At 41.9% G+C, this 57,671-nt stretch carries 47 protein-coding genes (1 of these 47 running past the window's edge); 20 read left to right on the top strand and 27 right to left on the bottom strand.

From position 1 onward, the window contains the following. The 3 genes from CLV57_RS11860 to CLV57_RS11850 form a co-directional block, all read right to left on the bottom strand. Positions 1-90: the beginning of a nuclear transport factor 2 family protein gene (locus CLV57_RS11860; protein WP_100341627.1), read on the bottom strand. The gene continues 315 nt to the left of window position 1, outside the view; 90 of the gene's 405 nt are visible here — the first part of the coding sequence; it begins with the start codon at positions 88-90; its stop codon lies beyond the left edge, outside the window. Between the two features lie 12 nt (positions 91-102). Further along, positions 103-960 (bottom strand): SDR family oxidoreductase, encoded by an 858-nt coding sequence (locus tag CLV57_RS11855; RefSeq protein ID WP_100341626.1) that lies wholly within the window; start codon positions 958-960, stop codon positions 103-105. Positions 961-1,068: 108 nt separating this feature from the next. Then, a complete protein-coding gene (locus tag CLV57_RS11850; protein ID WP_100341625.1) occupies positions 1,069-1,650 on the bottom strand; it encodes a Crp/Fnr family transcriptional regulator in 582 nt (193 codons plus the stop codon). A gap of 114 nt (positions 1,651-1,764) precedes the next feature. Here CLV57_RS11850 and CLV57_RS11845 point away from each other — a divergent pair, with 114 nt between their 5' ends. The 4 genes from CLV57_RS11845 to CLV57_RS11830 all read left to right on the top strand — a co-directional run bounded on the left by CLV57_RS11845 (position 1,765) and on the right by CLV57_RS11830 (position 7,799). After that, positions 1,765-2,946 (top strand): GAF domain-containing sensor histidine kinase, encoded by a 1,182-nt coding sequence (locus tag CLV57_RS11845; protein ID WP_100341624.1) that lies wholly within the window; start codon positions 1,765-1,767, stop codon positions 2,944-2,946. Between the two features lie 22 nt (positions 2,947-2,968). Then, on the top strand, positions 2,969-6,676 hold the full coding sequence (locus CLV57_RS11840; protein WP_100341623.1) for an ATP-binding protein: 3,708 nt from the start codon (positions 2,969-2,971) through the stop codon (positions 6,674-6,676). 199 nt (positions 6,677-6,875) lie between these two features. After that, positions 6,876-7,367, top strand: coding sequence for a peptide-methionine (S)-S-oxide reductase MsrA (msrA, locus tag CLV57_RS11835; protein WP_100341622.1), 492 nt, complete (start codon positions 6,876-6,878; stop codon positions 7,365-7,367). Positions 7,368-7,373: 6 nt separating this feature from the next. Next, positions 7,374-7,799 (top strand): DUF5655 domain-containing protein, encoded by a 426-nt coding sequence (locus CLV57_RS11830; RefSeq protein WP_100341621.1) that lies wholly within the window; start codon positions 7,374-7,376, stop codon positions 7,797-7,799. A gap of 272 nt (positions 7,800-8,071) precedes the next feature. Here the strand turns inward: CLV57_RS11830 and CLV57_RS11825 are convergent, their stop codons facing one another. Then, a complete protein-coding gene (locus CLV57_RS11825) occupies positions 8,072-8,359 on the bottom strand; it encodes a hypothetical protein (protein ID WP_157799147.1) in 288 nt (95 codons plus the stop codon). After that, positions 8,314-8,817 (bottom strand): hypothetical protein, encoded by a 504-nt coding sequence (locus CLV57_RS11820; protein WP_100341619.1) that lies wholly within the window; start codon positions 8,815-8,817, stop codon positions 8,314-8,316. The genes CLV57_RS11825 and CLV57_RS11820 overlap by 46 nt, the downstream gene beginning before the upstream one ends. A 236-nt stretch (positions 8,818-9,053) precedes the next feature. Between CLV57_RS11820 and CLV57_RS11815 the strand changes: the two genes are divergently transcribed. The 3 genes from CLV57_RS11815 to CLV57_RS11805 are packed head-to-tail and all read left to right on the top strand — an operon-like array spanning position 9,054 to position 10,355. After that, on the top strand, positions 9,054-9,458 hold the full coding sequence (locus tag CLV57_RS11815; protein ID WP_157799146.1) for a hypothetical protein: 405 nt from the start codon (positions 9,054-9,056) through the stop codon (positions 9,456-9,458). Continuing rightward, positions 9,442-9,978, top strand: a complete 537-nt coding sequence (locus CLV57_RS11810) for a hypothetical protein (protein WP_157799145.1) — start codon at positions 9,442-9,444, stop codon at positions 9,976-9,978. The genes CLV57_RS11815 and CLV57_RS11810 overlap by 17 nt, the downstream gene beginning before the upstream one ends. Before the next feature lie 8 nt (positions 9,979-9,986). Beyond that, entirely contained in the window at positions 9,987-10,355 is a 369-nt protein-coding gene (locus tag CLV57_RS11805) for a hypothetical protein (protein ID WP_157799144.1), read from the top strand. A gap of 35 nt (positions 10,356-10,390) precedes the next feature. Here the strand turns inward: CLV57_RS11805 and CLV57_RS11800 are convergent, their stop codons facing one another. The 3 genes from CLV57_RS11800 to CLV57_RS11790 are packed head-to-tail and all read right to left on the bottom strand — an operon-like array spanning position 10,391 to position 12,621. Further along, positions 10,391-11,287, bottom strand: coding sequence for a hypothetical protein (locus tag CLV57_RS11800; protein ID WP_157799143.1), 897 nt, complete (start codon positions 11,285-11,287; stop codon positions 10,391-10,393). 42 nt (positions 11,288-11,329) lie between these two features. Continuing rightward, positions 11,330-11,998 carry a hypothetical protein gene (locus tag CLV57_RS11795; RefSeq protein WP_100341614.1) on the bottom strand — a complete coding sequence of 223 codons (669 nt, stop codon included), beginning with the start codon at positions 11,996-11,998 and terminating at the stop codon, positions 11,330-11,332. Beyond that, entirely contained in the window at positions 11,995-12,621 is a 627-nt protein-coding gene (locus tag CLV57_RS11790) for a hypothetical protein (RefSeq protein ID WP_157799142.1), read from the bottom strand. The genes CLV57_RS11795 and CLV57_RS11790 overlap by 4 nt, the downstream gene beginning before the upstream one ends. Before the next feature lie 692 nt (positions 12,622-13,313). Here CLV57_RS11790 and CLV57_RS11780 point away from each other — a divergent pair. Next, positions 13,314-14,036, top strand: coding sequence for a DUF2931 family protein (locus tag CLV57_RS11780; protein WP_100341611.1), 723 nt, complete (start codon positions 13,314-13,316; stop codon positions 14,034-14,036). A gap of 46 nt (positions 14,037-14,082) precedes the next feature. Further along, complete coding sequence (locus CLV57_RS11775; protein ID WP_100341610.1) at positions 14,083-14,985, top strand: BatD family protein; 903 nt, start codon at positions 14,083-14,085, stop codon at positions 14,983-14,985. A gap of 8 nt (positions 14,986-14,993) precedes the next feature. Here CLV57_RS11775 and CLV57_RS11770 read toward each other — a convergent pair whose 3' ends face one another. Both CLV57_RS11770 and CLV57_RS11765 read right to left on the bottom strand, forming a co-directional pair. Continuing rightward, the gene (locus CLV57_RS11770; RefSeq protein ID WP_169927082.1) at positions 14,994-15,527 is read right to left on the bottom strand and encodes a hypothetical protein; all 534 of its coding nucleotides are present in this window, start codon (positions 15,525-15,527) and stop codon (positions 14,994-14,996) included. 53 nt (positions 15,528-15,580) lie between these two features. Beyond that, positions 15,581-17,038 (bottom strand): rhomboid family intramembrane serine protease, encoded by a 1,458-nt coding sequence (locus CLV57_RS11765; protein WP_100341608.1) that lies wholly within the window; start codon positions 17,036-17,038, stop codon positions 15,581-15,583. A 104-nt stretch (positions 17,039-17,142) separates the two neighbouring features. Here CLV57_RS11765 and CLV57_RS11760 point away from each other — a divergent pair, with 104 nt between their 5' ends. Beyond that, positions 17,143-18,051 (top strand): hypothetical protein, encoded by a 909-nt coding sequence (locus CLV57_RS11760; protein WP_100341607.1) that lies wholly within the window; start codon positions 17,143-17,145, stop codon positions 18,049-18,051. On the opposite strand, the gene CLV57_RS18700 is transcribed toward CLV57_RS11760, so the two are convergent. Together CLV57_RS18700 and CLV57_RS11755 are read right to left on the bottom strand one after the other, a co-directional pair. Further along, the gene (locus tag CLV57_RS18700; protein WP_262497428.1) at positions 18,052-18,180 is read right to left on the bottom strand and encodes a hypothetical protein; all 129 of its coding nucleotides are present in this window, start codon (positions 18,178-18,180) and stop codon (positions 18,052-18,054) included. A gap of 99 nt (positions 18,181-18,279) precedes the next feature. After that, positions 18,280-18,780, bottom strand: coding sequence for a hypothetical protein (locus CLV57_RS11755; RefSeq protein WP_157799141.1), 501 nt, complete (start codon positions 18,778-18,780; stop codon positions 18,280-18,282). A 675-nt stretch (positions 18,781-19,455) separates the two neighbouring features. On the opposite strand from CLV57_RS11755, the gene CLV57_RS11750 reads away from it, so the two are divergent. Further along, positions 19,456-19,677 carry a hypothetical protein gene (locus tag CLV57_RS11750; protein WP_100341605.1) on the top strand — a complete coding sequence of 74 codons (222 nt, stop codon included), beginning with the start codon at positions 19,456-19,458 and terminating at the stop codon, positions 19,675-19,677. Positions 19,678-19,922: 245 nt separating this feature from the next. Here the strand turns inward: CLV57_RS11750 and CLV57_RS11740 are convergent, their stop codons facing one another. Next, positions 19,923-20,561 carry a TetR/AcrR family transcriptional regulator gene (locus tag CLV57_RS11740; protein ID WP_100341604.1) on the bottom strand — a complete coding sequence of 213 codons (639 nt, stop codon included), beginning with the start codon at positions 20,559-20,561 and terminating at the stop codon, positions 19,923-19,925. 607 nt (positions 20,562-21,168) lie between these two features. On the opposite strand from CLV57_RS11740, the gene CLV57_RS11735 reads away from it, so the two are divergent. The 7 genes from CLV57_RS11735 to CLV57_RS11705 all read left to right on the top strand — a co-directional run bounded on the left by CLV57_RS11735 (position 21,169) and on the right by CLV57_RS11705 (position 34,402). Continuing rightward, positions 21,169-21,738: an RNA polymerase sigma factor gene (locus CLV57_RS11735; RefSeq protein ID WP_157799140.1), complete on the top strand. Its 570-nt coding sequence runs from the start codon at positions 21,169-21,171 to the stop codon at positions 21,736-21,738. A gap of 100 nt (positions 21,739-21,838) precedes the next feature. Continuing rightward, positions 21,839-22,906: a FecR family protein gene (locus tag CLV57_RS11730; protein WP_100341602.1), complete on the top strand. Its 1,068-nt coding sequence runs from the start codon at positions 21,839-21,841 to the stop codon at positions 22,904-22,906. A 290-nt stretch (positions 22,907-23,196) separates the two neighbouring features. Then, positions 23,197-26,538 (top strand): TonB-dependent receptor, encoded by a 3,342-nt coding sequence (locus CLV57_RS11725; protein WP_157799139.1) that lies wholly within the window; start codon positions 23,197-23,199, stop codon positions 26,536-26,538. A gap of 21 nt (positions 26,539-26,559) precedes the next feature. After that, entirely contained in the window at positions 26,560-28,458 is a 1,899-nt protein-coding gene (locus tag CLV57_RS11720; protein WP_100341600.1) for a RagB/SusD family nutrient uptake outer membrane protein, read from the top strand. A 39-nt stretch (positions 28,459-28,497) separates the two neighbouring features. After that, a complete protein-coding gene (locus tag CLV57_RS11715; protein ID WP_100341599.1) occupies positions 28,498-31,533 on the top strand; it encodes a SusC/RagA family TonB-linked outer membrane protein in 3,036 nt (1,011 codons plus the stop codon). A gap of 21 nt (positions 31,534-31,554) precedes the next feature. Next, positions 31,555-33,366, top strand: a complete 1,812-nt coding sequence (locus CLV57_RS11710; protein ID WP_100341598.1) for a RagB/SusD family nutrient uptake outer membrane protein — start codon at positions 31,555-31,557, stop codon at positions 33,364-33,366. A gap of 25 nt (positions 33,367-33,391) precedes the next feature. Beyond that, positions 33,392-34,402, top strand: a complete 1,011-nt coding sequence (locus CLV57_RS11705) for a DUF5627 domain-containing protein (RefSeq protein ID WP_100342817.1) — start codon at positions 33,392-33,394, stop codon at positions 34,400-34,402. Between the two features lie 179 nt (positions 34,403-34,581). Here the strand turns inward: CLV57_RS11705 and CLV57_RS11700 are convergent, their stop codons facing one another. The 12 genes from CLV57_RS11700 to CLV57_RS11645 form a co-directional block, all read right to left on the bottom strand. Further along, positions 34,582-35,556, bottom strand: a complete 975-nt coding sequence (locus CLV57_RS11700; protein ID WP_100341597.1) for a polysaccharide deacetylase family protein — start codon at positions 35,554-35,556, stop codon at positions 34,582-34,584. A gap of 57 nt (positions 35,557-35,613) precedes the next feature. Further along, the gene (locus tag CLV57_RS11695; RefSeq protein WP_100341596.1) at positions 35,614-36,039 is read right to left on the bottom strand and encodes a DUF1810 domain-containing protein; all 426 of its coding nucleotides are present in this window, start codon (positions 36,037-36,039) and stop codon (positions 35,614-35,616) included. Between the two features lie 88 nt (positions 36,040-36,127). After that, complete coding sequence (locus CLV57_RS11690; protein WP_100341595.1) at positions 36,128-37,072, bottom strand: Smr/MutS family protein; 945 nt, start codon at positions 37,070-37,072, stop codon at positions 36,128-36,130. Between the two features lie 72 nt (positions 37,073-37,144). Then, on the bottom strand, positions 37,145-38,587 hold the full coding sequence (locus tag CLV57_RS11685) for a TolC family protein (protein ID WP_100341594.1): 1,443 nt from the start codon (positions 38,585-38,587) through the stop codon (positions 37,145-37,147). Between the two features lies 1 nt (position 38,588). Continuing rightward, positions 38,589-39,266 carry an ABC transporter ATP-binding protein gene (locus tag CLV57_RS11680; protein ID WP_100341593.1) on the bottom strand — a complete coding sequence of 226 codons (678 nt, stop codon included), beginning with the start codon at positions 39,264-39,266 and terminating at the stop codon, positions 38,589-38,591. Between the two features lie 39 nt (positions 39,267-39,305). Further along, on the bottom strand, positions 39,306-41,675 hold the full coding sequence (locus CLV57_RS11675; RefSeq protein ID WP_100341592.1) for an ABC transporter permease: 2,370 nt from the start codon (positions 41,673-41,675) through the stop codon (positions 39,306-39,308). Positions 41,676-41,809: 134 nt separating this feature from the next. Next, on the bottom strand, positions 41,810-44,185 hold the full coding sequence (locus CLV57_RS11670) for an ABC transporter permease (protein ID WP_100341591.1): 2,376 nt from the start codon (positions 44,183-44,185) through the stop codon (positions 41,810-41,812). 40 nt (positions 44,186-44,225) lie between these two features. Then, positions 44,226-46,643, bottom strand: a complete 2,418-nt coding sequence (locus tag CLV57_RS11665) for an ABC transporter permease (RefSeq protein ID WP_100341590.1) — start codon at positions 46,641-46,643, stop codon at positions 44,226-44,228. Positions 46,644-46,655: 12 nt separating this feature from the next. Beyond that, positions 46,656-49,031 (bottom strand): ABC transporter permease, encoded by a 2,376-nt coding sequence (locus CLV57_RS11660; RefSeq protein ID WP_100341589.1) that lies wholly within the window; start codon positions 49,029-49,031, stop codon positions 46,656-46,658. Between the two features lie 11 nt (positions 49,032-49,042). Next, entirely contained in the window at positions 49,043-51,415 is a 2,373-nt protein-coding gene (locus tag CLV57_RS11655; protein ID WP_100341588.1) for an ABC transporter permease, read from the bottom strand. Positions 51,416-51,440: 25 nt separating this feature from the next. Further along, complete coding sequence (locus CLV57_RS11650) at positions 51,441-52,118, bottom strand: ABC transporter ATP-binding protein (RefSeq protein ID WP_100341587.1); 678 nt, start codon at positions 52,116-52,118, stop codon at positions 51,441-51,443. Positions 52,119-52,200: 82 nt separating this feature from the next. After that, entirely contained in the window at positions 52,201-53,454 is a 1,254-nt protein-coding gene (locus CLV57_RS11645) for an efflux RND transporter periplasmic adaptor subunit (protein WP_100341586.1), read from the bottom strand. A gap of 257 nt (positions 53,455-53,711) precedes the next feature. Here CLV57_RS11645 and CLV57_RS11640 point away from each other — a divergent pair, with 257 nt between their 5' ends. Together CLV57_RS11640 and CLV57_RS11635 are read left to right on the top strand one after the other, a co-directional pair. Continuing rightward, a complete protein-coding gene (locus CLV57_RS11640; RefSeq protein WP_100341585.1) occupies positions 53,712-55,067 on the top strand; it encodes a sigma-54-dependent transcriptional regulator in 1,356 nt (451 codons plus the stop codon). Continuing rightward, positions 55,057-56,403: a sensor histidine kinase gene (locus CLV57_RS11635; protein ID WP_100341584.1), complete on the top strand. Its 1,347-nt coding sequence runs from the start codon at positions 55,057-55,059 to the stop codon at positions 56,401-56,403. The genes CLV57_RS11640 and CLV57_RS11635 overlap by 11 nt, the downstream gene beginning before the upstream one ends. Before the next feature lie 62 nt (positions 56,404-56,465). Here CLV57_RS11635 and CLV57_RS11630 read toward each other — a convergent pair whose 3' ends face one another. Together CLV57_RS11630 and CLV57_RS11625 are read right to left on the bottom strand one after the other, a co-directional pair. Continuing rightward, positions 56,466-56,993, bottom strand: coding sequence for a DUF4199 domain-containing protein (locus CLV57_RS11630; RefSeq protein ID WP_100341583.1), 528 nt, complete (start codon positions 56,991-56,993; stop codon positions 56,466-56,468). A gap of 115 nt (positions 56,994-57,108) precedes the next feature. Beyond that, positions 57,109-57,582 (bottom strand): response regulator transcription factor, encoded by a 474-nt coding sequence (locus CLV57_RS11625; protein ID WP_100341582.1) that lies wholly within the window; start codon positions 57,580-57,582, stop codon positions 57,109-57,111. Positions 57,583-57,671: the final 89 nt, after the last annotated feature.

Here is a 57,671-nt window from a genome sequence, read left to right as displayed (position 1 = left end):
TACCGCATCGTCAGCGAACAGTTCGATCTGGAAATCAGGATTACCGATATTTTCAAGGTAAGCCAGTAATAATTCTTTTGCTGTTTTCATGGTTATGGATAATTAAGCGGTGTAAGCGGCCAGCCATTTTTCTTTGATAGCGGCGCGGGCATCAATGAATTCTTTGTCAGTGCCCAGGGCAATGGCATCGAGCGGCATGCGTAAAGGGCGGGTGCCTTTGGGCATATTCACCAGTTCCAGGATGCCATCGGCGATGGTTTGCGGGTCCATTTGGAATTGTTCCATTTTACCGAACAATGCGGCTCCCAGGGCATTAAACCGTTCAGTGGCGGCATTTCCATATTCGGCAACGATCTCCGGTTTGTCGGCATGGACGCCGGCTTTCGACCCGTTATTCATTTCGGTCGGGTAAACGCCGGGCTGGATGCTGACGTTTTCAATGCCGAAGTCCATCAGTTCGCCCTGCGCGCCTTCGGTGATGCTTTCCACTACGAATTTGGAGGCAAAGTAAGGAATCATAAATGGCAGGGTATGGCCGCTGGCGCCCGATGTGATATTGATGATGAGGCCGTTCTTTTCTTTACGCATAGCCGGTAGAACGGCCATATACGTACGCAAAACGCCATATACATTCACCTCGAACATATTTCGGATCTGGTTGAGCGAATAGCCTTCCATCAAACCGAATCCGCTAACTGCGGCATTGTTCACCAGCACGTCGATCTTGCCGTACTTGTGCAATACTTGCTGAATAGCTTTGTTAACAGAATCATCGCTGGTGATATCGATCTCCGCGACTTCGATGTTAGGTATGGCTTCCAGTTCCTGCGCAACGGCGGCATTTTTAGTAGTTGTATTGCGCATCCCCGCAATGACCGAGTGGCCAGCCTTAGCTAAAGTGATGGCGTTTAGTTTGCCGAAACCGGTGCTGGTGCCGGTGATAAAAATTGTTTTTGACATGGTTTCTTATTTTAATGTATTGTTATTGTTGTTTGAACAATACAAAGTTTCGGCAAAGGCGCAACCTGCACATTGATATAAAATAAGAAAGCAATTGATATAGATCAATCAGGATTTACGGGCGGTCTGGGTACGGATACGGCTGAGGGTCTCCGGGGTCATGCCCAAATAGGAAGCGATCATGTTTTGGGGAATAAGAAGGGCGAAGTCGGGGTATTTTTTAACGAAGCGGAGGTGTTTTTCTTCAGCGGTCTGGCTTAGTGAGGCATTAATACGGCTTTGCTGGCTGACGAAGCTTTTGTTCAAAATATCCTCGATCATCTGTTTAAAAGCAGGAATGGTCCGGCAAAGCACTTCGAAGTTGCTATTGGTGAATAGTACCAGTTCACTATCCTCGATGGCATCGATATTAAAACGGCTGGGTTCGCCCGATAGCAGACTTTCCCGGTCACCGCTCCACCAGTTCTCGATACTGAAGCCGATGATGTGTTCATTTCCTTTTTCATCGATGGAGTAAGTACGCAGACAACCAGAGGTCACGAAAGCGTGGTATTTCCAGACATCGCCTTCCTGCAGCAGGTACTGCCGTTTACGGAGTTTTTTGATCACCGCGACGGAACGCACCTGTTCCATTTCGGCACCGGTAAGTGTCGCCCTGCTTTTAATGTAGCGCTGGAAGGTCTCGTACATGCCGCCAAGATAGACAAACCGGATGATTTATAAGGCCAAAACTTTATACCGGTTAAGGTAAGCAGGAATGGGTCGTTATTCTTTTAGTTAAATTTACTACCTTTAGCGTAAACTATGGAAAACGTCTACGGCATAAACCTGATCCCGCCTAATGATGCCGAGCGCGTAGCCGCCCTGCAACATTACCGGATACTGAATTCCCACCGGGAACGGGCTTTCGACAGTATTTGTGACCTGGCCTGCGAATTGTTTTCCTGTCCGATCAGCCATATTTCGTTTCTGAGCGCCGATAAGGAGTTTGTCAAAGCGGGTATTGGCATCGGCGACATTACCGAAGTGAGCCGCGGACTCGGTTTTTGCGCTTTGTCCATACTGGAAGAGAAGCTGCTGATCGTTGAAGATACCCATCAGCACCCGCTGTTTGCCCGGCACCCCTTTGTGACCGGTGAACTCTTTATCCGTTTTTATGCCGGCGCGCCGGTCATCACACCTGACGGTTATGTCATTGGAACCCTTTGCCTGATTGATACGCAACCCCGGACGCTGAGTGAAAAGGAACAACAGGTCCTGCAGAAAATGGCGCAGCTGGTCATGGAGCAGACCGAACTGCGTTACCATAATTTGCAATTGCTGCAGCAAAAAGACGAATTCATTCCCATTGCCAGTCACGAAATGCGCACACCTTTAACGGCGCTCAAGACGGCGGTTGACATCCTTGAAAAACAGCAAAAGGCCGGCAAAACGGATAGCAGCGGACGCATGACCGCCCAGGCCTATCGCAGTACCCAGAAACTGGCTCATTTGGTCAACGACCTCTTTGATGCCAGCCGTCTGTCGGAACGAAAGTTCACGCTTCGAAAAGGGCTGTTCGATCTGAACCGCCTGGTGCAGAACTGTTGCGGATTTGCGGAGTCAGCAGGTAAGCATAAATTAGTCGTAGAAGGGGAAACCAATTTGGAGCTGACCGGTGACGAAGAGAAGATCGAACAGGTTTTGACCAATCTGGTGGAAAATGCGATGAAATATTCACCGGGTACCCCGACGATCACGCTGCGCATTGAAAAGCTGCCGGCATTTGTCAAAGTGAGCGTGGCGGACGAGGGGCCGGGTATCCCGACGGAACTGTTATCCCACATCTTTCGCAAATTCTTCCGCCCGGAAAGCAGCCACAGCCAAACCGGGCTGGGGCTTGGCTTGTATATCTGCGCGGAGATCGTCAAGGCGCATGGCGGGGAGATCGGCGTCGAGAGTGAACCCGGCAAGGGCGCGACGTTTTGGTTCACCTTGCCGCTATAAAAACTGAAACATTATTAAATAAATGAACTTAAGAAAAGAGGAAAGCACCGAAGCATTTCTTTCGGGTGGCGGCGAAATGGGTAAACTGATCCGTTCACTGGACTGGTCACAAACGGCATTGGGCCCAATTGCAGAATGGCCGCAAAGTCTTCGTACCTCGATCAGCCTTTGTTTGTCCTCTACTTTTCCCATCCTGATCGCCTGGGGGCCGGAAACCATACAGATCTACAATGACAGTTACCGGCCGATCTGCGGGGCCAAACACCCCGAATCCATGGGCATGAACTTTCGCATTTGCTGGGAAACGGCGCTCTCCGTCGTAGGCGATGCATTCACCCGCGGCCAGCATGGCGAGGGTACGTATATCAATGACCAGCGGATGTTCCTGGACCGTTACGGCTACCTGGAAGAATCCTGGATGACCTTTTCCTTTGCACCCATCCGCGATGAAACCGGCAATGTGGGTGGCATTTTTCACCCGATTACAGAAACAACGGTTAAAATGCTGAGCGGCCGCCGTACACAAACCTTACGTGACCTGGGCGCAGCGATCAACAAAGCCAAAACGGTGGAAGACATCGGCCGTTTGACCGAAGGCCGTTATGCCGACTTTAACCTTGACCTGCCATTCCTGCTTTTTTACCAGTATAACGAGGGTAAGGCTTCCCTCATCAGCGCCTCCGGATTGACTCCCGGAATACCGATAGTGCCCACAGAGATCATAATTATAGCTGACGAAAGCTGGCCGCTGGCGGGTAGCCTGGCATCTGGCGAGATGGAAGTGATCACCGGCCTGGCCGAACGCTTTGGCGACTTTAGTTGTGCACCTTACGATATAGCACCGCATACAGCTGTCATCCTGCCACTCAAGTTATCCGGGCAGGAAGAACCTTACGGCTTTATGATCGCCGGGGTCAGCGCCTGCCGTGCGCTGGATCAGGATTACCTGAACTTTTATGACCAACTTGCCAATACCTATAATACGGCGATTTCTAATGTCTATGCCTATGAACAAGAACAAAAGCGTGCTGAAGCCTTAGCCGCCATAGACCGCTCAAAAACCGCGTTCTTCAGCAATGTCAGTCATGAGTTCCGGACGCCGCTGACCTTGATGCTGGGCCCGCTGGAGGATATGCTCGGCCGGGACAAGCTGCCCGCCGATCTGAAAGCGCCACTGGACGCTACGCATCGTAACGCGCTGCGCCTGCTGAAGCTGGTTAACAACCTACTCGATTACAGCCGGGTGGAGGCCGGACGCGCACAGGCCGCCTATCAGCCGGTCGATCTGGCGGAACTAACGGCCGACCTGGCCAGCAGCTTCCGTTCGATCATTGAAAAAGCCGGCATGGAACTGATCGTACACACCCAACCCCTGATCCAGACCGCTTATGTCGACAAACAGATGTGGGAAAAGATCGTGCTCAATCTATTATCCAATGCTTTTAAATATACGCTGAAAGGCACCATCGGTGTTCGCCTGAAACAGCAGGGTAACGCCGCAGTACTGGAAGTTCAGGACACCGGCGTGGGCATTCCCGAAAAGGAACTGCCGTATATGTTCGAGCGTTTTCACCGGGTGGAAAATACCGCCGGTCGCACGCATGAGGGCACGGGTATCGGTTTGTCGCTGGTGCATGAACTGGTGCATTTACATGGCGGCGAAATCTCCGTAGCCAGTATGGAGGGTGGAGGTAGCACCTTTACGATAAAGATCCCCGTCGGCAAAGCGCATTTGCCGCAGGAGCATGTGCTGGATAGCGCTAAAGAGACCGATTCGACCGCGTTGAAGGGCGCGTTTATCCAGGAGGCCTTCAGTTTGTTACAGGAAGAAACACAGGCGACCCACTCGGAAAGCGCGCAGGCGACCGGCGACATCAGCACGCATCAGGATTTTTCGGTGACGAAGGACACCCGATTGCTGGTCGTAGATGACAATACAGATATGCGGGCTTACCTGAACCGCTTACTGGAACCTTATTTTACGGTGATCACAGCAAACAACGGCGCGGATGCCCTGCAAAAGATCCATGAGCTTAAGCCGGACCTGGTGCTGAGCGACATCATGATGCCGGTCATGGACGGCAAGGCCATGCTGGAGATCCTGCGTAAAGCGCCGGAAACCATGCGCTTGCCGGTGATCTTTTTATCTGCACGTGCCGGTGAGGAAGCGCGCATAGATGGCCTGGAAGCGGGAGCGGATGATTACCTGGTCAAACCGTTCTCAGCGGCTGAATTATTGACCAAGGTCAGGGCACAGATTAAGATCAGTAAGACCCGTTCACATGCCGAACAGCAGTTACGGGATCTGTTAACTGAAGCGCCGGTGGCGATAGCGATCTACCGAACCCCATGGCACCTGATCGAATTCGCCAACAAGCGGATGCTGGAATATTGGGGCATTGACAGTAGCGCTTCATTTAACCGTCCGCTTTTAGAAGTGGTACCAGAATTAAAAGCGCAGGGATTTGGCGATATAATGGATCACATTTACCGGACCGGTGAGCGATTTGTAACCAGTGAGATACCCGTTGTCCTGACCAAAGGTGGCAAGACAGCGACCACCTATATTCACTTAACCGTTGAAGCATTAAGGAATGAAGACGGGCAGATCACGGGCATGATGGCCGTGGCCGCGGACGTCACTGACCAGGTCGCTGCGCGACATGAGCTGGAGAAAGTGACGGACACGCTTAAACTCTCGCTGGAAGCCGCCAATCTGGGTACCTGGCGAAGCGACTGGGGGACAGACAATCTCATCGTTTCGGACATTACGCGCAAAATTCATGGCCTTCCTTTAGCAACGGAACTTTCTTTCAGGGAAACGTTGAACGTTATCATACCAGAGCACCGCGACCGCTTCGTGCAAGCCGTCGAACAGGCGGTATTCACCAAAGGCCGCTTTAGTGAAAATTACCAGATACAACCTTACAACGGAAGTAAACGGAAATGGCTGAATTCCACCGGTAAGGTCGAGTTGGATGCCAACGGAGAGGTAACCGGAGTGATCGGTACCATTCTGGATATAACGGAATCGAAAGAGGACGAACTGCGAAAAAATGATTTCATAGGAATGGTGAGCCATGAGATGAAAACTCCCTTAACCTCGCTGAGTGGTTACGCACAGATGCTGGCCCGGCACGCCGGAAAAAGGTCGGACGATTTTGTGCGGGATAAATCGGAAAAGATCAGTAACCAGATAAAAAAAATGACAACGATGATCAACGGCTTCCTGAATGTGTCCAGACTGGAATCAGGCAAGATCGCGTTACAGAAAAGTCACTTTGAGCTGAATGAATTGATCTGCGAGATCATCGAAGAAACGGAAATGACCAGCAGTACTCATCAAATGCTGTTTACACCGGCTGATCCGGTAGCGCTTAATGCCGACCGTGAGAAAATTGGTACCGTGCTATCCAACTTATTAAGTAATGCGGTAAAATACTCACCCAAGGGTAAAGAGATCAATGTGAGGACAACGGCATTTAAAGGCCACCTTGCGGTGAGTATTAAAGACGAAGGAATGGGTATTAACACGGATGACCTGGAGAAATTATTCGATCGTTATTATCGCGTCGAAAACCAGGATACACAGCATATAGCGGGTTTCGGCATCGGGTTATACCTGTGTGCTGAGATTATTGAACGTCATGGTGGTCGCCTTTGGGCAGAAAGCGAAATTGGCACGGGTTCTATCTTTCATTTTTCACTTCCGCTCGACCTTGGAAATTAAGGTGCCGACAGGCCTTGCATTGAGTTCGATTCAGGCCGACGCATGATGGTTGCTGCCGTAGCCAGGTCGAGTACCGAGTATTTGATAGTTGCCATTGTTCAAAGGTAAAGCCCCCGCGTGTTGTACAACTGTAAGGGCAGTTTCCTTATTAAAACATATTCTGAAAGTATGCATATATTTACGTATAAAATATAAACTGATGCAAACAGAGAAAGCGATATTGGCCGGCGGTTGTTTTTGGGGCGTGGAAGAACTGATCCGCCAGGTACCGGGCGTAACCTCAACTATAGTCGGTTATACAGGCGGCGACGTTCCGAATGCGACTTACCGCAACCATGGTACACATGCCGAAGGCATAGCCATTACTTTTGATCCTGAAAAAATTACTTACCGGCATTTACTTGAGTATTTTTTTAAGATCCATGACCCTACGACAAGGAACCGGCAGGGCAACGATATCGGGACTTCTTATCGTTCCGCTATTTTCTACCTGGACGAAAATCAGCATCAAACAGCTTTGCAACTGATTGAGGAGATGGACGCCTCAGGTATTTGGCCCGGTAAGATCGTCACAGAAGTAAGTCCGGCAGGAGATTTTTGGGATGCTGAGGAAGATCATCAGGATTATTTGCAGAAGAACCCATATGGTTATACCTGCCATTTTGAAAGGCCAAACTGGAAGCTGGTTTAGCGAAAAATGAGCTGGACCTGCCCAAAATGTGACCGTGAATTGCCCTGGAAAGATTACCGGCATTATTGCGCACGTATAGAACTGGATACTTTGTTTACGGGGCGGTCGCCGGAACTGGTGCTCGTCTTTGATAAGATCCTGGCAGAAGTAGCGGATTGGGAGGGTGTGCTGATCGGGGTGACACCCAACTGCATCGTTTTCACAAGGCGCCGTGCTTTTCTGATCATCCGGCCGATGAAAAAGGAGCTGGACATCAAATTCTATTCGGCGGTGGAGCACCGGGACAAGCCGTTCACCAAGAGCTTGGCTGTTGGGAACAAATTTGAAAACCATATCCGCATCAATACCCTGGATCAGCTAAAACCGGGCATATTTCAATATTTTCGGGAATCATTTTATCTTAGAAGCGACGCTGACATTGTACGATTTTAACAGTTTGGACGATAACGGAAAAGCCGAGGCGGTTTGGTCGGGGATTTTTCTGGCGGACCGATTTGACGAGGCGCATACCATTCAGCTCTACGCGGTCAGTAATTTTTATGTGGAGGTCTTTTACGATTAGATGGAAAACCGCATTGTAGCTTTTCGATCTTTCAACACTAAGAACGCGTTGGCGCCGTACCTGGCACAGATCAAATTCAAGCTGACTAAAGCTGCTTTTGTATCTCAAATAAGCCCTCCATGTGAAGGAAGGGCTTATTCAATCAGACGCTCATTTTCTTACCCCTGGACTTTTTTTTTGACTCCTCCTGGGTTTGTGTTTCCGCCTTCTTTTGCTCCTGTTTCGCTTCCGGCTTTTTGTAGTGCTTCAGTTGCTGCGGCTCGCCCTTGTAGTTCGTGATGTTCACCCGGTGCTCGGCCGGGTTGGCCTCTAAGAAGAGCTTAACCGTCTTACTGTCGCGTATCGCTTCGACCTGGTGGCGGTTACCTTTTTCAAGCGACTTCATCAGCTTGTCGCGGGCGCCTTCTTCGCCGATACCAACAATATCCATTTTGTCAATGGCGCGCTCGGGCTTGTAATTCCAGCCCTCGGAAAATGTATTGAGCTTGTGATTGCCGTTCTCGGTTTTGTTGTCCTTATCAAGCGTAATCCAGGCTTTGTATTTTCACCATCCTTGTTTTCCAGCTCTTTGTGCACGGCGCGACCGTCCATCAGGTTATAGGCTTCTTTGGCGGTGATGCCGCTGCCCTTATTGATATAAAAGGTCTGCTGCATGTCTTTTTCCCGCAGGGAGGCATCGTACTTGTTAAAGAAGTACATCTCGTTCTGGTCGCCCATCTTGAAATGCAGCGTGTAATCGACGCTTTGTTTGGAGTACTCGTTGGTGGCGGCGAGTGTAAACTCGGGCGTTTTGGCCTTGATCTGTTTTTCCAGAGCTTCGTTCATTTGCTCGCCGAAGCCTAAGTTCAGCAGCTGTTTTTGCAGGTAACCTAAATTTTCTGTGTTCATGATTTTGTATTTAAATAGTTAATTGTTTGTTAGCGGGTCAGGGGGCGCTGAGTCTGCCAGGGATCGATCGCGGAACAAAATCTTAAAACCAATTTCGTATTGAAAACAGAAGAAGCCATCCGGAAACGGAATACCGAAGCGAAGTTATTTTAAGGTATAAGTACGCCGCAATAGCTGTGGACTTCAGACCTAAACAATTGCATCCAGGTAATTGTTACCAATGGGATGAATGCGCAATGAAGCAACTTTTTAGCCCGTTTTTCCTGTTCGCCGCGATCCTAATGATCCCATTGCTGATATTGGGCATGGGCAATGGCAGCAAACTATTGCGTATCTATGTTACGCACCCTGAAAAATACGAGATCACCAAAGGCATACTGTTGAGCAACGATCATCGCAAGTATCACAACAATGCGACCTATCAATTCAGCTACCAAGGCAACACCTTGGAAGGAAGTGACGGCAGCATCCTCTGGGAATCGGTGGGCAAAGCGGTCACTATTTATGTGGAGAAAAACAACACCGGAAACAACGGAATAGTTGGTGAGTTGATCTTTTTAACCCTTGGCCAATGGCTGCTGTTTATTGGGTTGGGCACTTATGTACGCTTAAAAATTATCAGAAATGCCCGGACACCGTAAATACTGTACCGAAGATTTTGTGCTGACAAAAGTCATGACGCGGCCACCGGCATTTATTTATCTAGCCGCGCTTGCCGCCTTTATGGTGGCCGGTTGTTTTTATGTGTTTGTTATCCGGGCGCTCTTTTTCAGAGGCGGCCTGGGGCTTGCAGTCGGTATTATGATCCTGGTCATGATGCTGATCCTCAAAACGCAGGAAAGGGCAGTGACGATTTACCTGGATGAAAAGTCCCTGTTCCTGAACGGTACGCGCTACCTCCAGCAGCAGATCGAAAGTTTGGTGACTTATGATCCGGAGCGCCGGGGCCCTGTTCGAACGGATCTGCGTATCCGGTTAAAGAACGGAACCAACATTTATATAACGGATACCCGCCTCTTTGGCAGCACTGACCAGGAACAAAGACTGTTGCTGCAAAAGCTGGTCAAAGCTATGATAAAGCGACTTGATCTGGAGCTCCTTGCAACCAGCCACGGGAGCACGCGTATGATCTATATCCCTAAATCTCCGACTATCCTATGAAATATTGTATGCTACTCGTTTGCCTCATCTTTTCAGGCAGTCGGTACGCTCAACAAGCCAAGGCTTATGAATTGCTGCATTACGTTTCTGAAAGCGACGGGCAAACATTTTTGTTGGCTTATGCCGATGGTTACCCTGCAGCCAGCAGTATTAAAATAAAACGGTCGTTTCGGATCACAGCTATCTTTCAACCGGTCAATGGCACAGCAGATGACGATGGCGACCTGATCTTCACCGCTTCAAAAAACAAGCAGGGCGGGCAGATTATATTGCATGGCGTGGACCAAAACTACACGGCGCCTGCAGTTTTAAAGGCTACTTATGCGCTAAAGGGATGGAGGTTACGATTGATATTTAAAAAGAGTAAAGTGCAATAATAAGTTGAACAAAAACTGATTTGAACGGTGTAAAATCAGATGATTTCCAGTTCTGTTTTTCCCTTTGGTAGGTAAAAGGAAAACTCCAGACTCATTTCTTCTTGGGTTTGGGTGTTGACCAATTTTATGGCAGCTTCACCGTTGGGTTTGACCAGCGATGCTAACTTGCCGTTACCGGATATTTTAATAACAGCGTCTGATGGCATAGGTAACAATTTAAAGCCAGCCCCCAAGTCCCGGGTTAAGCTATTAATTCTAGCTTCTGTTTCCTCCTTGTTTAAATACATCGTTACCCCAACAACGCGCTCACGGTTAGCAATTAGCTTTTGCAATTTTTCCATCTCTTTATTAGCAATAATCCTGGCTAATTGTTGGTAAGCTCCCTGCAATTTGTCTTTTAAGTTAGTCATACTTTTTAGGTCAGCGCCGTCCTGGTAGCTTTTAATGGTATAGGGTACATCAGCTACAAAAAAAGCACTTTGGGTAAGCAAGGGTGTCTTTTTTGAGGGGTCAACTTTAGCAATGGCATATTCTCCCGGAAGTTGCTCTTTAAACTCCAGTTGGTTTAAGGCATCAAAAACCTTGATGTTGTAGCTGAATTCGGCGCTTGGATGTAGCGCCTTTTCACCATCAAGCGGATACACTTTTACAACGATTGCTTGTTTGCCACTTTTTGAAATTGCAGCGTTGATGGGAATGAATGATGAAGTTTGCCCGGCAACGCTCATGTTGAACACTATGATATCATTAACCGAAACTTCAAACCTGCAAAATGCCGCTTTAAAATCTAATTGGTAATAGGGTTGGTTTGTGTTGTAGTCTGCCTTTTTTTGAATGGCAATGGGAGTAGGATCTGAGGCCATGTTGTTTTTCGAGTTACATCCGCTGTAAATAAACAGGACCGTAAGTAACAGCAATAGGTTTTTTTTCATTTGTTATTAATTGAGCGTTTCGCCATGCAAGTACTGATCGGCTTATTTTAAAATATTTGCTTTATACTGTTCTATATCACAGCCTCCCATATCTATATTTCCCGTAGTGGGATCCCAATAGCATGTTTTAGAAAGACGCGTGTTGTCAACCACAATCAGCGATCTGTAATCAGGGTTGAAAAAAATAAAACGGTGCTGATTTTTCAGGTTCCAGTACAGGCCATTGTCTGTATTTGGGTTCTTTGTACCAGGGCCGTATAATTTTACCAATTGCGTTAAGATTGCTGATTGTAGCTCAGGTTTTTTTAACCTGATACGGTAGGCGTATATCACACTATCTGCCTGGTATTTATTTAGCAATTTTTTCAGATCGGCTGAATTTTTTATATGCTCCTGATTTATCGTTGCACCTCCCTGGTAAAGCAGGGTATCCTTTCTGATCTTGTCTGACCGTAACTGAAAGGTAATATTAGCGCTATCGATTTTAACGCCGTTAAAAGCAAAAGAATTTGACTCCGTAGCCTGCAAGGCAAATGACATGGGCGCATCAAAATTGTCAATACCTCCTACATATACATCATCATAGCTAATCAAATTTGCTGCTTGCTCTTTAAAAGTTATTTTAGCCAGATCAGTTCTCGGTTTCTCTTTGCAGGAGAATAGCAAAAAGATCAGGGCTAAAACAGCGGATATGTTTACTTTTATATTCATCGGTTATGTTTTTTAATGATTTTCAAAACTTCAGCAGTTGAGGGGTTAAGGTTATCAATTACACCAAGGTCTTTTAATCTTAGGTTTACAGATAAATGCGTTTCAAGATCCTTGCCGGTCTCGTATATGTCTTCTTCCCATTTCAGCACTGAACGGTTAGGTATATCATAGGTAATATAGCGGTTGGTTATTTGCCGGCTTTCTATATTATAATATCCATGGCTTCGCGCAGTTTTATTGCCATTATATTTTACCTTTTTTCCAAAGCGCACCTCCTTGGCGCTATAGGCATTTACTGAATCCAGCAGACCACGGTTATTATAGTAGTATTTCGCGGTCCACGTGTCTGTTATATCTGCCTGGCTGCGTTGGGTAGCTATGCTTGCACCACTAATCCGCTTATCAAAATGCGGGGTGTAATTGACTAAATACAGGAGGTCCGAAATAGGGTAATCGCCAATGGCATCAGCAAGCAGTTCAACAAGGGTCCTGATGGAATGTCCGCTGTAAACTTCCTTTTTAAAGCGAGAATAATATGCCGGAAAAAGCACGTAACGATCAGTACTGTTAATCACTACGGTATGTGAGTTATCGTTAAATGCTACCTCTAAGCTATCTTTCATTTGTTGGTTAGGCAATAGAGGCTGGCGGTAAAGAAACAAACCCTTCGAGCCTTCACTAATCCGGTAAGCATTTGCCTCTGATATTACACCTTCTTCGATAGTGTATACAGCAATTTGATCGCCGACAGTGTTTTTGCAATACAAAACTTGGCTGGTGTCAGAACTTTTATCTTGATGTGTAATTTTAGTGAACAAGGTGCCGTGAACAGCATTTGTGTTTTGAGCCCAACATAAAGCTGAATATAAAACGAAAATAAATGACAAGTAAAATCCGGCCATAGCTTAGTCAATAACTAAATATTTAACTGATAGTTTTATGTTTTTGCCCCGGGCTTCCTGATATTGCTATTAAACGGCGATTGAAAATATGCGTCACCACCAAAACCCAGCGTAAGAAAAATTTGTTACCTAAGTGATATGAATAACAAAGCGGTATCAGCATTACTGATCGGGCTCAATTTTTTGTTATTGATCGCCTATCTTGATCAGGGTTTCGTAACCGAAGATGAGGGGATCCGTAATATTTATCTGGTAATAGTTTATCTGTTTGTCACTTGCCTAGTAACATGTATTTTTTATAGGCAGACACGCAGAACGGCTTTTTTTTGGGTTACGGTGGTCGTTTCTATTGCCTTTGTTTTAGCGACCGTGTTTTACTTGTATTTTTTGGCCTTAGGGCATGCCAGTTGGAGATGAAGCGATTAAATTTACTGAATAAAGGATTGATGATGCTTGCCGTGGTCATGGCCATCCTTCTCCTTTTTAAAATATTTTCTTACAAATCGTGGGAGCGATACTACTATACCTCGTCCGTCTCCAATCCGGAAGCATTCCCAATTCATCTATTTGGCATCGCGTTCATCATGGAGAACGGAGAGTATAGTGGAGACTTCTACAATGACCTGGACATCATCAATTCGTTTAATTCTGATTGGGGACGCGGAACAAGTTATGAGGCTTATAATCCGCAATTTCTGCCGAAGAGCCTGTTCGTAGAATATATGGATTTTCGTACCCAAAAATACTACATAGATACCATCATTCTTCCTAAAGAAAAGATGTATCAGTCATTTGAAATCGCTAAAAAGCAAAACAAGCTCAGCGATCTTGCATACGGGCGCCGGAAAATGGGGCTTTCCTTTCATGTAGGTATCGCTAATGATGGTAATATTCTCATCTGGCTGCTTGGAGATGATTACCAGCTTGAGCTTTATCGGAAAAAGATACATCCCAAACCATTCACGGGCAATGTCGTTTCAAAGAAAGAGCCGGAACCTGTGGGAGCTAATAAAAGTCAGATCAATTATTTTGCGGATGTGCCAGATAGTCTAAAACGGAAAATAATGGAATTAAAAGTGGATAACGTAGAATATAAAGATAGTGTTCCTGTATATTTCGATCAGCTCCGGCCATGATACCGACCCAATCAAATTAAATTAACCATTATTTTAGAACGTAGAAATGTGCAAAATAAAAAAGATCAATTATTTACTAATGGTTGTAAGTGTATTACTATCATGTACGCCTTCCAGCAAACCCGGGGATGATGAAATGATATGGTTGGTAACCCAACCTCAGGTGGAGCTGCACAAAACCGCAATCACAACAATTTTTTTCAGGCATAAACCCGATAAAGGAAGTATTAAAGTTATATCGGGTAATGAGCTGGATATTGATTTTAATGGTTCGGAAATAGAGAGAGGGATCAAATATGATAAAGCCAATTATTATTACGAATATGAATTCACAGCAGGAAAATTGGGTAAGTCTGCAACTCCGGTAATTGAAATAAAAGTAAACGGAAACACTTATAAAAGTACGCCCGGTTTGATTGAAGTGGTAGAAAAACTTAAGGTGGATAGCAACGCTATAAGAATGGTGTTGTCATCCGATAAAAACCAGTATAAACTCGGTGATACCGTATTGCTTTCTTTGGATACGTATGCCAAATTTGTTAATTACAGCAGGTTCACTCCAGATGATCTGGTCAAAAAGGGCGCACGGGATGCACTGTTCGCAATCATAGCGGAGGGAAATGTAGATTATGAGGTTGGCATTCAGGGATTCAAAGCGTATATCGATGCTAATTTTAACGTGGTCAATTTTGACTGGAATGTTAATGACGTAAACAAAAGAATGTCCACCCTTGAAAATAGCGTTTATATAAAGAACCCTATTTTTACCATGAAGTTGATACCCAAACGTAAAGGTCAATATACCATCAACAGCAGCCGCTTTGATTACAAGATATATCCTTATACGGATGCTTTTAAGGAAGAGCTTTTAGAATCAGATAAAGCGCTAAGAACTAAAAACAAAATAGAAGTCACTTCAAATCAACTGAATATAACCGTTTCACTGTAAATTTGCATTTACATGATCAAAATTTCATAGATCTCCGGATGAACCGCGTTAGGCGGTCGATGACTGTTCACAGCAACGCGAATGTCGCCGACTTTAGCGGCACGAAACATAACACTAAAGCTGATTGGTTCCTTGGGTCGGGGCGATTCTATACCTGCTCCAAAAACATGGTCAAAATCTGCGAAAGTCAGCTGTCTTTGTAGATGTACTGGTAGCTGGATGATAATATGAGGGAAATCTTTGTTGCGCACCACACACACTTTCACCATGTTCGAGTCAGCATGTATAGACAAGGTGTCAACTTCAACAAGGCTGTATTTTTCAGCCCAATCGCGCAGTAAGTTGCTGCTGGTATCCTGCGCGTGTTTGCCTTCCACCTCAGCCAGTTGCTTAATGATATTCATTAAAGCATTTTTATCAACCGGCTGCCGGGATATTTTGTCGCCGTTACAGCTTAAACCAGCCATGGCAGTTACCATGAGCAGCGAAACGAAATTGCGATAAACAAATCTGTACATGAATATAATACAACGGTAGATCATCAGCAATGTTTGGATGTCAAAATAGAGAAGTCCGTACCGGTCACTGATCTGTGCTACCTTGATGATAACTCATCCATAACTGTTTTGATCTCCTGGTTGATCTCAAAGACTTGCTTCTGATCAGGATAAGTTCCATTTTGATAGGCATAGTAGTTTATTTGATAGCTTTTAATTCTGAGCTGGCAGTATTTGATTAACTGACGGTTCTTGCTATGAATACCGGATGATACATTGAGCTTATCCAACTCATTTATCAGGATGATGCCTTCCTGCCAATACCTGATACCTTGTTGCAGAGCAGGAAGCTGTTCTGCAGTAGGTCTATTGTCTTCTTCGCCCATCACCTCAATTGCTTTTGCTTCCAGTTGATAGAAGCTTTCCATTCGCTTAAAGTAGATAACGCGATCACTGCTTGCGAGGAAAATATAGGTACATGCTGACCCTGCAAGGACCAGTATTATTGCGCCTGCTATGACCAGCCGGTTGATTCTGGCATTATTTGGCTTCCTTAAAGCCGGCAAATAGAGGAAACCGATCAGCAACCCGCTTATCAGACCGCCTAAATGCGCTGCATTGTCGATGCCGCTCTTAAGGCTGCCATAAACCAGATTGTAAATCACAAACATGCCAATGCTGCTCAATAAGCCATTGCGCATACCGCGTTCGATGTGATTGGTACTCAACATCGCTAAAAAAACGCCATATAACCCGAATATGGCCCCGGAGGCGCCAGCGCTGATGGTGTAATCATGCCACCATAAACTAACCACGCTGGCAGCTATACCCGTTAACAAATAGGAACTCAAAAACTTTGCTTTGCCTAAAAAAGGCTCCAGCAGCATGCCTGCGAAAATGAGCGCATACATATTCAGCGCCAGGTGTATAATGCCGAAGTGAAGGAAACAACTGGTCAGCAAACGCCACCATTGTCCGTCAAGTGTGGCGACTGTTGCGTTGGCTCCCCAGGCCAGTAAGCTTTGTCCATCCGGATCTATAATAGAAATGCCGCTTTCAACCATGACCAGGAAGATCAGGATGTTCAGAATCACAAGTACAGGTGTAACGAAATAATTTTTAGCCGGCCGAAAGAAAACCCAGAAGCCGGTGATCAGGTTAAACTTCGGCCGGATGTCGGGCTTCAGCGTATCCTCATAAGGCGGTACAAAGTCTTTTTCGTATAGTGGATATTTCAGCCGGACTTCCTCTTCTGTAATTGCTGTTTTTAGCTTTTCGAAAGTTGCTACAAATTGCCTGACTGCGTTTTCATGCTGTCCGTATTCATTGGGCATGGCTGAAGCTGAATTACATTCGACCTTCAACTGATCGTCACCAAATTTGACTGTGATTTCCCCGTTCCAGGAAAAGCCATTGTTATTCGTGTAAGCGATCACACCTGCGTCAGAAACAAAACGAATGCGCCAGCCTAAAGACTTGACCGACTCAAATGCTGTGACCAGGCCATGTTTTTGGCTAAGCCCCGTAGTAGAAATGGTTTGCGTTGCTTTACCCATTAACTGAAGTATAATATCATGAGTGTATCGACCTTATTCATTTGCTTTTATAAACAATTCAAAACTGTTTTGTTCCGATATCGGTTATCAGAACAATTAAACGCATGAGTTCGTACCAGAAAGCCAGCTTGATCTCCGTTGATCAAGCGATCACCAAAGGCCGTAAAATGTTGCTATTGCCACGCATCCTGATGATTATCGGGTTATTCTTCTTCCTGTTTCCTATCGCGATGTTATTTATCGCTATTAAAGATGGTCCAAGTTTTTCAACAAATGCTTGGCTGATCGCAGCAAGTATCGTGATAGTATGCTTTTTCGTATGTTTTTACCTGCCGTTTCGGTTCTGGAGCAAGCGCACCACGCGCTGGAAGTTATGGGCATTTAACAATGTAGATAATGTGCATGAATTAAAGATAGCAGCCGTACAAGCAAACCTATGCCCGGCCTATGGCACGTTCATGGACAAAATACAGATTCAGTCTGCCAAAGAAAGAGAACAATGGCGTAAGCTACAGGACCGCTTCGACTTTCCTGATATTTTCAAAGACGACTCGACTATACCCTCCGTGACCGAGGTTTTTTATAGTAAAATGAATAGTGCCGTATATATTCTGTTTGGTCTACTTTTTTTAGGTATAGGTGGCGGAATAGAATATCTGGTGATAAAAAACAATGGCGATTTCACCTCGCAACTGATTCCCTTTGTTATCGTGATCGCGGCCATATGCTACATCGTGATCAATATCAAACGGATGCTGAAAAAGCAGCCGGAAATGGTTTTGGACAATCAGGGACTTACAACCCCCGGGACCGGCTTCCTCAACTGGGACCTGATCTTTAATGAAAAGGTGACCAGGACAGACCGCGGAAAAAGAGGCATCCTGTATACCTTCAGCTTCCAATATCCCGGCGGCTTAGTCAATATCGATGTCAGCGATTTCAACGTCAATAAAGCCAGGCTTGAAAGGCTGATACGTGTTTATAAAGGTCGTTTTGCGGCGGGACTAAGCTAATTATTTAAATACCTGGTCGGCCAGCAGGCCCAATACAAACCCACCAATAATATCGCCTCCTCCCAGTATAATGATCGGAATGGCCAGGAAGGTAAGGAAAAACAGGTTGTGTCTTTCGAATCTGTACAAAGTGCTTAGAACAGTGGCCCACCTCGCAATTGGTCAGTGATATGTTTAGTCTCGTCTTTAAACAGCACTAAGAAGAATAGGTCAACATGGGACAAGCATTTAATTGTCACTAATTGTCCGGGTTTTGAGATAAATCTTCCATTCGGTCAAGATCATGGCCACGTTGAAGGTCAGGCAAAAAATCACGACAAAATCGTAATGAAATCGGCAAAAAAACAACAGTAAGCACAATGCGGAACCTAGGGCAACTGTGATTATGAGGACGTACAACGTTCTGCCAACTAAAAACCTGGCTTGATCAAGTGAACGGCTGGGGTCTGTCCACAACATTAAACAACCAAGCGTTAATAATAAGCCAGCCGGTATCCAGGCGCCGGCATGCTCGACAATATGTTCATTTGATATCATCACTTCTTCCAAAATCCATCGTATATAGCTGAAGCAAACCAACAGGGGTACCCCGAATATAATGACCAGCGTAAGCAGATACACCGTCCAGAAAAAGCGATTTTTATTGTACGGTGGTTGTGATTTTTCTTCATAGGCTTTTAGGATAACCGGTTTGAAACGAGATGGTCGAAGGTTGTAAAGAACCAACATAATAATGTAAAACTGCAGTTCGAAAATGGCCAGGTGATACCCATTTATTGTATAATTAATGCTATCATATGATGGGTTCACCAAAAACAGTGATAGAACCAATAGCGCGATAATGTATAAACGAAATACGTGTACATACCAGCCATATAATTTCCATATCAAATGGGGGTTGCTCATCTATTAAATTTTCAACAGCAGAATTTGCTTGCGTCACCACTAATTAAAATTAACCAGAGTTCCGATGTTATTACTAACGTTCGTATTAATCAAATGTTCAATTCAAAGACGTTATGATTAACGATAATCCCATCGATCTCATACATTCTCTTTCCCTATAACTGTTTCATTCCTTTGTTAGGGTTTTTGCAATTAATTGATAAACTAATCTATTCAAGATTGTACCGGCAGGTTAATTTGATGTCCAGCCATTTTTTCATCGGACATAGGATGAAGACGCTCACTCGTTTTGTAAAAACAATGCAATTCGGCGTTACGCCCACCAGCACTTTTTCCCGGTGAGCCACCTCCGTCAGTACTTTAGAGGCTGATCCGCTGGCAATAATGCCGGTATCGAAACGCTGCACCAAAACCTCTTGGAATACATTTTGTTAATTATAGGAAATTAAATCATTTACCTATGAGCACAAGAGGAAGTAAGGTGGAAAGGAATTCGGTATGAGCAGCGCCTTTGTTAAAGAAAGCGAAAATGAGCAGCTAAAAGACATCGCTCCTAATATGGCCTCCCTGCTGATCTTTCTGAAAAGGGAGAACGGCGGTGCTGTGCGTGAACTCCATACCCGCTTCAGTGATAAACATCAGAAAGAAGTGCACGAGATGAGCGATGGCCTCGGCTATATGCTCAACGACCGGAATCAATGGCAGGTGATCTTGGATTAGATGATGAAGATCGCCACTTACAATATTAACGGGATCAACGGCAGGCTTGACAGTCTGCTAAGCTGGCTTGAAGAAGCCGGTTCGATATGATTTGTTTACAGGCACTTAAAACGGAGGTCATCAATTTCCGAAGCCAATTTTAAGCAGCAGGTTGGGAACTGCAAACTACGCTGGTTTAAACGACTTGGTGAACATGTTAAGTATCTGCGGAACCGGGACTTACCTGTGATCCTTATTTGCGGTTATTAGGTAATGCCTACCAATCTGGTCACCTGCTCATATATGATTAAAAGCCCATTCGATGATTTGAGTGATAGCGTTAAGTATGGCTTGCTGGTCTGAGGCTTCGTTAAGCTGGAGGTCGCAGAATTTGTGTTCGTTGTGGCGGGTGTGGAGGATGCTGTAGTAGATGCCGCCGACGAGGAGGGCGCTGATGGCGCGGAGGTTGTTTTGGGGGATGTGGTTGTCAATTTTTCAAAGAGGGCTTGTCCGACGTGTTCTCTTGCTATGTGGATGCTTTTCATGAGGCTTTTGGTGTTGAGTTCCCATAGGATGAGGTCTTGCATGTTGGGATGGCTGAGGAAGTAGCGGAACTGGTTTTGGAGCAGTTCGGTCAGTTGTTGCTGGAGTTCGGTTTGGCTGGGCTGTTGCAGATCGGTGATTGCTTGTGCCTGGATGAGCCAGTAATCGTTTTCGGTAATGTAGCTTTCGATGAGCCGGTCTTTGCCGCCGAAATAGCGGTAGATGAGTTTTTTATTTACGCCCGCTTGTCTGGCGATGCGGTTGATGCCAAGTGCTGCAGGTCCTTCCGTGGCTAAAAGCTGTCCTACGGCGGCGATTAATTTTCCTTTGGTTTGGGCTTTGTCCTTGCTTGCTTGATCCATTTGTCAAATTCTCCTGGAAATATGTTTATTCTTCCATCCTGATAGGCAAGGTGGGTGATTTTGCTTATTAGGCAATCATATGGCTTACTTATTCGTTATATTTTTATGGTCAGCGGCCCGTTTTACTAACTTTTACAGCAGAAATTAGAAATTTTGCTTGTATGTGACCACTACGGAGTATAAGGGTAGCTTAAATTCAGAGTTAAACAATAGTTAACACATGGATTTATCGAAAGCGAGTTTCAAGGATTTTGAAAACATGGCCTCACCGCTAAAAAGCTATCAAGATATAAAAGCCGCTAAATAGAGAGATTTAGCGGCTTTTTTGTTTTTGTCCCCACAGTCTCACCCCTGATAAGAATCTTAGTTTACAACCAGTACATACTGGTTAGTTTTGAATTGTTTTTGCTTCTTTAGGTTAGTATAGATTTCAAAATGGGGTGAAGCAAAATCATTTGCTTTAATATCGATCATTATTTATACTGACTTATTTGTCAGAAATTTTTATTATTTTGTTTTTTATATTTTTTTGTCACCCAAAAGTTACCTAAATTTCAAGGCTGCTTTACATGTGTAACACGCCTTGGTAAACGCACCACCAATTAATATGAATTCGGAGAAGGAAATATGGGATCGTTTTTTAGCGGGCGACCAGGTTGCCTACAGTCAAATACTTAAACAGTACTCTGGTAAAATGTTTAATTATGGCTTTAGGATGTGTGCTGACGAGGATTTGGTAAAAGACTGCATTCAGGATGTTTTTTTAACATTGTGGAACAGGAGAGTTAATGTAAACACAACAGATTCTATTACCTGGTATTTACTTAAGTGCACGAAAACAAGCATTTTGCGCGAGCAAAAAAAATGGATACGCAACGATGAAATAGTAAATGAGTATGCGTTCAATGTTGAGTTTGATGTAGAGACAAAATTAATAGCTGATCTGGATAATCTTAGTTTAGCTGATAGAATAAAGACAATTATAAACCAACTGCCTCCCCGGCAAAAAGAAATACTTTATTTAAGGTTCTATGAAAACCTAACTTTGGCTGAGATAGCAAATGTTATGGAACTTAACCCTCAATCAGTATATAACTTACTTCAAAAAGCGTATAAAAACTTTCGCGCCGAGTGGATTCCGATTGTGATTGCGATGTTTGAAATTTTAACGTACTGATTATCAGTGTTTTTTAATTTTTTATAATATTTTTTGGTTTTAGGAGGGTAGATTTTGTTGTAAATCGTCTTTTACCATTAAAACCAATTATAATTAATTAATGAACAATTACCGGAACTACGAAGTAGAGGATTTCGTTTGCGATGATTTTTTTATCGACTGGGTTTTAAATCCTAAGACGGATAACTCTGCTTTCTGGGATAATTGGCAAAGAACAAACCCTGACAGGGCTAAGTACATTCAGAACGCCAGAGCTATTTTATTAGCCATACGCGTTAAGGAAAACAATGTGCAACTTACCGAACGCGAAATTGAAAACCTTATTCAAAATGTGCAACTACGCATTGCAGAAGAAGAAGTTGCAGAGGCTCCGAATAAAACAACGCTTAGTTTTTTATGGCTTAAAGTAGCGGCAAGTATTGTTATTTTATTTTCTTTAGGAATTGCGTATAACTACATAAAAAATGAAGGTAGCGCCCGAAATCATGATTTAGCTACAGGTAAAGTTAGAGAAGTTGAATTTACGAGGATACGTAATACTTCAAAAGAAGGCCTTGTTGTTAACCTTGCCGATGGTAGCATAGTAGTATTAAGACCAAATTCTACCTTATCATTTCCTAAAATATTTGTTGATTCTACCAGGGAAGTAACCTTAGATGGTACGGGGTTTTTTGAAGTGAAAAGAAATCCGAAGATGCCTTTTATTGTACATGCCAGGAGTATAACAACCCGGGTTTTAGGTACCAGTTTTACAGTTAGCTCAGCCGTTAATCAAGCAAGCAAAGTAATAGTTTACACCGGTAAGGTAATGGTCAATCGCGCAGATAACAAAAAAACTAATAAATGGGTGGTTATAACGCCTAATCAACAAGTTACTTATGTGCCGTCTATTGAAGAACTAAAAAAAGACACGGTGCTTAATCACCAACCTTTGTCTGTTGACGTAGCCAGCCATGTGTTTATTTTTAATGAAACACCTTTTGCCGATGTTATTGAACAGCTTGAAAGGGCATACAACATAACAATTGATTACAGCGAACATAAGTTTGGTAAAACTTCTGTTTCGGGAGACATAAGTAAACTGCCGCTTGATGAGAAAATTCAATTTATTTCTAAAGCCGTTAACGCTAAATGCCAAATTGAAACCGGCAGGGTAAAAATTTATTAGAAAACACCAATTGTATATAAAATAATAAACCAATTACAAACCTTAAACAATAAGAGATATGATTAGAAAAGATACTTAACAAAAAACGGCAGTATGTCCATACGGCCGTTCAAAAATCCCATTCATAATGGCTTCTCACACACATTAAAGCACCTTGTTAAAGGTGTTAAGGGGATTTTTTTTGCATGATTAATAAGATTTATCAACCATAAACCAAAAGTATGAAATTAAAACCTCTGATTATAACTTTTATGAGGATTACTTTTTTACAATTAGTGCTTATTCTTACAATGATAGGGACATCCCTTGCTAAGGATGGAAAGGCGCAAATTGCATTACAACAGATCATCAGTATAAACGAATCAAACGTACAGCTGAGAAGTGTACTATCTGAACTGGAGGAAACTTACAATGTTAATTTCTTTTACAGTGATCAGTTAGTAAACGCTAAACAGCGTGTGAACGTTGTTGCCAGGCAGAAAAAACTGGGCGATGTGCTTAAGGATCTTTTTGACCCGCTAAACTTAACGTTTGAAAGCGTTAATGGTGTAATTGTAATTAAAAATAGCGGCAAAATTGAAGCCGCTGCAGATATTGCAGTTACAGGAAGGGTAGTTGAAGAAAAGACGGGCCAGCCACTAACAGGCGTTACTGTAAAAATAAAAGGTACAACAATAGCTGTAGCAACAGATATCGACGGTTTTTACAAGATCACTGTACCAAATGCGGAAACCGTGTTGGTTTTTTCGTTTTTAGGTTATGACGATGCCGAAAGAAAAGTGGGTACAACCCGAAATATCAACGTAACCCTTAAAGAAAAACTAAGCAATCTTGACGAAGTAATTATTGTTGGCTTCGGTCAGCAAAAAAAGGAAAGCGTTGTTGGAGCTATATCTCAGGTATCGGGCAAAATTTTAGAGCGAACCGGCGGTGTTACCAGTTTAGGTGCTGCATTAACGGGTAATATTCCCGGTCTGGTAACCACAGCAACTACAGGTATGCCCGGCGAAGAGAACCCTACTATATTAATTAGGGGGCAAACATCATGGAATAATAGTGCCCCATTGGTATTAATAGATAACATTAAACGTTCAATTAACGACATTGATATAAATTCGGTAGCCACTATTTCGGTATTGAAAGATGCCTCTGCAACTGCAATATTTGGTGTTGAAGGTGCTAACGGTGTTATTTTGATCACCACAAAAAGAGGACAAGAGGGCTCGGCTAAGGTTGATGTAAATTTGAACGTTACTGGTAAAACGGTATCAAAACTGCCTAACAAATATGATGCTTATGATGCGCTACGTCTAAAAAACAAAATTGTTGAGTATGAGTTGAGCACAGTTCCGGGCGTTTGGTCGTTTATTACCCCTCAGGATATTATAAACAAGTATAGAAATCAAACAACCCAGGAGCAAAGAGAGCGCTATCCTAACATTGATTGGCAGGATTATCTTTTCAGAGACTACGCATTGTCAACCAACCCCAATGTTAACATTTCGGGCGGTTCAAAATTTGTTAAATATTTTGCCAACGTTGATTATGTGCACGAAGGTGACCTTTTCAAAACAATGGATGTTGGAAGAGGGTATACACCAAAATTTGAGTACAACAGGCTTAACTCACGTACCAATTTTGATTTTCAACTTAGCAAAAGCACATCCCTTAAAGTTAACTTATCGGGTTCAAACGGGGTTAGAACTTCGCCGGGTGGTGTAGGTGCAGACAACGTTACCAATTTAATGTCGGGTGTGTACTTTATGGCTGGCGACGTATTTTACCCGCGCTATTCTGACGGTAGCTGGGGCTATTTCCCTCCGGCGGAGGTGGAAACACCTAATCCCGCAAAGGAACTTGCTACTGCCGGTGTCCGCGACAGAGTTGATACCCGGTTATATACAGACTTTTCTCTTGATCAGGATCTTGGTTTTATTACAAAAGGTTTAAAATTTCGTGGCACGTTAGCGTGGGATTATAATTTCCGCGAAAATGGCAGAGGTATAGCAGATGGAGCTGATGGTTTCCGTAAGTATATTGACCCACTTACAGGTACGCCTACTTACAAGTATTTGCTTGATGCCAATACAAACTTTGACTGGATGCCTTCATTAACATGGAGCTCTCAAGGCGGTTCAATGGACGATGGCTTTACCTCACGTAACCTAAACTACCAGATGCAGCTTAATTATGCAACCACAGTTTTAAAAAAGCATAATGTTACCTTGATGGGTACTTTCCTTCGCCGTGAAAACGCAGGTGGCGGTGGTATCCCCGGATATCGTGAAGACTGGGTATTTAGAACCACTTACAATTATGCCGGTAAGTACTTGCTTGAATACAATGGCGCGTATAACGGATCTGAAAGATTTGCTCCTCAATACCGTTTCGGCTTCTTCCAATCAGGAGCTATAGGTTGGTTAATTAGCGAAGAGAAATTTATTAAGGAAAATGCAAAGTGGATTGACATGCTGAAGGTTAAAGGCTCGTACGGACAGATCGGTGATGACTCGGGCAGCCGCTGGTTATACATGGACATTTGGGCTTCCGGAGGCAATACTGCTTTAGGAATATTTCCTGGTGCGGGCGAGACAAGCCCATACCCATGGCTTAGACGAACCCAGATAGGCAACCCAAATGTTAAATGGGAAACTGTTACTAAAAAGAACGTAGGACTGGAATTTTCAATTTTCAAAGGTCTGATCTCAGGTAGTGTTGACGTTTTTGAAGATTACAGAACCAATATCCTTATTGCAGGCGGGCAAAGGGCCATGCCATCATACTTCGGCGTTACACCTCCAACATCTAACTTAGGTAGAGTAAGGGCTAAAGGCTATGAGATTGAATTGCGTTTTAGTAAAAACGTTTCAAAATCAACTCGCGTATGGATGAACGCAAACCTTACTTATGCCAAAGACAGGATTGAGTTTGCTGATGATCCGGCCTTACGTCAGGGCTTTCTTAACAGAGCCGGCTACGCAAACGGGCAAGCTACTTCTTATATTTCTAACGGAAACTACAATACCTGGGACCAGGTTTACGGAGCAACGCCATATGTAAACAGCGATAGCAAAATTCCCGGGGGAATGTTTATAGTTGATTTTGACGGCGATGGTGTGATAGACTTTGACCAGGTGCCTTATGGTTACTCGGGCAATCCGCAACATACATTAAGTATGTCTTTCGGTGTTGATTGGAAAGGTTTCAGCGGTTTCTTCCAACTATACGGTGTGAATAACGTATCCCGCTACGTAAATCAGGAAAGCTTTACCCGTACCTACAGAAATACAGCTTATGATGTTGGCAGCTATTGGTCTAAAACCAATACAAATGCCGATGCGCAAATGCCGCGTTTATACTCTTATCCACACGTAAGCTACCTGGGAGACCAGTTTATGTACGACGGATCTTACATCCGCTTGAAAAATGCAGAGATCGCTTATACTTTCAATAACGGTTTGATAAAGAAAATTGGCATAAACTCTTTAAGAATGTTCCTGAACGGTAACAACCTTTGGATGTGGTCAAGAATGCCGGATGACCGTGAGTCAAATACGGCAGGCGGTACTACGGTTAACAACGCTTATCCTACTGTAAGGAGATTTAACCTGGGTATGAGAATTTCTTTATAAGATAATTTAAATATTAAAAATATGAGAAGATATATATACAAGAGCCTGTTTATTTGTTTGTTTTCAGGAACTTTATTGACGTTGGGTTCATGCAAAAAATTTCTTGATAAGGAACCTGCTACCGACGTTGATCCAACTTCGTTTTACCGCAATTTTTACAATTTTCAGGGTTTCACAGAGGAGTTGTATAACTGTATTCCGGTTATGGATAAACGTGAATATAATAACATGTGGAACTGGGGTGAAGAAGAAGTAAACAGCCCTAACGGAAAAAATGAGTTGCTGGCACGCATGGACCGCGGCGACTTTTGGATCTCAACCGGGTATTTTTTAGATGGCCCACATAACTCAGGTGGAGATAGATGGAATCATTTTTTATGGTCGAGCTCATGGTATGGTATACGCAAAGCTAATCAGGGCCTTGCCAACTTATCTAAACTAACCAATGCTACACAGGAAGAAAAAGACCTGATAGCTGGACAGCTTTATTTCTTCAGAGCATGGTTCCACTTTGAGTTAGCCTGCTACTGGGGAGGTATGCCATATATTGATACAGAACTTGCTCCGGATGTAACGCCACAATTACCAAGACTGAAATGGCAGGAAATGGCTGACAAAATAGCCGCCGATTTTAAAAAAGCTGCAGACCTGTTGCCTGTTAAATGGGATGACACCGAAGCCGGAAAAGCAACATCAGGATATAACGAGTTGCGTATAAATAAAATTATGGCTATGGCCTACCTTGGCAAAACCTATTTATATGCAGGCAGTCCGCTAATGAACAAGGTATCAAAAGGTGCCGCAACTTACGATTTGGATTATACCAAAAAGGCTGCTGAGGCTTTTGGGGATGTATTGAAAATGGTTGAAAATAACCAAACGCAGTACAAACTGGTGAATTTCAGCCAGTATTCAGAGATTTTGAGAACTAACGGTCAAAATGGTAAAATGCCAGGATTAACAGAGGCAATATTCCGCGGTCCGGCTTACAATGGCCCAGATGGTACAGCCTGGTCTTTAGACAAGCAATATCTATGTGCCCGCATTTTGTTTGACCGCAGCTGGTCGCTTTATCCAAGTGCCAACTATGCTAATTATTTTGGAATGGCAAATGGTTTACCTATTAATAATGACAACAGTTCGTCAACAGCTGATGCAGAATCTGGCTATGATCCTCAGTATCCCTGGAAAAATCGCGATCCACGTTTCTATTTAACTTATGCCTTTGATACACAGCGAATGGTTTTAGGTAACCTTGGTGCGAACGAGGGTTGGAGATATGCAAATTTAGCTACATACGGCGGAACCGATGAGGAGCGCAGATGGTCATACAGGGTGCCTGAAACAGGAAGTCCTACCGGTTATTTGTTAATAAAATTTGATCCGGTTGGTTTTAACAAGTTTGATAATCAATTCGTTTCACATCATATACATATACCATGGATGCGTTTAGCAGATATATATTTAATGTATGCAGAAGCTGTGGCAATTGGTTATGGTTCTCCATCGTCATCGAGCACTTCGTTTGCCGGATATACCGCATTGGATGCAGTAGACAGAATAAGAGAGAGAGCTACCGTAGGTAAATTTGCACCTAAATTTAGAACAAGTACTGCCGCTTTTATGCCTGAATTACAACGCGAACGCGCTGTTGAACTGGCTTGGGAAGGACATAGATTTCATGACTTACGCCGTTGGTTATTATGGGATAAATATCCTTATAACATAAAAACTGCTATTGAATTTGACCGTGCCGAAAAAGTAAACTTTAACAAGGTTGATCCAAAAGCTAACAAAGTTCTCAATATCAGAGATGTTGTTATAATTGACAGAAAATATACCGACAAGCATTACTGGCTTCCAATCAAACGAACAGATGTCAACATTTATCCGGGTTTTCCGCAAAATCCAGGATGGTAACAGGTTAGTAACTAAATGTTGATATAAATAAAGACAACAATGAAAATATTTAAAGTAAATATATTGTTGCACCTCGTACTTGCTTTATTTTGTTTGAAACTGAAAGCTCAGCAAACCAAACAAGGTGAACTAAATGCCAGGGTGCAAAACTCAAAAGGCGAGCCTGTGCAGGGTGCGTCTGTAATAAGCCTGGGGAATGAAATTACCAATACAGACAAGGAAGGCGCATTTTCTATAATTACAACACCTGGTAAGCGCCTTGTTATAACTGCGCTGGGATATCAGTCGTTAACTATAGATGCTGATACAACGCTGAAGTTGATTACACTTAAATCTGAAGCAGATCAGGTTCAGGTTGCTTTTCAAAAGCAAGACAGATCAGAGATATTAGGTGGTGTATCTAACTTCAACGTGGCAGAAATGCTGGAGAAAAATTATTACATGTCAACCAGTGATTATTTATCTTCCTTTCTACCAGGTTATAACGGTACTAATGGAAATGTTTGGGGCTCCGGTACGCTAACTATGGTTGACGGTGTGCCACGCGACATTGGCAACGTACTACCAACTGAGATAGACCAGATAACCTTATTAAAAGGAGCGCAAGCCGTTGCGCTGTACGGCAGCCAGGCCAGCAGGGGTGTTTTAATTGTAACTACAAAACGTGGTACCTCGGGGCAGGATGCATTTAAAGTACGGTTTAACGCCGGTGTATTTACACCAAGAGGTTACCCTGATTATGTTGGCGCCGCCGAGTATATGACATTGTACAACGAAGCGAGGAGAAATGATGGTGCAGGAACGCTGTATGACGATGTGACCATTAATAACACCGCTTCTGGCAAAAACCTTTTCAGATATCCGGATGTAAATTATTACTCATCAGAGTTCCTGAAAAAATCAGTTAACAGAGCAGATGTAACCGCTGAGTTTAGAGGTGGAAATGAAAAGGCGCGTTTCTATGCCAACATGGGCTTTTACCAACAAGGCTCGTTATTAAATGTTGGTACAGGCAAAGACGAAGGCGTTTCGCGTTTCAATGTGCGTGGTAATCTTGATATTAAATTTAATAAAGCAATTACAGGTAAAATAAACGCGAGTTTGGCTTATTATGATACCAAAACCGCCAAAGGCAACTATTGGGGCAACGCGGCTACATTAAGGCCAAACTGGTACGCTCCGTTAATACCACTATCTGCAGTTGAAAACCCAAATGATCCAAAATGGCAAACGTTTAAAGATAGCCCTTTTCTTGTTGATGGCCAGTATTTAGTGGGTGGCCGCCAGGATATGACAACCACGCCATTTGGCGCACTGTACACGCAAGGGTTAGAAAAATATTCGTCCCGGCAGTTTCAGTTCGACGCCGGATTAAATTTTGACCTGGGTTCTGCTCTAAAAGGCTTAACTTTTAATACTGTATTCGGATTAGATTACTATAATCGTTTTTATTTATCAGAAAATATTAATGATTATTCTGTGCAGGTTGCCACCTGGAATGCAAATGATAAAATTACCAATATACAACGCTATGGTTTGGTTGATAAAGCTTCTCGTGGCAGATCACTAACTGATGCGTATCAACGTTTGGTAACTTTTTACTCTGGTCAGTTTAACTATAAAAACACCTTTAATAAAGTTCACAATGTGTCAGGTTTGTTGCTGGTAAATGCATTTTTAAGGCAAATATCCGAAGTTTATCACGGCGATGGAAATGCAAACCTGGGCTTTCAGGCGGGGTATAACTATGATCAAAAATATTATGTAGATTTTACAAGTAACTATGTTCATTCTGCAAAGCTTGAATCCCAAAATAGCAATGCATTTTCTCCGGTTGTAACTGTGGGGTGGAGAATGAGCAAAGAAAAATTCCTTGCAAAATCTTCTGTAGTTAACGACCTTAGGTTGACAGCCACTGCCGGTATTTTGCATACCGACATGGATTTTACAGAGTATTTTCTCTTTAGAAGCGCCTATGGTAATGGCGACGCATTTAGATTTAACGAAGGCCGTCAGTCAAATGGTACAAACGTACTACGAGGCGCTAACGCTAACTTAGTTTTTGTGCAAAGAAAAGAGTTAAACTTTGGAGTTGATGCAACATTGTTTAACAGATTGTTGCAGGTAAACGCTTCGTATTATCGCATTGAAATGAACGGCCTACCGCTTAAGAATGCTAATGCATATCCAAATTACTTTGTATTTGGCTCAACCAACTTTATTCCCGCAATTGAAAATTATAATAACAACCTGTATACCGGTTTTGATTTTGGCGCTTCAATTAACAAACGAGTTGGACAGGTTGGCTTAAACGTTGGTTTAACCGGAACTTACATCAATAACAAAGCCTTAAAACGGAGAGAAGTTTATGAGGCCAAATGGAGTTATTTATCAAGAGTAGGGCAACCGGTTGATGGTATCTGGGGATTGCAAAGTGACGGCTTTTTCATGAACCAGGCGCAGATAAACGCAAGCCCTTCGCAAACAGGTATAGCCGGATCAAGTTTAAGAGCCGGAGATTTGAAGTATGTTGACCAAAATGGTGATGGTAAAATTGATAATAATGATATTGTTTATTTAGCCCGTAGTACACCATCATTTATATTGGGTTTAAACATAACCGCCAAATGGAAGAACTTCACCTTGTTCATGTTGCTTAATGGAGCAACTGGTGGAAAAGGCAATAAAACGAACGATTATTTCAGAGTACGCCAGGAGAGAAAGTACTCAGAATATGTTAGAGACAGAACAATAATCAATAAAGACGTAAGCGGTAATTGGGAAGTAACTCAGTTAGGCGCATATCCACGCCTAACTACTACTGCCGGAGATAATAACTTCCGTGATTCTGATTTCTGGTTGTACGATAACAGTTACATCAATTTATCAAAAGTGCAGTTGTCTTATGATTTTCCTACAGGAGTTATCAAAAGTAAAATTGTAAAAAATTTAGGCGTGTATGTTAGCGGGTTTGATCTGTTAACTATTTCTAAAAACAGAAAGATACTTCAAACTAATATTGGAGCGGCTCCTCAGTTAACGTTTTTTAACCTGGGCGTAAAAGCAACCTTATAAGTTGAAACTAATAGAATTACGATGAAAAAAATAGCAATATTAATATTACTGATCACGGTATTTTCTGCTGGTTGCAAAAAAGATCTGATCGATCCCGCAAATGAGAACCTGCGCGGTAAGGATATTATTTACAATGAGCCCGGATTTGCCGCAGGCTTACTTACCAACGGCTACTTGCGTTTGCCTTACGATGATTTTGTATATGGGTTTAACGATGTGGCAACTGATGACGCTGTGTCAAATGATCCGACAAATGTTTTTTATGCTTTGGCAACCGGCCAATGGAGAAAGGACAATAACGCCATGGACTTTTGGACACGGGGACACAATGCGATACTTTACCTAAACCTTATTTTAGCTGAAGCCGACAAAGTAAAATGGGCAGAAGAGGAGCAAGCTTCTAAACTGTTTAAAATGCGTATAAAAGGCGAAGCGCATGGTTTGCGCGCAATTTTTATGTATTTTTTACTTCAGGCTCATGGCGGAAAAGTTGGTGGCAAACTTATGGGATTACCAATTTTGTCAAAGCCATCTGAGGAGATCACAGACTACAATTTACCCCGAGCAGAGTATAAAGAATACGTTGACTTTATTTATAAGGACATGCAGGCAGCAGAGGATATGTTACCTACAGACTACAATGATCTAAACGTAAATACCGGTGTTATACCTGCTAAATACGCGGCACAAGGCATTACTTCAATAGCAAGCTATAACAGGGTTATGGGTATGTTTTTTAGGGGCAGGGTTAACGGCCGAATTGTGAAAGCTTTCCGTTCAAGAGTAAGCTTAATGGCGGCAAGTCCTGCTTTTTTAAACGGTGAGGGAGATAGCTGGCAGAAAGCGGCATTAGCAGCTGCGGACCTTATCAATTTGAACAACGGCATTGCTGGTTTGCCGGCAAACGGTTGGACGTTTTATAACAATTCGTCAGAAATTAGCGCTATAGCTAATGGTTCTAATCCGCCCGAAATTATTTGGCGGGGGCGTACGCTTACGCATAGCAACATCAGCAGTACAATAGAGAAACAACACTTCCCGCCGTCTTTGTTTGGTAATGGGCGTCTTAACCCTACTCAAAACCTGGTAGATGCTTTCCCTATGAAAAATGGGTATCCAATAGACGATCTAAACGGTAATTATGATAAAAACAATCCATACAAAGATCGTGACCCACGCATGGATGCTTACATCACAGTAAATGGCAGCAAGGCTGGTGTTTCCAATACAACTATCTCAACAACTTCCGGAAATGATGGCGTAGGAGTTTTAGCTACATCAACTGTAACAGGTTACTACATGCGTAAACTGCTTAATCAAGCAACTAACCTTAATCCTGCAACACCTCAAACTAAAATGATGTATGTTGCACGCCTACGTTATACCGAGATATATCTGAATTATGCGGAAGCTGCTAACGAAGCTTACGGTCCTGACGGTGCTGCACCCGGTGCTGCTTATACACCTCGTAATGTAATTGCAGCCATTCGTAAAAGAGCCGGAGTTGGTGGTAGCGCCGACCCTTATTTAGCATCTATCAGTTCTAAAGAGGCAATGCGAGAACTTATTCGTAACGAACGCAGGTTAGAGCTTTGTTTTGAAGGCAACAGGTTTTGGGATATCAGAAGGTGGAAGCTTGATTTAACCAAGCTTAATGAACCAATTAGAGGTATTGCAGGCAAAAATGCTTCAGGACAAACAGTTTATGATTTTACAGGGCCTTTTGCAATTGAAAGCCAGAAACGTGCATTTCAAAGCTACATGTACTATGGGCCGATACCTTATTTTGAAACATTAAAATTCTCTAACCTACCACAAAATGAAGGCTGGTAAAACGTGTATTACTAATAACAACAACATGAAGAATTTATTTTATTTATCAATTATCATACTTTTCCTTTCGGCATGTAAAAATGCCGAATGGGAATTTCCGGATAGCAACACAAGTACTGTTTACTTTTCTTACCAATACCCGGTAAGAACTATTACCATGGGCGAGGATATATTTGATACTACGCTTGATAATCAACGCAAATTCAGCATAATGGCAACATGGGGTGGTGGTTATACTAATAAAAAAGATGTAACTATCGGTTTTGAAGTTGATCAGTCAATGGTAAGCAATGTTAATTATAAAGATGGTACCCAGGTAAGGGCAATGCCAACCAACTATTACAAACTTGCTTCAAATAAAATAGTTATACCTAAAGGCGCTGTGGCCGGTGGTGTTGAAGTTCAACTTACAGATGATTTTTTTGCGGATCCTTTAGCGTTGAAACGTAATTATGTAATTCCTTTAATTATGCGTACGGTTGAAGGGGCTGATGTGATTTTACGCGGTAAATCCCAACTCACTGCACCTAACAGGATAATTGGTTCTGACTGGGGCACCATTCCTAAAGACTATACATTTTATGCTGTAAAGTATATTAACACCTGGGATGGTAATTACTTAAGAAGAGGCAAGGATGTAATTGTAACCAATGGCAATACCGAAACGGTATCGCGCAGGAATAAATATGTTGAAAGCGATGAGATCAAAAAACTCAATACCATCGACCTCTCTAATTTGGAACTGCCCTTAACGTTCAAAAATGAGTCGGGAACAAATGTACCTGTTTCATTGAAGCTACAATTTGATAATACAGGCAAATGCACTATAGTTTCCAACACGGCAGCTGTAAACTCAACGGGCACGGGCCAGTTTGTTAAAAGAGGCGAGAAAAAAAGCTGGGGCGATCAAGACCGCGACGCACTTTATCTCGATTATCAGGTAACTGTTGGAGCTCGTCAATACAACACTAAAGATACATTGGTAATGCGCGACAGGGGAGTGGCTAAAGAAGTATTTGAAGTAGTTCCCAGATAATAATAAACAAACGAGCCTTTCGCTACCATTGAGCGATAGGATGATACATATTCATACCTAAATCTATCACAAAAAACTAAGGCCTGTAAACTGAAATTTACAGGCCTTTTATTTTTTTTAGCGCGGGTAAATATGCCGGTTAAATTAAAACTGTCAAGCAAGTCGTCAAATTACGATTATTACTTAAACTCATCGTCCAGACTCTCTCTAAGATCATACAACAACCACTGTTTGTTAAGTACAGCTTTACGATTGCTTTGGAGAAGTTGCAGAAAATCCTTCACACCAAGCGGTTCGTTTCCGTTGCCATGTATCAATACGATACTACTGGGGTTGGCAGGTTGCCCTTTAGCCAACCAAGCATCACTTCCCACAGGGATCAATCCATAACTCAGTACTTTGTCTACCACAGCCTGATCAGATACCAGTCCTGGGAAGCGAAAGAATGCAGAAGGTGTAAGTCCATGTTCCAGCATGGCTATCTCGGTACCAAGAATCTCAAAATTTATGTCGGTGCCGGGCTTGAGCAGAAAGTTTTGCTGCAAGGGCACATTTGGTGTGTAATGGTGATTATAAGTGTGATTGATCCAGGTGATATTCAATTCTCCGGCAACTTCCATGCTTTTAAGCCATTTAATATCTGCCGAGTGCGTGAGCATAAAGCGACCGGATAGTGATAGCGCCAAAGGTACAGGTGCTTCCACTTTTTTAAACTCATTAATAAGTGATGTAAATATCACCCTATCAAGTGGTTTATGTGAGGGACAAAGGTCTATTGTTAATGTTATGCCTTTTTCGTCAGGATATCCCTGTACAATACCTGCATTCTGCAAGCTTAAGCTTGTATTGCGGGCTTGTGATAAAGCCCGGAAATATGGAGTGCCCGCATACAGCTTTTCCAGCATTTCAAACTGAACGGGTTTAACAGATAGAGTAGAAGCCGCTACAATTTTTGTTTGTAAAGTGTAAAGGTCTACGGTTAAGAAAAAATCCTGAGCGTCCTTTTTAAATTGGCGTAACACCAGAATTTGTTTACTGCCCGCAGATGCATAGGCGTAGTAAGTACGGTAATTTGATATAGTTTGGGCATTAACCGAACAGCATAATAACAAAAGGAACAAAACAACTGTGTAACGATAAGCAAAGGAAATCATGTCTCAAATATCAGTAATTTGAACATACTATCTGTGCAGGTTTTTATGTAACCTCGTCTATTTACGCGAACTTGCCAAAATTGCCAGTGTACGTTCGTCCCGCTGCCCATTATTAAATTTATCTAACACCTGTCCAAATACAGGAAATGTGGCCGGTACAGCATCGAATAAGGTCATTGACGATCTCAGTTTAAGATCGTCAGGTGTGCCGAATATAGCAGTTGCATTATTCGTTTCCAACATCAGTAAAGCTTTACATATTTCTGTGAGCCTGTAGCCCAAGTCCTGATCCATCAAATAATCACCTGCTTCCTCAATATCCTTGATGGCATAAAAGCGAGACGTTTCTGTAGCGCCCAGACCAGCAATTTGCGGAAAGATATACCACATCCAATGGCTTTTTTTACGACCCGCCCTAATTTCTGCTAAAGCTGTTTCGTAATCTCTTTTTTGTGATTCTTTAAAACGCTGTAAATTATCCATATACTATACACTTTATATAACTACAAGCAAGTATAGTTAGTGGTTTTACTTCATTCATTAAAAAGAAAAGCTGTAGATATTTATAGCGTTATTTCAGCAATACTCTTGTTGCACCAAAACCGAATTTCTCTTTTTGGGCATCCATGAAGGTTTGGACCTTGGGGTGCTTACTCAGCTTTTTTTGTATCTCATGGCGTAATGTGCCATTGCCAGCTCCATGGATAAAAACTATTTCGGGCATTTGATTCACTATAGCAGCATCAAGCGCTTTGTTGAAATGATTTAACTGTATACCAAGTATTTCTGCGCTGCTTAAAAATTGGTGATCATCCCGAAGCTTTTCTATGTGAAGGTCAACTTCGCGTTCAGGCTTGCTGATGGTTACTTTCTCTTCGGCAGATTTGAAAAAGCTTTCCTTTAATTTATCTGCATCAATTACCAGTTCCGGTTCATCTAATCTAATGAGCCAGCCTTGCTGATTTATAATAGGCAGGTTTTTTTTACTTCCCGAAAAATCTTTGGCTTTAAACTTCTCTGAAAATGTTAGCGGATTTGGAATTTCCGGGTGTTGTTTGGTGAAGTACAAAATGTTGATCAACATTTTAGGCCAAAGCTGCAGATCAGCCAATTGAGCCGAGTAGATTTTTTCAGCACTGTTAGACGCTATATTGCCAGCGAATTCTCCTTTATTTCCGCGTTGCTCAGTAACAAGTGTTGCCAACAACTGGAAAGAGGTATCGTTAATTAGGTGAAAATGTACAACGGAGTTAGCCTTTGGGTCGGGCACAACACCCAAGTAAATACCTTTCGCCTTGAAATTAGCTATTGAGACATCTAAAGGATTGCTGAGGTTTTCTGACACAGCATCCGGCTTTTTGTAACCATGCACAAGCGTAACCTTGGCTGCAGGTACCGGTATTTCAAAGTCATCTTCACCGGTCACGCCAATCATTTGCTCGTCAATAATCCTGGTTACAAAACCTTCCAGCTTTTCATCAATAAAGCGTACAAAATCGCCTAACTTATATTTCATAATAGCACAAAGCTATCATATTTAAATTAATGATGGTTTTTATATGTGGCCGCAGGAACCCATAAGATTAAATTAATATACTTCTAACTGCCCAGTGTAGTAATCTAAAATTCGGGTGCGTATCAAATAATCATAGCGGGCATTGACGAGGTTAGTACGAGCCCTGTCTAAATTGCCTTTAACAATTAAAAAATCAACAGAAGTTATCGCTCCCGCGTTGAAACGATTCTCTGCTATACGGAATGACTCAGTAAAAGCATCAGTTTGAATTAAAAGCAGCTGATAACGATCAAAAGCCATATTCATATTCTCGTAAGCTTTATCAATATTAACCTTTAGCTGTAGCTGATTGGTCTGTTCAACATCTTTAGCCGTTTGCAGGTTGATCTTAGCTAACGATACCTTGTTCCTGTTTTGAAAAGCATTAAGTATAGGTACACTTAAGCCAATACCTATAAAGGTGCGATAGTTGTTTCTTAGCTGATCTGTGTAATTAATATTCTGACCAATATAATTTGATTGTGTTGTGTAAACGGTTTCCCTGCCGCCGCCAGCAGTTTGAATAAACTGGTTAGTAGGCTCAATACTCTGGTTGATAAGTATTGAGCGCTGCGCAGCGCTTGAGTAGGTAGTGCTTAGTCCGCCGGTTAAGTACAATGATGGTAATAGTGTGCCCTTGGCAACCATTAACGCGCGTTCTGCGCTCTGCCGTTTCAATGTGCCCGATTTTACAAATGCAAAGTTATTTAATGCGGTATTATAAACCTGCTCAGCTGTTTCCTGGTAACGCGCGGTGATTTGATCACTCAATTTGCGCTGTAGTTTTATATTTTTGTTATACGGTACATTTAGTGATTGTAAAAGATCAAGCTTTGCAATTGATATGCTATTTTGAGCGTTTATAATACTTAACTGGTCTGTGGCCGCCTGTCCCTTCAGGTCATACAATTGTTGGGGAGATATGGCTCCATCTTTGTCAAGCACCTCTGCACGTTCCAATTGTTTTTGCGATACTGAAGCCTGAGTTTTTGCCAATTCCAACTGATCTTCGCCGTTCAAAACTTTAAAGTAGGCCGTGATAAGGTTAAGCGTAAGGTCGTTTTTTGCCTGCTCCAGATCCATTTTACCGGCCTGGTAGGCAAGGGCAGTTTGCTTTATACTGTTTTGTAAAGTTAGCCCGCTTGACAATGTTAGGCTACTGCTTAAATTATAATTTCCGGAAGTAATAGGTTGATCAAGATAACCATTAGTGAACGGATTTAAACTTCGGCCCTGGCTATAACTATGGTTGATATCGCCGCCAAGTGTGGGCAAAAGGTTTTCTTTAGCTTGTTGCCAATAAATACGGCTTGCTTCTGTTTGTGCAGCAGTTTGTTTGACCTGCAAATTGTTTTTTATTCCAATATCAATACATTGTTGCAAAGTCAGAACAGAATCAGCTGTTTGCTGAGCATACGATATTTTGCCGCCCAACGCAAATGCGATCAATAATTCGTATTTTCTTAGCCTGCCCATATTAAATTTGTTGTGATGAAGCAATAGTTCCATCAAGCAGATTAATAATACGAGTGCCATATGCAGCGTTCTTTTCAGAATGGGTAACCTGTATAATTGTCATGCCTTCCTCTTTATTTAATTTGCTGAAAAGCTGCATAATTTCTTCACCCTGTTTTGAGTTGAGATTACCCGTAGGCTCGTCGGCGAGTAAAAGTTTTGGCTTAACGATGAGCGCACGTGCAATGCCTACTAATTGCTGTTGCCCGCCTGAAAGTTGTGATGGAAAAAGGTCTTTCTTTCCAACTATCTGAAACCGGTCTAACATATCAGCAACCAAAGCTTTTCGTTCTGATGATTTAACATCATGATAGAGTAGGGGTGTTTCAATGTTTTCATAAACGTTTAATTCGTCTATTAAATGATAGGCCTGAAACACAAAACCAATGTTCTTTTTATATAAAGCCGAGCGCTGCTTTTCTTTTAATTGATGAACAGGCTCATCTAAAAAATAATGAAACCCATCAGAAGGTTGATCAAGCATGCCTATTATGTTAAGCAAGGTTGATTTCCCTGAACCGGACGGCCCCATAATTGAAACAAACTCGCCGGCTTCAACCTCCAGGCTAATGTTATTTAAAATAGTTACCTGCGAACTTCCGTTTTTATAGCGTTTTGAAATGTTTTTAAGTGATAGCATTAGTTAGCATTTATATTTAGATTGTGAATGGTACAGTCTTTATTCGCTTTTTAAACTTTTAACCGGGTTGGCCCATGCCGCGCGTATGGCTTGCCAACTCACGGTGATGAGACACAATGCAATGCTTACAAGCATGGTTGCAATAAATACCCACAGGCTTATTGGTGTGTGATACGTGTATTTAGCCAGCCATTTATCAATATTGTACCAACTTATAGCCGCACCAATCAAAAATGATATCAGTACCAACTTTATAAACTCCTGTGACAGTTTAAGCCATAAATGCGCGGTGTTGGCACCAAGTACTTTACGTATACCTATTTCTTTACGGCGTTGCTCGGCAGAAAAGGAAGCTAAACCGAATAAGCCTAAGCATGATATTACAATGGCGAGTCCGGTAAAACAGGTTGCCATTGTGCCTAAAAGCTTTTCTGTTTTGAATTTGCTGTCAAACCTTTCATCCGTAAATTTATACTCGAATGGATATTGAGTATTGTATTTTTTATACACGTTTTTGATAAGTGCAAGGCTTTCAGTTATTGATTTAGCCGGATTAAGTTTTAAGCCTATTGAACCCGTCCAATCCTTCATAAAGCCAACAATTGCTGGTTTGACCGGCTCGTAAGGAGATCCCCATACGAAGTCTTTTGTGACACCAATAACCGTTCTGTTATCGCCTTGCCACTTAACTTGGGCACCTAAAGGGTGTTTTAGTCGCATTAGCTTAACTGCCGATTCGTTCAATATAATACCAGCTGTATCAGCCGGGCGATTAATGTCATAATCGTGACCCTGTACCATTTCTACTCCGTACGTTCCGGTAAAATGATAGGTTACTACCAATTGATCGATAGGTATTTTAGCTTCTCCGGGGCGCTGATCCGGCCAAGTTATACCCCATGAGCTGCTGCCGTTATCCGTAATGCTGCCTGACGTTAATGCGCCGTCAATTATAGCTCCCGAAGCAATAGCATCTCTACGAAAATCTTCGAACCGGTCAACAAGCGCACCTTCAACATCCATTTCAAGCACGCCTTTATTGTTGTATCCTAAAGGCCGCTCTTTAATGTAATTTATTTGTTTGTAAATGAACAAACTTGACAGTATAAGGCAAATGGCAAAAGTAAATTGCATAACAACTAAAAACTGTCGTGGTCGTACAGTTGTTTTAGTTGTTATCAACTGCCCTTTCAACACTTTGATAGGCTTAAACGAGGATAGAAAAAGTGCCGGATAACTGCCGGCAACAAACCCGGTTACAACGGTTACAATCAAAGCTGCAGTCCATGCCCAAGGGTTTTGGTAGGGTAGTTCCATAGGCGTACCAATTATATCTCTGAAAACCGGCAACAACAACATCATAATAACAATTGATGCGAAAAATGCCATAAAGGCCATCAGCATTGATTCGCCAAGGAATTGTTGAACTATTGACCAACGATGAGCACCTATGGCTTTACGCACACCTACTTCGCGCGCTCTGTGTTCAGACCTCGCGGTTGATAAATTCATAAAATTGATACATGCAATAAGCAAAATGCCTATAGCCAGGTATAAAAATAATCTTACATATTCAATAGATCCACCGGTATTTACGCCATTTTTAAATTCCCCGTTCAAGCGTAAACTGCGCCAGTTATGCAGAAACATAATATTATCTTTATTATTAGGGTCATAGCGTTTTGTAATGTCTTTCAGCTTAATATTTACTGCATCCACTGTTGCTCCTGGTTTCAATAAGGCGTAGGTTGTAAAAGAGTAATTACCCCAGCCTGCACTTTTTATCCAGGGTTGTTGGGTTCCATAAGTTCCCCAGGGCATCAGCATATCAAATCTAAAACTTGAGTTTTGAGGGTGATCTTTTATTACAGCACTTACTTTTAATGAGAATTTATTGTCATTCAAGCGGATACTCTTACCAATAGGATCGGCATCGCCAAACAGCGCTTTCGCAGCTTTCTCGGTTATCACAATAGAGGATGGATCGTCCAGCGCTTTTGATTTTTTGCCTTTCACAAAGTCGAAGGTGAAGATGTCAAGAATAGCCGGATCTGATGCCATCATCGGCAGTTTAATGTTGACGTCGCCGTACCCTGCCAGCATATCAGAAGTGCCATTATTACGCGCAACTTTTTCTATCTCCGGATAATCTTTTTCAACTGCGGGCGCAAGTGGCGCAGGTGTAACAGATGATGTATATATAACTCCCTCGCTCGGTTGATTGCGTAAAAATTTATAAATGCGATCACCTTTTACATGCATGTTATTATAGGTAAACTCGCTATACACGTAAAGAAGCAATAAAAAGCTTACTGCCATACCAATGGCTAAACCACCAATGTTTATGGCGCTATACATTTTATGTTTAAGTACATTACGCCAGGCTGTTTTAAAGTAATTTTTTAGCATGCTGTATTTTTTTATATCGTGTTAAAAGATTATACCAGAAAAATAAAGTGCATAAAATCAATATATTATGTTGTTTAAGTAAGGCCCTTGCTGTTCATTGTTGAAACAGACGGTGTGCGGTTTTGATACAGTAACTATTCGCTTCTCAAGCTTTTCACCGGGTTAGCTAAAGCAGCTTTAATAGACTGAAAACTGATGGTGAAAAATGCTATCAATAAGGCAACAGTTCCGGCCAATACAAAAATGGTGTAACTAATATTTATTTGGTAAGCAAAGTTTTGCAGCCATTTTTGCATAGCGTAATAGCCTATTGGCACAGCAATTACAGTGGCAATAAGCACCGGCTTTAACATATCTTTTGATAGCAGTATCAAAATGTTTTGTACCGAAGACCCTAATACTTTTCGCACGCCTATTTCTTTAGTGCGTTTGGTGGCAGTGAATGATGCCAAGCCAAACAGCCCTAAGCAGGCCACAAATATGGCCAGTCCCGCAAAAATACTCAGTATGGTTTGCTGCCTGATATCTGTACGGTAAGTTGCGTTAAATTCCTGGTCAAGAAATGAGTACTCAAAGGGGTAAACCGGTGCAATGCTTTTATAAGCTGATTCAATAGCTGACAGGCCTTGTTTTACTGAACCAGGCTTGAGCTTTACCAATACAACACGCCAGTCTTCGCCCGGTGAGATTACTAATGGCTCAATATTTTCTCTGAGGGATAAAAAATTATAATCTTCCACCACGCCTACTATTTGCCTGCGTATACTATCTCGAACTGCATTCTTTATCCACTTGCCAACGGCTTGTTGCGGACTAAAGCCCAGTTGCTGTGCAGCAGTACGATTAATCAATATTGCTCCTGCAGAATCAGTCCCATACTGCTCGGACAGGTCGCGTCCAGCTATGATTTTTAGGTTAAGTAACTTAGTATGATCAAAATCTGCAAATTCAGTGCGAGCTCTGAACGGGTCATGCTTTCCCTCCACTTCAAAGCTATGAACATCATGAAAGCCACCTGGTTCGCTAGACATAACTGAGAATGATGATATACTATTGTTGCTTAATAATTGAGTTTTAAAGGCTTTAAGGTTGTTATATAAATCGGCATTGTCAATTTGTAAAACTACAGTTTGCGATTGATCATAACCCAACTGTTTATTTTTCATATAATTCATCTGGCGCGTCATTACAATTACCCCGATGATAAGAAATACGGATATGCTAAACTGCACCACAACAAGTGTTTGCCTCAAAACCACACCACCTTTACCCAAGCGTAATTTGCCTTTAAGCGCTTGTATAGGTGAGAAGCCCGACAAGAAGAAAGCCGGATAGCTTCCTGCTAACAATCCAATTACTACAATAACACCTATCAGAAAAGCATACATGTGCCATGACATCCAAGGTGATGATAAAGTATATCCTAAAATATCATTATAATAAGGCATCAGGATGAACAGCAGGCCCATAGCCAATATGCAAGCTATTATTGCCAGCAGAACAGATTCGCCTATAAACTGATAAATCAAATGGTTACGAACCGCGCCTAAAACCTTACGCAAACCAACCTCTTTTGAGCGGTCAACAGCACGTATGGTTGAAAGATTCATGAAATTAATGCATGCTATCAGCATTATAAGTATAGCGATAGATATGAAAACATACACCACACTTTTTTCGCCGTGACGCACATTGTCAAAAGCCGAGCTTTTTTCAAAGTAGATATCCTGCAATGGTGTCAGTTGCAGATCAACACGCAAATCAAAACGTTTCATCTCTTCGCCCATGTATTTGGCCATAAACGCGGGAAATTTTTGTTCCAATTGCTTTTTGTTTATACCATCATTCAACTGTACATATGCAAACATGCTGTTATTTATCCAACGCTTAAACCAATCGTAGTTTTCCATTACAGCGATAGGAGCAACAATGTCAAAGTCGAGGTGAGTATTTGAAGGCAGATCTTTAGCAATACCTGCAACTTTAAATTGGTTACGTTTGCCAAACGTTAACACTTTACCCATAGCATTTTCAGCACTGCCAAAATAGCGCTTCGCAGTTTTTTCGTTCAATACAACGCTATTTGGCAATTTCAGTACGCTTGACGGCTCGCCTTTGATAAGCGGGTAAGAAAACAGGTTAAAAAAGCCGGCATCAGCATAGTATACTTTTTTTTCATTGAAAGCTTTATCCCCGAAGGTAACTAACTCATTTTCCGGTTTAACTCTCACAACAGTCTTTATATCGCTCGGGAAATCATTTTTTAACGCGGGCGCATAAGGGCCAGATACGTATGCAACGAGCGGCTTTGTTGGATCATATCTGCGCATTAAGCGATATATGTTTTTTCCCTGTGTGTGGAACTTATCAACGCTGAACTCGTTAGTGATATAAAGGAAAATCATTAAACATACAGTAACCCCTGTAGTGAGCCCAAGTATATGTATAAGCGAGAAGGCCTTATGCTTGTAAAGGTTTCGCCAGGCAATTTTTAAGTAGTTTTTAAACATTTTTATACCCTTTCTTTCAATTGGTTAAATCTGATTTTTATTACTCACTTCTGAGGCTGGTTACCGGGTTGGCCAAAGCAGCCTTAACAGCTTTGTAACCAACCGTTAGCCACGCCACTATTAAAGACATAACTACGGACAAAATGAATATCCACGCTGATAACGGTATCCGGAATACGAAACTTTGCAGCCAGCGATTCATCATATAATAAGCCGCGGGTGTAGCTATTAAAAATGATATACTAATAAGCAGTATAAACTCCTTCGAGAACATGAGTACTATGCTGCTTACAGAAGCTCCTAAAACCTTGCGTACCCCAACTTCTTTAGTGCGTTGTACCACTATAAATGATATGAGACCATACAAACCAAGGCAGGAAATGAATATGGCTATTCCGGCAAATATTTTATAGATCAAGGCCAGCTGGTTTTCCTGCTTGTAAAAATCGGCAATGTTTTCGTCAAGGAAATAGCCCTTGTAAGCATATTCCGGATAGGTTTTTTCCCATTTACTTTGCACCTGTGAAACAGTTGTTTTAAAGTTTGCTGTATTGATCTTCACAGCCACTACGCCAAACTGCGCTTTGTTTTGAAGCAGAACAATCGGCCTTATCGCATCGCGTAAGGAGTTGGTTTTAAAATCCTCAACCACTCCAACCACAGTGCGCCATTTACCTCCGCCAAGGCGCACCGTTTTTCCAATTATTTGTTCAGCGCTTTTTAGTCCAAGTTTGTGAACAAAGGTTTCGTTTACTACAATATTTCCTATACTGTCATTAGCGGTGTAAGGATGGCCAGCTTTAAAGTGTAGTTCAAAAGTTTTAAAATAGTCAGCATCAGCAAATTTTAAGCTGGTTTGATAATCTTTGTCAATGGTTGAATTGTCGTAATAAAAATTAGTAGACCAGTTATTGTCTGATGAGGGCTGGTCTGACATAAAAGTAACGGCTTTTACTCCCGGGTTTTGAAGCATTTCTTGCTTAAAACTTTCTGATTTTTTTAAGCTGATGCTATCTGTGCTTCCCGGAATTACAAGCACTGCGCTTTTATTAAAACCCAGATCAGCTGAATTAATAAATCCCATTTGCTTAACAGCTACAATGGTACCAATTATGAGTAATTGCGATATAGCAAACTGTGTAACTACCAGCACCCGGCGTAATGATACTCCACCTACCGATGCTGCCGTGATTTTATTCTTTATAGCGAGTACCGGTTTGAAACCTGATACCACTAACGCCGGATAAAGGCCTGATATTACGATAACTACAACTGCTATTACCACTAAAAATATCATCGAGCTCGATGTAAAAAGGGCCATATCATCAGGAACGCTCGCAATATTCTTTAAATAAGGTAATGCCAGAAACGCGATACCAATGGCCATCATAACTGAGAATAATACAATCAATGTAGTTTCACCTATTGATTGTTTAACTAATTGCATACGGCTGCTTCCTAAAACTTTACGTATACCAACTTCTTTTGAACGTTTAACTGATTGAGCCGTTGAAAGATTGATAAAGTTGATGGAAGCCATTGCAATTATAAGCATAGCAATAAGTGACAATGTGCGAATGGTAGCCTTGCTGGTAACATGATCTCCCAACGCATTGCCAAAGCGACTGTCAAAATGCATTTCGGCAAGCGGCTGCAAAAAATGTGTAATTGCTGTTGCTTTTTTTTGAGAGTAGTGCTTAGCTCCAAATATTTTCAATCGCTTATTAACAGCATTTTTTGTTTGGCCTTCATTAAGGAGCATAAATACCTGATGACTGCTACTGTTATTGCCCCAGGAGTCCTCAATATCATAGGCAGCCATATTATCCTTAAAGTTTTTGTAAGATGCTATAACTTTAAGTGGCATGTCGGTGTTGGCAGGTGCGTCATCAATTATTCCCGACACCTTTAGTGTTATTAGGTTATCCAGCTTTATGAGCTTGCCTATTGCGTTTTTCCAATCACCAAAGTATTTGCCAGCAGTTGTTTTGTCAATTATAACATTTCCCGGATTGTTCAATACATCGGCACTGCCGGCTAACCAATTAAATTTAAACATTTTAAACAGGTTGGCCTCGGCAAAAAGTACGCCCATTGGTTCAACAAATTTTTTTGTGGCATCTGTGTTGGCATTTTCGGATATTGTAACCTGGCTACCATACGAAGTGTAGATTGTCGCAAATAACGCGTCAGGAAAGTCAGCCTTAAGCGCCGGCGACATAGGCACCGGGATACCATCACTGTAACTGATGCCATCGCCACGTTTTTGCTCGTTAACAACACGGTAAATTTTGCTATATTGAGGTTGAAATTTGTCAAAACTTAGCTCAAAATCCACAATCAAGAATATTAACAAACATGCGGCTATACCAATGGCTAAGCCTGCAATGTTGATTATTGAAAAGGCTTTATGGCGAATAATGTTACGCCATGCTATTTTTATATAATTCTTTATCATAACAAATAACTTTTACTCGCTTCTTAAACTTTTAACAGGGTTGGCCAAGGCCGCTTTAATAGAATTATAGCTAACGGTTATAAATGCTGTGCAAATGGCAATAAAAGCAGATAAGATAAACACCCACCATGGGATTGTTATGCGATACGAAAAATTCTGAAGCCAGCCATGCATTGCCCACCAGGCTATTGGCGAGGCGATAACTACTGATAGTATTACCAGTTTTAAGAAATCAATAGATAATAGCGTATTAATTGATGTTGTACTCGCCCCTAACACCTTACGTATGCCGATCTCTTTTACGCGTTGTTCTATGCTGAAAGCAGCCAGGCCAAACAAGCCCAAAGTAGCCAGTATAATTGCTATGTACGTGAACAAACTGAATATAGAAGCAAGTCTGTCTTCAGCTTTGTATTGGGCGTTAAAATCATCATCTAAGAAAGAATAGCTGAATGGTGTTTCAGCGTCGTATTTTTCATAAATGTGCTTAATACTCGATACAAAGCCCGGGATGTTTGTATGTGGTTTTATCTTTACATACATATTAAAACCCCTGTTCCAGGTGGATGCTGTGTCTGGCTTAACTAACACCGCTACGGGTTGTATTTCTGATGCAAGCGACATGTAGTTAAAGTTTTTAACTATACCTGCAACAGTATATGTCATACCATTCGGGTTGAACATTTTGTTGCCTGATGAAATTTTTTGCCCGATCGGATCTGGTTTTAAGTGGAGCTTTGTTATAGCTTGCTCGTTTATTAAAATATCTGTTTCACCGATATTTAATAGCGAAGGGGGAGGCGTTTTCCAGTTTATTTTTAAGAGGTTAAAGAAATTTCTGTTGACCTCAAAATTGGTTACAAAGCTTTCCTCTTCTGTTTTCTGGTCGTTCAATATCAAGATATTGTAGCCTGAATCAAAAATATTCCGTCTGGACGCGGCTACCATGCTGTCGCCAACCATTGTTTTAATATCTTGATTAAAACTTTGGTAGTTTTTACCAAAGCTTGGCGATCCGGGTATCACAAGTATGTTTTCCCTGTCTAAGCCGGTGTATGTATGCCTAAAAAAATAGAGTTGACGGTCAATGGTAATGCCGCAAATAATCAGTGCTATAGCTACGGTAAACTGAAGTGTTGTAAATATTTTGCGCACCGTTACACCCCCTGTATTTTTAGCCATTTTGCCTTTTAATGTACTTGCTGGATTAAATGACGATAAAACCAATGCGGGGTAACTTCCGGCTAAAACTATGGTACCTACAAGTAGCGCTGCCAGCAACATCAAAACCACATGATTGTACAGGAAAGAGTTATCTATTTTTATTTGCAGTACATTCAAAAACCAGGGCTTAAACAAATAAAACAACAGGAATGCCAGTGCAAAGGACAAAACCGTAAATAGCGCTGATTCTATAAAAAATTGAATTGCAACAGTAGTTCTGCTGGCGCCGGCAACCTTTCTAACGCCTATCTCTTTGGCTCGTAAGGTGGCTTTTGCGGTTGCAAGGCTCATGTAATTAACCAAAGCCAGTAAAAGTATTAATGCTGCTACGAGCGGAAAAATTTCAAGAAAATTTCCCTTTACCTGTGTGCCGAATACGCCTTCTAAGTGTGTGTTAACAAAAGGTACCAGGCTAAATTTAATGTTCTCATCCTTTTTAAAACTGGCTTGCATACTGCGTACAACGGCTCCTGTGTCAAGCGCGTTTCTAAGTTTGACGAATGTTGTGCCGGTTGTTTTAAAGTTTCCATATTCACGCATTTTTAACATACTTAAGTCGGATGCTATGAAATTGAAATTAATGGTTGAATTAGACGGGTTATTTTCTACGATCCCTGTAACCTTGTAGGTGTAAGTGCTATCTGTAGCTATTAAAAGCGTCTTACCAATTGGGTCACTGTCGCCAAAATATTTTTTTGCCATCGCTTGGGTCAAAACCAGCGAAAAAGGCTCACTTAGTACATTACTAACATCACCGTTCAGCAAACGGAAAGAGAAAAATTTAAAAAAGTCTTTACTGGTATAGATCAGATCATCTTCAGCAATTTTATTAGTTGGCGCGGATGCCTGGCTTACAATTACTTTCTTAAGGTGTTTATGAATGCCAATGCAATCTTCAACTTTTGGTTGAGTACGCTTAATGTTCTCGCCTGAATTATATTTGATCCAATCTATTCGGGTTTGGCCCAGGTAAGAGACCTGGTGAGCAGTGAAAATCCTGTCTGCATCTTTATGAAACCGATCATAACTGTGTTCGTGAGCAACATATAAACCAATAGTAATACATGCAGCCAAACCAACTGCAAGACCGGATATGATAATAACACTGTATAGCCTTTGTTTTAGCAAACTACGCCACGCTATTTTTAAATAATTCTTTATCATGATGAGGTTCTTTATTCGCTTCTTAAACTTTTAACCGGCTTAGCTAACGCAGCTTTAACTGATTGGAAACTTATGGTGACAAGCGCTATTATTATGGCGATTGATCCGGCGGCGACAAATACCCACCAGCCCACATCAATTCGGTAATTGTATTTTGTTAGCCAGCTATTGGTTAACCACCAGGCAACCGGAAACGCTATCAGGCAAGATATGGCAATTAATTGCATAAAGTTTTTGGATAGGAGGGTTACAATTCCCGTAACTGATGCGCCAAGTACTTTACGTATGCCAATTTCTTTGAAACGGCGCTCTGCTGTGTATGCTGCTAAGCCAAACAAACCAATGCATGATATAATTATAGCTAATCCGGCAAAAACTTTTGAAATATTGCCCACCAATACCTCGTTTGAGAACAGACGGTTAAATTGGTCATCCATAAATCTTAAGTCGACCGGAAAAGCGGGGTTATTGGCTTTAATGATGTTTTGAATACCTGCAACCGCATCCTGAGCATTAGTATTAGGAGCAATGCGTATATAAATGGTATTGGCATTTGATTCTCCGGAACCCAAAAACATCACCGGATCAGGCTTTCCATAAACGTCGCCATAAACATAGTCATCAACTACACCTACTACCGTAAATGCAGTAGTGTCGTTTTCGTGTCGTATGATCTTACCTACCGCACTACCTTTACCCATTAGTTTTTCAAGCGACTGCGTGATGAGTACATTGCCCATTTTTAATGTATCGGTATAGTTAAGGTCACGACCGTCTCTAATTTTCATACCCATTGTTTTGATAAACTCCGGATTAACAAAGCGTGTTGATACCAAAACTTTTGAATTGGCTGGTTTTCCGGCCCATGTAAAACCGGAAGTATTATTGCCTTCAATAAGCGTTCTGTGGTCAGACATGGCCACACTGGTAACATAGTTACTGCTTAGTAATTGCTGCTTAATGGCGTTAAAATTCTTACGCATATCACCCTGGACATCCATTTCAACAAGCTGATCTTTGTCAAATCCAAGCTTTCGCTCTTTTACAAATTGGATTTGCTGATATACAATTATTGTACTTGATATAAGTATAATTGAAGCGGCAAACTGTGTGATAACCAAACCTTTGCGTATTGTATTGGCGCCACTGTCTTTTATGCTGATGCTTTTGATAACGGTAACCGGATTAAATGCGGATAAGTAAAAGGATGGGTAGCTGCCGGCAACCACACCACACAATAAAGCAATTAGGATTAAAGCGCCTACGTGGACTGGATTATCAAATCCCAACGATAATTGCACACCCATCAGGTTACTAAAGGTTGGCAAGGCTAATAACATAATAATTGTAGCTGTACCAGCAGCAATTACTGACATGATCATGGCCTCACTTATAAATTGGAAAACCAAAAGCTTTTTACCGGCACCCAATACCTTACGAACGCCTACCTCGCGAGCTCTTTTCTCGCTTTGAGCTGTGGCTAAATTCATAAAATTGATACAGGCTATAAATAAGATGATGCATGCAATGACCATGAACAGCCGCACATACTCTATTTGCCCGCCACCCGTTGGTTTTCCGTTTTCAAAATCATTATACAAATGCCAATCCGTCATGGGAAATAACGAAGTACGACTTAAGGATTTTTCTGAATGCTGTTGTATGTAGGCGTATAGGGTTTTGTTAAGTGCTTTGTAATCAGTTCTCGGCTTTAATTCAACATAAGTATTTCCTGAGTTATTGTTCCAGGTGTTTAACCACGTATTTTGGTCAAAATAGGCTTTATAAGGCATTAGCCACTCAAATTGTAGCGTGGAGTTAAGCGGCAGATCTCTCAACACACCGGTAACAACATATTGTTGCTTGTTATCAACCTTTACAGTTTTGCCTATAACACCGCTTTCGGTACCAAATATCTTTTTGGCCATTTTTTGAGTAATGACCAGCGCATTAGGTTGAGACAGTGCCGCGACATCGTTGCCTTCGGCAAAGGGCAGGGTGAACATGCTGAATATGGAAGGCTCAGCGTATTTTCCTAACGCAAAAACCGGTTTGTCTGCGGCGTTAAACAAAAGCGATGTTTGGCCCTCGGTTACCCGGCACGTATTTGCTATAGCCGGTATATCAGCTTTAAGCGATGGGCCAAGCAGGCCAGGTGTTGAAGAGTGTGTAAATACCCTGCTGTCAAATTGCTGGCTCTCTTTAACTATGTACAGCCTGTCTTTCTTCAAGTTATTGCTATCGTAACTAATTTCATTCTCAACCCATAGGCATATGCAAGCCGTGCAGGCAATACCAACAGCAAGACCAAAAATGTTTAAAAATGCAAAGCCTTTGTTTCGGGTAAGGTTGCGAATGGCTGTTTTAAAATAATTACGTAGCATAGTAATATAGATAAGGTTTAGGTAGTTAGATCATTATGTTTTCCATTACAGTTTGCCCGTCTAACAGCCTTATTATTCTGTGGCTGTAGCGTGCATCATGTTCAGAGTGTGTAACCATTATAATGGTGGTTCCCTGCTCGTTAAGGTCGGTGAGTAGTTCCATTACTTCATTACCGTTACTGCTATCCAGGTTACCGGTAGGCTCATCGGCTAATATCAGTTTAGGATTATTTACAACCGCTCTGGCCACGGCAACACGCTGTTGCTGACCGCCCGATAATTGTTGCGGATAGTGGTTGCGTCTGTGCATGATCTGCATTTTATCCAAAACTTTCTCAACTTTTGCAACGCGCTCTGATGCCGGAACCCCAGTATAGATCAATGGAAGCTCTACGTTCTCAAACACCGTTAACTCATCTATCAGGTTAAAGCTTTGAAAAACGAAACCGATATTGTGTTTACGCAGGTCGGCGCGTTTACGCTCGTTAAAATGGGCTACCTCCGTGCCGTTAAAAATATAGCTTCCGCCATCGGGGTCATCCAGTAGGCCCAAAATATTCAGCAGGGTAGATTTGCCGCAGCCGGATGGGCCCATTATGGCTACAAACTCGCCTTCTTTAACTTCTATAGACAGTTTGTTAAGCGCAATGGTCTCTACTTCTTCAGTACGGTAGAATTTTTCTAAGTTGGTTATTTTGATCATTAAGGCCTCCTTGCCCTTGTGTTGTGGGCTTTTTATTTTTAATTTTTTATTTCAATGTAAATCGTCACTTATTTGGCACGAGCTATTTTTGCAAAACCAGTTCCTGTATGTCACCATAGTTCTCATAACTTGAGGTAATCACTTTGTCGCCGGGTTTTAATCCCTGAAGCACTTCATAATACTCTGTATTCTGCCTTCCTAATTGTATGTCAACCCTGTACGCTGTTTTGCCGTTCTCACTCATCTTGAATATCCAGTTGCCACCTGTTTGCTGGTAAAAGCCGCCTTTAGGTAACAGTACCTGTTTTGATTCATCGCTTAGCGCCAATAGTATTTGCAGGCTCTGACCGCGGCGTATCCCGGCGGGTACCTCTCCAACAAATTGCATGTCAACCTGGAACTTGCCGTTAGTAACCTGAGAGTATACTTTTTTGATCTTCAGCGTGTAGCTCTTTTCAGCAAAAGTGAAAGTACCTGTCAAACCGTTGTACACCTGCGATATATAGTGCTCGTCAATATCAACACGTACTTTAAAACCCGATAGTACATCTATCTGCCCAAGCCTTTGCCCTTTATTCTTACTCTGACCAATTTCGGCATCCAGAGAAGACAATTGCCCGTCAACAGGTGCGCGAACGGTCAGATCAGCTACTTTTTGACGCATCAGGTTCAATGTGTTGCGCATTTGAGCGTATTGTTCTTTGGTTTGTTGAGCTTGCTCGCGGGTTATTAATGTGTCTTGCTTTAAAATCCGTTTAGTTAGATTAAGTCGGTTAGAAGCGTATTGATAAGCGTTTACAGATTGCTGATACTCCTGAGATCCTACAGCTTTTTGGTCAAATAAGCGCTTGTTTAGTTTATATACGCGCTCAGCCTCACGAAAAGCGTTTTCAGCCTCGGCCATTTGGTTGAGCTTTGTAACTGTATTTTGCTCGGCATTATTTTGCTGTATACGTATTTGCGTTTGTGCCGCGTATACAGCGTTTTCCTGTGTGGCAAGGCTTAACTCAAGGTCGGTATTGGCTAATTTAAGTATCGGGTCGCCTTTCTTTAAATTCGCGCCGTCTTCTACAAATAATTGCTCAACGCGTCCGCCTTCTATCGCATCCAGATAAATGGTGGTGATAGGCATAACGATGCCGTTTACTGGGATAGTTACCTGGAAAGGTCCTTTAGTTATCTCGCCAACTGTTATACGTTCAGTATCAACATCCAGCTTGCTTTTACCGGAGGTAAAATAAATGCTCGATGCTATTAACATAACAAGCGCTGTTATACCTGCTATGGTAAGCAGGCGTTTGGTATTCCATTTTTTCTTCTCTATTTTTCTATCCACGATATTAACTATGACGATCTATGTACGCTTTATTTATAAAACAACGTGCCATAACATAATTTACTGTAAATCAATTTAATAAATGGTATATTAAATGTTTTCACGTTCGTTTTTGCAACAGCATGTGTACGGTTATGATACAGTTTAAAAATACGCTAATGATGCAAAAAATTGTTGCACAGTACTTTATCAATTATGGTTATATTGTTGCCTTATACTTTATATAAATTTATACTTATTGCAATTTAACCGACTATATGTTACTAAAAAAGGCTACTGTTTTAATTGTTGATGATGACACCGATGTGCTTACAGCCGTTAAGCTTCTACTTAAAACCGAAGCGAAAGAGGTAATAACGGAGAAAAACCCTGAGAATCTTAACAGTTTGCTTCGTCAAAACAACGTGGACCTTATACTGCTTGATATGAACTTTAACAGCGCTATCAATACAGGCAACGAAGGTTTGTACTGGCTGCGCAAGGTAAAGGAGTGGAAGCCTGATGCCATTGTTATTATGATAACCGCTTATGGTGATATTGACCTCGCTGTTCGTTCGCTTAAGGAAGGTGCCGCAGATTTTATAGTTAAACCTTGGCATAACGACAAACTCACTGAAGTAATTAAAGAACTACTGGATAAAAAAGATAGTGATAAAAACACCAAAACTTCATCTAATAAAAGTACAGGCACAACAACCTTACTGGGCGACTCGGATGTAATGCAGGATATATTTTTGAAGGTAAATAAAATTGCACCCACTGATGCCAATATACTCATATTGGGCGAGAATGGAACCGGCAAGGACTTGATAGCTAAGGCTATTCATGAACGCTCAATGAGAGCGGGTAAACCGTTTGTTAAAGTGGATGTTGGCGCGTTGACCGACACACTTTTTGAAAGCGAATTATTTGGACACAAAAAGGGGGCATTTACAGATGCAAGGGAAGATAGACCAGGTAGATTTGAAGATGCCAATGGCGGGACGTTGTTTTTAGATGAAATTGGAAATATATCGTTAAGGCAGCAGGCAAAGCTACTTACCGTACTGCAAAACAGGCAAGTTACCCGCCTGGGTAACAACAAACCCATGGATATTGATATTAGGCTGATATGTGCCACTAACCTGCCATTGCATGAGTTGGCTAATGATGATCGCTTCCGTAAGGACTTGATCTATCGTATTAATACGGTTGAAGTAACTATGCCGCCGCTACGCAAGCGAAATAACGACATTGTTTTGCTGGCGAAGCATTTTGCAGCTACTTATGCAGCCAAATACTTAAAGCCTGCTGTAAGTTTTGACGCCACTGCTTTGCAAAAGCTCAACAGCTATCATTATCCCGGCAATGTGCGCGAATTGCAATATACCATGGAGCGTGCCATTATAATGGCTGATAGCGAGGTTTTAACAGCTAACGATCTGATATTTTCTTCCATTGAAACAGCCAGTCCTGAACCCCCAATGCCAGATGATATGCCGCTAAGCATGGTAGAAAAAAACACCATAATGCGGGTGATTGATAAACATAATGGTAATATAACACGTGCAGCAAAGGAATTGGGTTTGACGCGTACAGCACTATACCGCAGATTAAGCAAGTATGATATTTAAGGGCTATGAAACGCGTTTGATAGCGCGCGTTGCTTTATTGTTTTTGAGTTTGCTGGGCCTAAGCTTTATTATAGTTAAGGGATGGTATGAAATGTTGATAATAGGCATACCTGTTATCGCATTTGTTTTGGCAGACATGATACAGTTTCAGAAAAAAGCACATAACGAAGTTCAGCAGTTTGCGGAGTCTGTTCACTATCGTGATTTTTCAAGGTATTTTGATGTGAAAAAAGCTCCAGTTGAACTTCAGCCATTACGTAAGGGTTTTAATGACATAAATACCACATTTAAAACCATAAGTCGCGAGCGGGAAACGCAGTACCAATATCTCCAGAAAATATTGGAACTGGTTGATACAGGCATTGTATCCTATGAGCAGGAAACAGGAGAAATAGGTTGGCTAAATGAGTCCTTTAAAAACACATTTAACATTCCTTATTTAAAAACTATTCACTCTTTGCAGAAGCGGGATGAAGAGCTGTATAATGCCGTTTTAGCGCTTAAGCCTGGAGATAGCAAAGTGGTTTCTATAACGCGTAATCAACAGTTATTTAAAATTTTGCTTACAGCCAGCACCATGCGAAGTGATGATAAGGTATATAAGTTGCTTGCTTTTCAAAACATAAGTGAAGCGTTGGATGAAACCGAATCAAAGGCATGGCAAAAGCTGTTAAATGTAATGACGCATGAGATAATGAACTCTGTAGCACCAATATCATCATTGGCTGATACGTTGAAAAATCGACTAAAAATATACAGCGAGAAGAATAATAAAGGCGGTGATCTGGATGATTTGGAATTGGGTATAGATACAATTAAACGCAGGAGTGAGGGGCTATTAAAATTCACGGAGAGCTACCGCAATTTGAATAAAATTACCAGTTTGGATTTAAAGCGTGTTTTAGTACGCGACCTGTTTGAGGATCTAAGCAGTTTGATGCAACCTACACTTACTCAAAAAAACATTGAGTTAGATATAGTTTTGAGAGATACGCAAATGGCAGTTAATATTGACAGAGAGCTAATTGAACAGGTCTTGATCAACTTGCTGGTTAACGCTATAGAAGCTGTCAAGTCGGTTGAGATGCCGGTAATTACACTTAGCGCAGAGTTAACAAAAGAAGGCAGACAACTGATAAAGATTGCAGATAATGGTACCGGCATGTCTGCTGAACTTGTTGATAAGATATTTATCCCATTCTTCAGTACGCGAAAAACCGGCAGCGGCATAGGCCTTAGTTTATGCAAACAGATCATGATGCTGCATAAAGGCTCCATCAAAGTTCAGTCGGTAGAGGGTGAGGGTTCTGTTTTCTCCATGCAGTTTGTCAGTTAAATCAAGCACCCGGTTTTTGCGAGTGCTTGATTTATTTTCCCGGGCAACTTTTGTTAGTGATCTTAAGCAGCTATCTGTGGTTTACGCTTTAATATCAAAGCAGCAATAGCGGCAATGATCAAACCGATGGGTAATACCTCAAGGTAGGTCATTACAATCACGCCAAAAGGGGTTTTATACATATCAATGTATCCGGCCATATCATCTTTTTTCGCTTTAAGGTCAGCAGCTGTCGCCCCATTTTTGGCGGCTTCTCTTAAAACATGGGCTATGTATTTGTCCATAAAGTCGGGCATTATTAAGTAATACTCAAACAGCCAGGTTACTACGTACACCGTTGAGGCAATTAAGGCAATAAGTATCCCCACTTTGAAGGCTCCTCCAAAAGTTATAAAGCCGTTGTTTACCTTATCGCGCACGTTTTTTATGCCGACAAAAATTAATGAGAAGGCTACTAACATTGAGCCGTAGCCCAACCACATGTTGCCATTATAATTGTCGCTGCTGTAGCATGCAATGGTAGAGGTAAGCAGAACAATTAAAAGAATAAGGCCGGCGATGCTGCCAAAAATGAGTACGTTTTTTTTCATGACAATGAATTAACAGGTTATGAGTTTTTGATGCGCAAATTTGCCTAACGCACTGCTTTTCTGCCTCATACTTTTGTGTGATTTTTATAATTGACAGCCAAATAATACTTAAGCACTACGGCAATATGCCCAGGCGCTGTGCCAATTCAACCGCCTGGGTGCGTCGCTTTACTTCCATCTTTTCAAATATTTTTGATGAGTGGGTTTTGATGGTATTAAGTGACACAAATAGCTTTTCCGCAATTTCCTGATTGCTTAATCCCTGTGCCATGTGTGTCAACACTTCAACCTCCCGGGTGCTGAGGTTGAGTCTATCTATCTCGGTTTGGTTAGCAGTAAATTCAGTCGAAGATGATCTGTAAATTGCTTTCTCCACTACCAATGTTTCAATTTTAGGTTTGGTGAGTTTTAAAGCCAGCCAAATGCCCAGTGTGGTAAAAAACAATGCAATGGCACCTACATATAACTCAAATGAATGGTCAATAATTATGAGTTTAAATTCCAGCCATTTAAGCAGTACCAGTAATAATGCTAATGATGCACCATAGAGTATGGATTGCTTATGTCTGTTGAATAATTTAAGATACACCTGTGAGAGAATTTAAACTTGTTTGCTTGTGAAAATACAAATAAACGCGGTACAAATTAAAAATCGCTAATTTTAGCGCCTGAATAGAT

Origin of the sequence: Mucilaginibacter auburnensis (genome assembly GCF_002797815.1) — a bacterium.
GTDB classification, from domain to species: Bacteria; Bacteroidota; Bacteroidia; order Sphingobacteriales; family Sphingobacteriaceae; genus Mucilaginibacter; species Mucilaginibacter auburnensis.
Note: the sequence above shows the minus strand (reverse complement) of the source record. Positions and strands in the feature narration are given on the sequence as shown.

What these genes read in the sequence shown, in the direction of transcription:
- CLV57_RS11855 (WP_100341626.1), bottom strand. Translation starts at nt 960, where the DNA reads ATGTCAAAAACAATTTTTATCACCGGCACCAGCACCGGTTTCGGCAAA.
- CLV57_RS11850 (WP_100341625.1), bottom strand. Translation starts at nt 1,650, where the DNA reads ATGTACGAGACCTTCCAGCGCTACATTAAAAGCAGGGCGACACTTACC.
- CLV57_RS11845 (WP_100341624.1), top strand. Translation starts at nt 1,765, where the DNA reads ATGGAAAACGTCTACGGCATAAACCTGATCCCGCCTAATGATGCCGAG.
- CLV57_RS11840 (WP_100341623.1), top strand. Translation starts at nt 2,969, where the DNA reads ATGAACTTAAGAAAAGAGGAAAGCACCGAAGCATTTCTTTCGGGTGGC.
- msrA (WP_100341622.1), top strand. Translation starts at nt 6,876, where the DNA reads ATGCAAACAGAGAAAGCGATATTGGCCGGCGGTTGTTTTTGGGGCGTG.
- CLV57_RS11830 (WP_100341621.1), top strand. Translation starts at nt 7,374, where the DNA reads ATGAGCTGGACCTGCCCAAAATGTGACCGTGAATTGCCCTGGAAAGAT.
- CLV57_RS11825 (WP_157799147.1), bottom strand. Translation starts at nt 8,359, where the DNA reads ATGGATATTGTTGGTATCGGCGAAGAAGGCGCCCGCGACAAGCTGATG.
- CLV57_RS11820 (WP_100341619.1), bottom strand. Translation starts at nt 8,817, where the DNA reads ATGAACACAGAAAATTTAGGTTACCTGCAAAAACAGCTGCTGAACTTA.
- CLV57_RS11815 (WP_157799146.1), top strand. Translation starts at nt 9,054, where the DNA reads ATGAAGCAACTTTTTAGCCCGTTTTTCCTGTTCGCCGCGATCCTAATG.
- CLV57_RS11810 (WP_157799145.1), top strand. Translation starts at nt 9,442, where the DNA reads ATGCCCGGACACCGTAAATACTGTACCGAAGATTTTGTGCTGACAAAA.
- CLV57_RS11805 (WP_157799144.1), top strand. Translation starts at nt 9,987, where the DNA reads ATGCTACTCGTTTGCCTCATCTTTTCAGGCAGTCGGTACGCTCAACAA.
- CLV57_RS11800 (WP_157799143.1), bottom strand. Translation starts at nt 11,287, where the DNA reads ATGAAAAAAAACCTATTGCTGTTACTTACGGTCCTGTTTATTTACAGC.
- CLV57_RS11795 (WP_100341614.1), bottom strand. Translation starts at nt 11,998, where the DNA reads ATGAATATAAAAGTAAACATATCCGCTGTTTTAGCCCTGATCTTTTTG.
- CLV57_RS11790 (WP_157799142.1), bottom strand. Translation starts at nt 12,621, where the DNA reads ATGAAAGATAGCTTAGAGGTAGCATTTAACGATAACTCACATACCGTA.
- CLV57_RS11780 (WP_100341611.1), top strand. Translation starts at nt 13,314, where the DNA reads ATGAAGCGATTAAATTTACTGAATAAAGGATTGATGATGCTTGCCGTG.
- CLV57_RS11775 (WP_100341610.1), top strand. Translation starts at nt 14,083, where the DNA reads ATGTGCAAAATAAAAAAGATCAATTATTTACTAATGGTTGTAAGTGTA.
- CLV57_RS11770 (WP_169927082.1), bottom strand. Translation starts at nt 15,527, where the DNA reads ATGATCTACCGTTGTATTATATTCATGTACAGATTTGTTTATCGCAAT.
- CLV57_RS11765 (WP_100341608.1), bottom strand. Translation starts at nt 17,038, where the DNA reads ATGGGTAAAGCAACGCAAACCATTTCTACTACGGGGCTTAGCCAAAAA.
- CLV57_RS11760 (WP_100341607.1), top strand. Translation starts at nt 17,143, where the DNA reads ATGAGTTCGTACCAGAAAGCCAGCTTGATCTCCGTTGATCAAGCGATC.
- CLV57_RS11755 (WP_157799141.1), bottom strand. Translation starts at nt 18,780, where the DNA reads ATGTTGGTTCTTTACAACCTTCGACCATCTCGTTTCAAACCGGTTATC.
- CLV57_RS11750 (WP_100341605.1), top strand. Translation starts at nt 19,456, where the DNA reads ATGAGCAGCGCCTTTGTTAAAGAAAGCGAAAATGAGCAGCTAAAAGAC.
- CLV57_RS11740 (WP_100341604.1), bottom strand. Translation starts at nt 20,561, where the DNA reads ATGGATCAAGCAAGCAAGGACAAAGCCCAAACCAAAGGAAAATTAATC.
- CLV57_RS11735 (WP_157799140.1), top strand. Translation starts at nt 21,169, where the DNA reads ATGAATTCGGAGAAGGAAATATGGGATCGTTTTTTAGCGGGCGACCAG.
- CLV57_RS11730 (WP_100341602.1), top strand. Translation starts at nt 21,839, where the DNA reads ATGAACAATTACCGGAACTACGAAGTAGAGGATTTCGTTTGCGATGAT.
- CLV57_RS11725 (WP_157799139.1), top strand. Translation starts at nt 23,197, where the DNA reads ATGATAGGGACATCCCTTGCTAAGGATGGAAAGGCGCAAATTGCATTA.
- CLV57_RS11720 (WP_100341600.1), top strand. Translation starts at nt 26,560, where the DNA reads ATGAGAAGATATATATACAAGAGCCTGTTTATTTGTTTGTTTTCAGGA.
- CLV57_RS11715 (WP_100341599.1), top strand. Translation starts at nt 28,498, where the DNA reads ATGAAAATATTTAAAGTAAATATATTGTTGCACCTCGTACTTGCTTTA.
- CLV57_RS11710 (WP_100341598.1), top strand. Translation starts at nt 31,555, where the DNA reads ATGAAAAAAATAGCAATATTAATATTACTGATCACGGTATTTTCTGCT.
- CLV57_RS11705 (WP_100342817.1), top strand. Translation starts at nt 33,392, where the DNA reads ATGAAGAATTTATTTTATTTATCAATTATCATACTTTTCCTTTCGGCA.
- CLV57_RS11700 (WP_100341597.1), bottom strand. Translation starts at nt 35,556, where the DNA reads ATGATTTCCTTTGCTTATCGTTACACAGTTGTTTTGTTCCTTTTGTTA.
- CLV57_RS11695 (WP_100341596.1), bottom strand. Translation starts at nt 36,039, where the DNA reads ATGGATAATTTACAGCGTTTTAAAGAATCACAAAAAAGAGATTACGAA.
- CLV57_RS11690 (WP_100341595.1), bottom strand. Translation starts at nt 37,072, where the DNA reads ATGAAATATAAGTTAGGCGATTTTGTACGCTTTATTGATGAAAAGCTG.
- CLV57_RS11685 (WP_100341594.1), bottom strand. Translation starts at nt 38,587, where the DNA reads ATGGGCAGGCTAAGAAAATACGAATTATTGATCGCATTTGCGTTGGGC.
- CLV57_RS11680 (WP_100341593.1), bottom strand. Translation starts at nt 39,266, where the DNA reads ATGCTATCACTTAAAAACATTTCAAAACGCTATAAAAACGGAAGTTCG.
- CLV57_RS11675 (WP_100341592.1), bottom strand. Translation starts at nt 41,675, where the DNA reads ATGCTAAAAAATTACTTTAAAACAGCCTGGCGTAATGTACTTAAACAT.
- CLV57_RS11670 (WP_100341591.1), bottom strand. Translation starts at nt 44,185, where the DNA reads ATGTTTAAAAACTACTTAAAAATTGCCTGGCGAAACCTTTACAAGCAT.
- CLV57_RS11665 (WP_100341590.1), bottom strand. Translation starts at nt 46,643, where the DNA reads ATGATAAAGAATTATATAAAAATAGCATGGCGTAACATTATTCGCCAT.
- CLV57_RS11660 (WP_100341589.1), bottom strand. Translation starts at nt 49,031, where the DNA reads ATGATAAAGAATTATTTAAAAATAGCGTGGCGTAGTTTGCTAAAACAA.
- CLV57_RS11655 (WP_100341588.1), bottom strand. Translation starts at nt 51,415, where the DNA reads ATGCTACGTAATTATTTTAAAACAGCCATTCGCAACCTTACCCGAAAC.
- CLV57_RS11650 (WP_100341587.1), bottom strand. Translation starts at nt 52,118, where the DNA reads ATGATCAAAATAACCAACTTAGAAAAATTCTACCGTACTGAAGAAGTA.
- CLV57_RS11640 (WP_100341585.1), top strand. Translation starts at nt 53,712, where the DNA reads ATGTTACTAAAAAAGGCTACTGTTTTAATTGTTGATGATGACACCGAT.
- CLV57_RS11635 (WP_100341584.1), top strand. Translation starts at nt 55,057, where the DNA reads ATGATATTTAAGGGCTATGAAACGCGTTTGATAGCGCGCGTTGCTTTA.
- CLV57_RS11630 (WP_100341583.1), bottom strand. Translation starts at nt 56,993, where the DNA reads ATGAAAAAAAACGTACTCATTTTTGGCAGCATCGCCGGCCTTATTCTT.